42 protein-coding genes, 3 tRNA genes and 1 pseudogene are annotated in these 57,671 nt (G+C 59.2%); 27 read left to right on the forward strand and 19 right to left on the reverse strand.

Features of this window, described 5'->3' with window-relative positions; translation table 11 throughout:
• Positions 1-309: 309 nt before the first annotated feature.
• Both HMPREF2975_RS12195 and HMPREF2975_RS12435 read left to right on the forward strand, forming a co-directional pair.
• Positions 310-618: a hypothetical protein gene (locus HMPREF2975_RS12195; protein ID WP_141757250.1), complete on the forward strand. Its 309-nt coding sequence runs from the start codon at positions 310-312 to the stop codon at positions 616-618.
• A gap of 140 nt (positions 619-758) precedes the next feature.
• Positions 759-905: a hypothetical protein gene (locus HMPREF2975_RS12435; RefSeq protein WP_157843526.1), complete on the forward strand. Its 147-nt coding sequence runs from the start codon at positions 759-761 to the stop codon at positions 903-905.
• A gap of 993 nt (positions 906-1,898) precedes the next feature.
• Here the strand turns inward: HMPREF2975_RS12435 and HMPREF2975_RS01845 are convergent.
• The 3 genes from HMPREF2975_RS01845 to HMPREF2975_RS01855 all read right to left on the reverse strand — a co-directional run bounded on the left by HMPREF2975_RS01845 (position 1,899) and on the right by HMPREF2975_RS01855 (position 3,732).
• A tRNA-Ser gene (locus HMPREF2975_RS01845) sits at positions 1,899-1,987 on the reverse strand.
• Positions 1,988-2,137: 150 nt separating this feature from the next.
• Positions 2,138-2,224: transfer RNA gene (locus HMPREF2975_RS01850), tRNA-Ser, on the reverse strand.
• A gap of 173 nt (positions 2,225-2,397) precedes the next feature.
• Complete coding sequence (locus HMPREF2975_RS01855; protein ID WP_058237551.1) at positions 2,398-3,732, reverse strand: AGE family epimerase/isomerase; 1,335 nt, start codon at positions 3,730-3,732, stop codon at positions 2,398-2,400.
• Positions 3,733-3,840: 108 nt separating this feature from the next.
• Here HMPREF2975_RS01855 and HMPREF2975_RS01860 point away from each other — a divergent pair, with 108 nt between their 5' ends.
• From HMPREF2975_RS01860 to HMPREF2975_RS12725, 5 genes are all read left to right on the forward strand, one after another.
• Positions 3,841-4,176: a hypothetical protein gene (locus HMPREF2975_RS01860; RefSeq protein ID WP_058237550.1), complete on the forward strand. Its 336-nt coding sequence runs from the start codon at positions 3,841-3,843 to the stop codon at positions 4,174-4,176.
• A 60-nt stretch (positions 4,177-4,236) separates the two neighbouring features.
• A complete protein-coding gene (pgm, locus tag HMPREF2975_RS01865) occupies positions 4,237-5,907 on the forward strand; it encodes a phosphoglucomutase (alpha-D-glucose-1,6-bisphosphate-dependent) (RefSeq protein ID WP_058237549.1) in 1,671 nt (556 codons plus the stop codon).
• Positions 5,908-6,073: 166 nt separating this feature from the next.
• On the forward strand, positions 6,074-7,432 hold the full coding sequence (locus HMPREF2975_RS01870; RefSeq protein ID WP_070725428.1) for an MFS transporter: 1,359 nt from the start codon (positions 6,074-6,076) through the stop codon (positions 7,430-7,432).
• Between the two features lie 86 nt (positions 7,433-7,518).
• The gene (locus HMPREF2975_RS01875) at positions 7,519-10,209 is read left to right on the forward strand and encodes a beta-glucosidase (protein ID WP_070725430.1); all 2,691 of its coding nucleotides are present in this window, start codon (positions 7,519-7,521) and stop codon (positions 10,207-10,209) included.
• Entirely contained in the window at positions 10,175-11,683 is a 1,509-nt protein-coding gene (locus tag HMPREF2975_RS12725; RefSeq protein ID WP_413772592.1) for an App1 family protein, read from the forward strand. The genes HMPREF2975_RS01875 and HMPREF2975_RS12725 overlap by 35 nt, the downstream gene beginning before the upstream one ends.
• Here HMPREF2975_RS12725 and HMPREF2975_RS01885 read toward each other — a convergent pair.
• From HMPREF2975_RS01885 to HMPREF2975_RS01905, 5 genes are all read right to left on the reverse strand, one after another.
• Positions 11,680-14,910 (reverse strand): PIG-L family deacetylase, encoded by a 3,231-nt coding sequence (locus tag HMPREF2975_RS01885; protein WP_070725434.1) that lies wholly within the window; start codon positions 14,908-14,910, stop codon positions 11,680-11,682. The two genes, HMPREF2975_RS12725 and HMPREF2975_RS01885, sit on opposite strands and share 4 nt — an antisense overlap.
• A gap of 40 nt (positions 14,911-14,950) precedes the next feature.
• Entirely contained in the window at positions 14,951-15,760 is an 810-nt protein-coding gene (locus tag HMPREF2975_RS01890; RefSeq protein ID WP_070725436.1) for a carbohydrate ABC transporter permease, read from the reverse strand.
• Positions 15,757-16,698, reverse strand: coding sequence for a carbohydrate ABC transporter permease (locus tag HMPREF2975_RS01895; RefSeq protein ID WP_058237930.1), 942 nt, complete (start codon positions 16,696-16,698; stop codon positions 15,757-15,759). Before HMPREF2975_RS01895 ends, HMPREF2975_RS01890 begins: the two co-directional genes overlap by 4 nt.
• A gap of 92 nt (positions 16,699-16,790) precedes the next feature.
• Positions 16,791-18,170, reverse strand: coding sequence for an ABC transporter substrate-binding protein (locus HMPREF2975_RS01900; protein ID WP_193599957.1), 1,380 nt, complete (start codon positions 18,168-18,170; stop codon positions 16,791-16,793).
• 27 nt (positions 18,171-18,197) lie between these two features.
• On the reverse strand, positions 18,198-19,175 hold the full coding sequence (locus tag HMPREF2975_RS01905) for a carbohydrate kinase family protein (protein WP_070725440.1): 978 nt from the start codon (positions 19,173-19,175) through the stop codon (positions 18,198-18,200).
• A gap of 131 nt (positions 19,176-19,306) precedes the next feature.
• Between HMPREF2975_RS01905 and HMPREF2975_RS01910 the strand changes: the two genes are divergently transcribed.
• The 3 genes from HMPREF2975_RS01910 (at position 19,307) to HMPREF2975_RS01920 (ending at position 26,084) form a co-directional block, all read left to right on the forward strand.
• Positions 19,307-20,101, forward strand: a complete 795-nt coding sequence (locus tag HMPREF2975_RS01910) for a DeoR/GlpR family DNA-binding transcription regulator (RefSeq protein ID WP_070725441.1) — start codon at positions 19,307-19,309, stop codon at positions 20,099-20,101.
• The gene (locus HMPREF2975_RS01915) at positions 20,098-21,492 is read left to right on the forward strand and encodes a family 4 glycosyl hydrolase (protein WP_070725444.1); all 1,395 of its coding nucleotides are present in this window, start codon (positions 20,098-20,100) and stop codon (positions 21,490-21,492) included. The genes HMPREF2975_RS01910 and HMPREF2975_RS01915 overlap by 4 nt, the downstream gene beginning before the upstream one ends.
• A 122-nt stretch (positions 21,493-21,614) precedes the next feature.
• Complete coding sequence (locus HMPREF2975_RS01920; RefSeq protein WP_070725447.1) at positions 21,615-26,084, forward strand: lamin tail domain-containing protein; 4,470 nt, start codon at positions 21,615-21,617, stop codon at positions 26,082-26,084.
• 57 nt (positions 26,085-26,141) lie between these two features.
• Here HMPREF2975_RS01920 and coaE read toward each other — a convergent pair whose 3' ends face one another.
• A complete protein-coding gene (gene coaE, locus HMPREF2975_RS01925) occupies positions 26,142-26,834 on the reverse strand; it encodes a dephospho-CoA kinase (RefSeq protein WP_083314347.1) in 693 nt (230 codons plus the stop codon).
• 334 nt (positions 26,835-27,168) lie between these two features.
• On the opposite strand from coaE, the gene HMPREF2975_RS01930 reads away from it, so the two are divergent.
• The 5 genes and pseudogenes from HMPREF2975_RS01930 to HMPREF2975_RS13040 form a co-directional block, all read left to right on the forward strand.
• Positions 27,169-28,785 (forward strand): peptide ABC transporter substrate-binding protein, encoded by a 1,617-nt coding sequence (locus HMPREF2975_RS01930; RefSeq protein WP_058237539.1) that lies wholly within the window; start codon positions 27,169-27,171, stop codon positions 28,783-28,785.
• A gap of 394 nt (positions 28,786-29,179) precedes the next feature.
• Positions 29,180-30,106: an ABC transporter permease gene (locus HMPREF2975_RS01935; protein WP_058237538.1), complete on the forward strand. Its 927-nt coding sequence runs from the start codon at positions 29,180-29,182 to the stop codon at positions 30,104-30,106.
• Positions 30,099-31,073, forward strand: coding sequence for an ABC transporter permease (locus tag HMPREF2975_RS01940; protein WP_058237537.1), 975 nt, complete (start codon positions 30,099-30,101; stop codon positions 31,071-31,073). Before HMPREF2975_RS01935 ends, HMPREF2975_RS01940 begins: the two co-directional genes overlap by 8 nt.
• Positions 31,074-31,264: 191 nt before the next feature.
• Positions 31,265-32,998, forward strand: coding sequence for a dipeptide ABC transporter ATP-binding protein (locus HMPREF2975_RS01945; RefSeq protein WP_058237928.1), 1,734 nt, complete (start codon positions 31,265-31,267; stop codon positions 32,996-32,998).
• 139 nt (positions 32,999-33,137) lie between these two features.
• Positions 33,138-33,455, forward strand: a pseudogene (locus tag HMPREF2975_RS13040) (acetylxylan esterase); the annotation flags it as partial.
• 93 nt (positions 33,456-33,548) lie between these two features.
• Here HMPREF2975_RS13040 and HMPREF2975_RS01950 read toward each other — a convergent pair.
• A complete protein-coding gene (locus tag HMPREF2975_RS01950; RefSeq protein WP_058237536.1) occupies positions 33,549-35,021 on the reverse strand; it encodes an arylsulfatase in 1,473 nt (490 codons plus the stop codon).
• A complete protein-coding gene (locus HMPREF2975_RS01955; RefSeq protein WP_227469116.1) occupies positions 35,014-36,675 on the reverse strand; it encodes a xylulokinase in 1,662 nt (553 codons plus the stop codon). The genes HMPREF2975_RS01950 and HMPREF2975_RS01955 overlap by 8 nt, the downstream gene beginning before the upstream one ends.
• Positions 36,676-36,905: 230 nt before the next feature.
• Between HMPREF2975_RS01955 and mgrA the strand changes: the two genes are divergently transcribed.
• Positions 36,906-37,976, forward strand: a complete 1,071-nt coding sequence (mgrA, locus tag HMPREF2975_RS01960) for an L-glyceraldehyde 3-phosphate reductase (RefSeq protein WP_083314349.1) — start codon at positions 36,906-36,908, stop codon at positions 37,974-37,976.
• A 13-nt stretch (positions 37,977-37,989) separates the two neighbouring features.
• Positions 37,990-38,973, forward strand: coding sequence for a PfkB family carbohydrate kinase (locus tag HMPREF2975_RS01965; protein ID WP_058237535.1), 984 nt, complete (start codon positions 37,990-37,992; stop codon positions 38,971-38,973).
• A gap of 29 nt (positions 38,974-39,002) precedes the next feature.
• Here the strand turns inward: HMPREF2975_RS01965 and HMPREF2975_RS01970 are convergent, their stop codons facing one another.
• Entirely contained in the window at positions 39,003-39,992 is a 990-nt protein-coding gene (locus HMPREF2975_RS01970) for a diaminopimelate dehydrogenase (RefSeq protein ID WP_058237925.1), read from the reverse strand.
• Between the two features lie 133 nt (positions 39,993-40,125).
• Here HMPREF2975_RS01970 and HMPREF2975_RS01975 point away from each other — a divergent pair.
• Positions 40,126-40,198: transfer RNA gene (locus HMPREF2975_RS01975), tRNA-Arg, on the forward strand.
• Here HMPREF2975_RS01975 and gluQRS read toward each other — a convergent pair.
• Genes gluQRS through HMPREF2975_RS01990 form a run of 3 tightly spaced genes read right to left on the reverse strand, consistent with a single transcriptional unit; the run spans position 40,164 to position 43,690 of the window.
• Complete coding sequence (gluQRS, locus tag HMPREF2975_RS11895) at positions 40,164-41,174, reverse strand: tRNA glutamyl-Q(34) synthetase GluQRS (protein WP_074026223.1); 1,011 nt, start codon at positions 41,172-41,174, stop codon at positions 40,164-40,166. The genes HMPREF2975_RS01975 and gluQRS overlap by 35 nt on opposite strands.
• A 28-nt stretch (positions 41,175-41,202) precedes the next feature.
• On the reverse strand, positions 41,203-42,027 hold the full coding sequence (locus tag HMPREF2975_RS01985) for a hypothetical protein (protein ID WP_058237534.1): 825 nt from the start codon (positions 42,025-42,027) through the stop codon (positions 41,203-41,205).
• A gap of 16 nt (positions 42,028-42,043) precedes the next feature.
• On the reverse strand, positions 42,044-43,690 hold the full coding sequence (locus tag HMPREF2975_RS01990; RefSeq protein ID WP_082628618.1) for an L-serine ammonia-lyase: 1,647 nt from the start codon (positions 43,688-43,690) through the stop codon (positions 42,044-42,046).
• Between the two features lie 110 nt (positions 43,691-43,800).
• Between HMPREF2975_RS01990 and HMPREF2975_RS01995 the strand changes: the two genes are divergently transcribed.
• The 3 genes from HMPREF2975_RS01995 (at position 43,801) to ppgK (ending at position 47,372) form a co-directional block, all read left to right on the forward strand.
• Positions 43,801-45,054 carry an ROK family transcriptional regulator gene (locus HMPREF2975_RS01995; protein WP_082628617.1) on the forward strand — a complete coding sequence of 418 codons (1,254 nt, stop codon included), beginning with the start codon at positions 43,801-43,803 and terminating at the stop codon, positions 45,052-45,054.
• A gap of 137 nt (positions 45,055-45,191) precedes the next feature.
• A complete protein-coding gene (locus HMPREF2975_RS02000; RefSeq protein ID WP_083314350.1) occupies positions 45,192-46,469 on the forward strand; it encodes a CehA/McbA family metallohydrolase in 1,278 nt (425 codons plus the stop codon).
• Between the two features lie 150 nt (positions 46,470-46,619).
• Positions 46,620-47,372: a polyphosphate--glucose phosphotransferase gene (gene ppgK / locus HMPREF2975_RS02005; RefSeq protein WP_058237923.1), complete on the forward strand. Its 753-nt coding sequence runs from the start codon at positions 46,620-46,622 to the stop codon at positions 47,370-47,372.
• A gap of 3 nt (positions 47,373-47,375) precedes the next feature.
• Here ppgK and HMPREF2975_RS02010 read toward each other — a convergent pair whose 3' ends face one another.
• Positions 47,376-48,848 carry a mannitol dehydrogenase family protein gene (locus HMPREF2975_RS02010; RefSeq protein ID WP_058237531.1) on the reverse strand — a complete coding sequence of 491 codons (1,473 nt, stop codon included), beginning with the start codon at positions 48,846-48,848 and terminating at the stop codon, positions 47,376-47,378.
• A gap of 121 nt (positions 48,849-48,969) precedes the next feature.
• Between HMPREF2975_RS02010 and mtnN the strand changes: the two genes are divergently transcribed.
• From mtnN to HMPREF2975_RS02025, 3 genes are read left to right on the forward strand one after another with little or no spacing between them, the layout of a single operon-like run.
• The gene (gene mtnN / locus HMPREF2975_RS02015; protein ID WP_058237922.1) at positions 48,970-49,692 is read left to right on the forward strand and encodes a 5'-methylthioadenosine/S-adenosylhomocysteine nucleosidase; all 723 of its coding nucleotides are present in this window, start codon (positions 48,970-48,972) and stop codon (positions 49,690-49,692) included.
• 4 nt (positions 49,693-49,696) lie between these two features.
• Positions 49,697-50,173, forward strand: coding sequence for a low molecular weight protein-tyrosine-phosphatase (locus HMPREF2975_RS02020; RefSeq protein ID WP_058237530.1), 477 nt, complete (start codon positions 49,697-49,699; stop codon positions 50,171-50,173).
• A complete protein-coding gene (locus HMPREF2975_RS02025; RefSeq protein ID WP_227469118.1) occupies positions 50,157-51,056 on the forward strand; it encodes a hemagglutinin in 900 nt (299 codons plus the stop codon). The genes HMPREF2975_RS02020 and HMPREF2975_RS02025 overlap by 17 nt, the downstream gene beginning before the upstream one ends.
• On the opposite strand, the gene HMPREF2975_RS02030 is transcribed toward HMPREF2975_RS02025, so the two are convergent.
• A complete protein-coding gene (locus HMPREF2975_RS02030; RefSeq protein WP_070725451.1) occupies positions 51,032-52,228 on the reverse strand; it encodes a glycoside hydrolase 5 family protein in 1,197 nt (398 codons plus the stop codon). The genes HMPREF2975_RS02025 and HMPREF2975_RS02030 overlap by 25 nt on opposite strands.
• A gap of 288 nt (positions 52,229-52,516) precedes the next feature.
• On the opposite strand from HMPREF2975_RS02030, the gene HMPREF2975_RS02035 reads away from it, so the two are divergent.
• From HMPREF2975_RS02035 to HMPREF2975_RS02045, 3 genes are all read left to right on the forward strand, one after another.
• A complete protein-coding gene (locus HMPREF2975_RS02035; RefSeq protein ID WP_070725454.1) occupies positions 52,517-53,824 on the forward strand; it encodes an ABC transporter substrate-binding protein in 1,308 nt (435 codons plus the stop codon).
• A gap of 100 nt (positions 53,825-53,924) precedes the next feature.
• A complete protein-coding gene (locus HMPREF2975_RS02040; RefSeq protein ID WP_070725457.1) occupies positions 53,925-54,887 on the forward strand; it encodes a carbohydrate ABC transporter permease in 963 nt (320 codons plus the stop codon).
• The gene (locus HMPREF2975_RS02045) at positions 54,884-55,729 is read left to right on the forward strand and encodes a carbohydrate ABC transporter permease (protein ID WP_082628616.1); all 846 of its coding nucleotides are present in this window, start codon (positions 54,884-54,886) and stop codon (positions 55,727-55,729) included. The genes HMPREF2975_RS02040 and HMPREF2975_RS02045 overlap by 4 nt, the downstream gene beginning before the upstream one ends.
• A gap of 186 nt (positions 55,730-55,915) precedes the next feature.
• Here HMPREF2975_RS02045 and HMPREF2975_RS02050 read toward each other — a convergent pair whose 3' ends face one another.
• Both HMPREF2975_RS02050 and HMPREF2975_RS02055 read right to left on the reverse strand, forming a co-directional pair.
• Positions 55,916-56,737 carry a carbohydrate ABC transporter permease gene (locus HMPREF2975_RS02050; RefSeq protein WP_058237525.1) on the reverse strand — a complete coding sequence of 274 codons (822 nt, stop codon included), beginning with the start codon at positions 56,735-56,737 and terminating at the stop codon, positions 55,916-55,918.
• Positions 56,734-57,639: a carbohydrate ABC transporter permease gene (locus HMPREF2975_RS02055; RefSeq protein ID WP_058237524.1), complete on the reverse strand. Its 906-nt coding sequence runs from the start codon at positions 57,637-57,639 to the stop codon at positions 56,734-56,736. The genes HMPREF2975_RS02050 and HMPREF2975_RS02055 overlap by 4 nt, the downstream gene beginning before the upstream one ends.
• Positions 57,640-57,671 lie beyond the last annotated feature (32 nt).

The raw sequence follows: 57,671 nt of genomic DNA on the forward strand, positions 1-57,671 counted from the left end.
GTGGCCGCATACACCACAACGCGGCCGATTTCTACCACCATGGACCATACATGCTTTCAAAGCATGCACACAGCGCTCAAACCCCTGACACACCGAACAAAAACCAACACCACGTACACACAATCCGGGCATTAACTCGCTTTCTGTCAGCGTGTGATCAGATAAGACGAGGCGCAAGGCAATCTCGTTTCGTCATGTATAAGAGTCTGGAGTCTCTTCCTTTAGAAGATGCACGCAATATAACGAAAACAGCCTTATGGCAATCTGGAGCAGAGCTCGACAAACTTATAATTATCGTTGGAGACGGGGGTGAGTACCTTGAGTGGATCCGTTCCTGAAGCTATTTATCATTGTGTTGAGTATGCGCGAGAGAAAGAACTTGCGCCGGTTTTGCGTGATGTGGCGTGGACGTGTGGTACTTCTGCTTATCCAGGCTATGAGACTGAGATTTGGGTGGATTCTCGTCATGAGCCGCAAGAGATTCTCGCCGGCTTGCGTAGCCTCGGATTGACGGTTGTTACTGACGAGGTAGCCTCCGCTCCGTGGAACTATGATCCAAGTAAGGAAACTTGGGATCAGCATGTTGAACGCAGTCTAAAAGCGATAGGCCGCATTTAACCTTTCAGAATTTTGCCCCGCATTGGTTTGACCGTGCGGGGTTTTGTTATGCCCCCTTGTGGCGCTCCGTAAACAGCCCGGAGACCATTGGCTGGACCAACAAGGCTGACGAGCCATAAACGGGAAGAAAGGAACAGACCATGTCTGATTCAACCGCGCCCAGCGAGGGCAACACCGATGTTTCGGAAGAAAACACAGGCGGATTCAAACCGGTCACCATTCAAGAAGACCTCGACCGGATCATCGAAAACCGCCTGGTGAGAGAACGCAAAAAATTGGCTGGTTAACTTAGACTCAGATATTTGTGGCGCGACCGAATGCCTGTCGTTACAACAGAACTTGCAGCGAACCCAGAGCGTGGAACGTGGCCTTCAAAGATCGCATTTCGTCATACATACAAAAGCCATCGCGGTGATGAGCGTGCCAACGTCGCTGAATCTTGGGGAGAGTTCTCGCTCCGTGCGCGGTATCAGTGTTTGCCGAAGGTTGCTACCTTATTGGTTTGTCATCTCGAAGAGTTGTTTCCCGTATGTCGCGTGATACGGGAGCTGTTGGATGTTCGATGCCGCATGCGACCTGCCCAACGCAAGGAGGCAGGTCAAAGTCGATTAACTCTCGTGAGTTTCAGTTGAGGAGGTCGAGCAATTTACGTCCGCTTGACTCCATCGAGGTTCACCACCGGATGATTGATTGCCTCTGAGGCAAAAGTCCGTGGGAGTCTGTCCCAATGTGCGAGTAACAATCTCTTGCGGATCTAGTTTCAGCTCGTGAAAACAAGTGGGGAGAAGCGCGGCAGGTGGTCGAACCATCGCTCTCCGATCGAGTGTGCCGTCAACGGGTCAAGGTCGATGAGGGGCTTTTGAGTCAACGGGTCAAGGTAAGAGCGCTGAATGCACGTCTCGTGTAGAAGGAAGACCCCGACTTTTTGGCACCATCATGCGGTTCTCACATGATGAGACTCTTAGCGAGGTCTCTCTTGCCTCGACCGGTTGATCGCCAGCCCTCCGGCTACTTTGACCGGTTGATCTCTACCTTGACCGGTTGATCGCAAACCATCAGGCTACCTTGAGTGGCTGATCGGGAGCCCTCCGGCTGTCTCGACCAGCGGCTCCAACCTCGACTGCAAGCTTCAGCCTGTGACTACTGTGTGTCTAAAAAAGCCTTCAAGGTGGCCCGAAACCGGGCGTAATTTGCAGTCACACGCGTAGGCACGAGCTACAGCGAAACCCTGTCATGCCAACGAAAAACCCCGCCGTTCCAACGAAACAGCGGGGCATTTGCGGAGACGGCGGGATTTGAACCCGCGAGGGGCGTGAACCCCTACCTCCTTAGCAGGGAGGCGCACTCGACCGGACTATGCGACGTCTCCAAGTACCGCTTGAGTCTACCGGGCTTGCGCCCGTGCCACAAATACGCAGACTCACGATCCGGGCAAACTTCCCGGCGCGGCGGCACGTAGCTGGAAAAAATCCCGAAAACAGTGATCACCGAGGTGAAGCGCCATTTTCGGGAAATCCCGCGGAGGGCAAGGGATTCGAACCCCTGGTGCCATTGCTGACACAACGGTTTTCAAGACCGTCACCTTCGGCCGCTCGGTCAGCCCTCCCAGCCCGCCTAGTGTACCTGTTCGGGCGCGCAGATGAAAATCTGAAACAGCAGTGAAACACGTAACGATGTCAACACCACGGCACCACTAACGCGCTGGTCCCCTCGTCAATGATGATGACGAACGAGGGTGACCCACCCGCATCACGCGCCGCGCGCGATAGTCGAACTGGCCTACCAGCGATGCTTGAAAATGTTCCACGAACGCCGATCCGTAGGTGCTTCCTCCGGATGATCCAGAAGACCGCGCGAAATTGCCGAGGCAAACGGCGGCCACAGCGGCACGCGTGACATCAACAATGTCTGGATTGCGTGGTACACATCCAGGCGTGAGGCGATCGGCTCGGAAGCCGGTTCGTTGTTCTCATCCAGCGCGCGAATCCACCTGCCAGGAGACAAGATCAGGTAGTCGTTGATGAAGTCGAGCCAGGAACGGTGACAGTGCTCGTAGCTCTCCACCTCAGCAGGGTTGACACCGTCATCGAGCATTGCGCGGCGAATCGCCAGCGCAGCGCACACACCTTCGCACACGACCCACTGCAGGTGGTGCGTATCCACAGGCTCGCCATCTGCGGACACGGTCAGTGCGAAACCGGGCTTTCCGTTGCGCCGCCATCCATCAACGCGGGCGCGGTGGAAAAGCTCCTGTGCCATTTCGAACAGGTAATCCGGCTGCTGGCGACCCATCGAGCGCAGTGCGGCGCGAATATGGACAGCCAGGCGCGCCCACTGCATCGAGTGGCCGATGACGTAGCCGGTGTACACGCGCCGACCGTCGTCAAAACCGGAGGGGACATGATCCAGCGGTTTCCATTGCGCGTCGTAGTATTCGGGCAGGCGCCAGTTGTGAGACGACGCCTGCTCGTTGACGAACTGCGCGATCACTTCGGCGCGTTCAATCCACAGTGGATCGGTTGTGGCCTCAGCCGCTGAAAGGTAAGCCTCGGCGGTGTGCAGCAGGCAATCCATCGCATGCAGACGGTCGGTCGGCTTATGGTCAGCGGTCAGCGAATCGTGCACCAACCCGTTCTTGTCCAGCCAGAACCGCTCCTGATCGTGCAGCGCAGCGTTGAGAAGTTCAAGCGCGCCGGGCCTGTTGGCGACTGTGGCCGCGGAAGCCGCCAGAATCAGGAACGCGTGGTGGAACTGCGACTTCATGTCGGCGTAGGGGCCTTCCCACGGGACCGCGTTGCCCTCAGCATCCAGGTCGTGTGTGAGGCCGGTGAACCAGCCGCCCTGAGCCTCATCCACAAAATGTGTCGACAGGCAGTGGATCCCGTGGTCTGCGAAGCGACGGCAACCGGGGATTCCCATCAGGACACCCAACGAGTACACGTAGGTCATGCGCGAGGTGACCGCGAGCTCCACTGGTCGGGTCGTGTCAGCGTCCCCCTCCGTGGTCAGGTGAGCAAACCCGGTGGATGCCATCGTGCATTTCGCCTCTTCCAGGAGGGCGCGCATTTGTGCCGATAGCCAGTTATTGTGTTCAACTGAACCAATCCAACCCATTGTCTTCGTTAACCTCCAATGGCACTGATGAGCCTCTATCGCGTCATTGCCTTTTCGTCGTAGAGTGGTTGTTATCAGTACTCAGCCTACCGTCTCAGTGGAGTTCAGATGCCTACTGTCATCAATACGTTCAACGCGTCGTCACCTTTGGCCAACACCGGCGCAACTGTACTGCCGTACGTTCTGATTGGCCTCCTGCTGGTTGTCCTCGCCATCGCCGCGTTGCTGTGGGCACGCCATTCGCGTCGCCAGCAGGCTGAGCAGGCTGCCGCAGCCAAGCCGGTCGTTCCGCCGGCACACACTGACGAGGCAGGCTCCACCGCCGCTGATGCAACCGATGCTGCAGGCGGAGCAGTTGCTGCTGATGAGAACCTTGATTCAGGTGAATCCTCCCTGGAAACGCCTATTAATCCCACTGATGGAGATGATCCGGCAACCAAGTAGGCACGTGCCGAAAGCTGGAATAGGGCGACAGGTGGCACCGATCAGTGACACACTGGAGTCATGCATGAAAGAGCTGGCACAGTTGCCCTACCAGAAGACCTGATCGACGTTCAAGAACTTCTTTCCGCGTATTACGACATTGAGCCGGATGTCAGCAATCCGGACCAACGCGTCGTGTTCGGAACTTCCGGGCACCGTGGATCCTCACTCGATGGCGCATTCAATGAGGCGCACATCGTCGCGATCACCGCGGCCATCGTGGAGTATCGCGAAAGCCAGGGATATAACGGCCCGCTGTTCATTGCGCGCGATACTCACGCGCTGTCCGAGCCTGCATGGAAAACCGCCGTTGAGGTGCTTGCCGCTGCAGGCGTGCAGATCAAGGTTGACGAGCGTCATTCCTACACGCCGACCCCCGCGTTGTCCCTGGCCGTGCTCAATGCGAACGGTGCGCCCGAAAATCTACGCACCAGTGGTGACGGACTGGCTGACGGCATCGTCATCACCCCATCCCACAATCCGCCGCGCGACGGTGGCTTCAAGTACAACCCGCCTCACGGTGGCCCGGCTGACACGGATGCCACCTCGTGGATCGCGCAGCGAGCCAACGAGCTCCTTGAAAAAGGATGGCGCTCCATCCCGCGCGTCCTCGACACTGACCTGTACAGCCACGAATGTGTGGGCACATTCGACTTCCTGGCGAACTACGTGCGCCAGCTCGACACGATCATCGACATGGATGCAATCCGCGAAGCGAAGATCCGCATCGGAGCAGACCCGCTGGGTGGCGCCTCGGTGGACTACTGGGCGGCAATCGCTGAACAGTACGATCTGGACCTGACGGTGGTCAACCCGAAAGTCGACCCGGCCTGGTCGTTCATGACGCTGGACTGGGACGGCAAGATCCGCATGGACTGTTCATCTCCCTACGCGATGGCTTCCCTGCGTGATCAGATGACGCCCGATGCCAACGGGCACACCCCCTACGACATCGCCACCGGCAATGATGCAGATTCAGACCGTCACGGCATTGTGACCGCTGACGGCCTGATGAACCCGAACCACTACCTGGCGGTCGCCATCGAATACCTGCTGACGCACCGCCCCGGATGGTCAGAGTCCACAGCGATCGGTAAGACCCTGGTGTCCTCCTCCCTTATTGACCGTGTTGTCCAATCACTGGATCGCACGCTGATCGAGGTACCCGTGGGCTTCAAGTATTTCGTGCCCGGACTGTTGGACGGGTCAGTGGGCTTCGGCGGTGAGGAATCGGCCGGAGCTTCGTTCCTGCGTAAAGACGGCACCGTGTGGACCACCGACAAGGACGGCATCATCCTGGCGTTGCTCGCCTCGGAAATCATGGCGGTGACAGGCAAGTCGCCCTCGCACATTCACGTTGAGCAGGTGGAACGCTTCGGCGCCTCGTCGTACGCGCGTGTCGATGCGCCCGCGAACCGGGAGCAGAAAGACAAGCTGAAGAACCTGGCTGCTGACGATGTGAGCGCAACGGAGCTGGCGGGCGACCCGATTACCGCGAAACTGGTGCGCGCACCGGGCAACGATGCGGCAATCGGCGGCCTGAAGGTGACCACTGACTACGCGTGGTTTGCTGCCCGCCCGTCAGGAACCGAGGATGTGTACAAGATTTACGCCGAATCGTTCAAGGGCGATGACCACCTTGCGAAGGTTCAGGACGCTGCGCGTGACGTGGTGAGCGAAGCACTCACGTAAGGCTTGATGCGGCGCTGCTGCACGCTGCCGGAAGATTGGAATGAAGGTGAGGCGGGCCCGGCCTGCAAACTTGCCGGCAGAGCAGTGATTCTATACCCGTCTGGGTGACGAATCTGGCCAAAAATGGTGGTGCTGACCCGCCTGCAGACGGTTAGGATAGTGAATCGTGCTCTCGAATTACGCTGATTTGCTGCGCATCCGAGGGGCATGGAAATTCTCACTGGCTGGTATGGTGCTGCGCGCACCCATGTCATTGATGGGAATCTCAACGATTCTGCTGGTCAAAGGCATGTACGGCAACTACACGCTTGCGGGCGCGGTCAGTGCAATCTCCGTCGTCTCCTTGTCGATCTGCGCCCCGATACTTGCCCGCCTGGTCGATCAACGCGGCCAGGCTGTCATTATGGTGCCGTCCCTGGTGGTGTCGGCACTTGCGACCATCGGACTGTTTGGTGCCGCCGTCCTGCACGCCCCTTCGTGGGTGTTGTTCATCTTCGCCGGGCTGTCCGGCGCAACGTGGGGTTCCCCCGGTGCACTGGTGCGTGCCCGCTGGGCAAAAGTGGTGCGCACGCCGAAACAGCTCACCACCGCGTACGCATTTGAAGCTGCAGTTGACGAGGTTGTCTTTGTCATCGGACCGATCGTTGCCACGCTGCTGGGAACAGCGCTCCATCCGGGGACGGGTCTGATTTTGTCGGTGTTCTTCATCATCGTCGGCTCAATCGGGTTCTTTCCGCAGCGCGCCAGCGAGCCGACCCCGACTCCGAAAATCAAGGGCGTGCGCCAGCCGACCGTCCTGCTCAACCCTGTCATCATCATCCTGGTGCTCACCTTCATCGGTGCGGGCGTCATGTTCGGTGCGAACGACGTGGCAGTGGTGGCCTTCACTGAAGAGCACGCTCACCCTGAACTCGCCGGTGTGCTGCTCGGCTTCTTCGCAATGGGGTCGTTCACGGCTGCACTGTTCTACGGTGCTCGCCACTGGACCACTGCGCTGTGGAAACTCTTTGCCATCGGAATCTTGGCACTCGCCATCGGTGTGTCAACATTCCTGCTGGCGCACTCCCTGCTTGCCCTTGGCGTGGCAATGCTCGTGACGGGACTGGCAATCGCGCCGACCATGACGAACGTCAATGCGATTGTGTCGAAAGTCGTAGCCTCCTCACAGCTCACTGAGGGATTGACGTGGATGTCCACGGCAATGAATATCGGTGTGTCGGTGGGGGCGACGCTGGGTGGCCGCGTGATCGATGCGTCCGGCGCTCACGGCGGCTTCCTCGTTACCGTGTCCTTTGGCTGGGTGATGGTCGCGGTCATGCTGATCGGACTGCCCAGGTTGCGTCGCGACGTGCTGCGCGCTGAAGCCGAACCACTGATCGCAGACTCGCCAAAAGACGAAGGCGCAGACTCAGACACGGCCTCGAGCTCACCCGAGGAGCCAGCCTCCCAAGAACCAGCCTCCAACGGGCAGACGCCTGACGAGCACACTTCCAACGATTCTCACAGTGAGGGTGACCCACATTAAAGTGTGCGCCATGAGCGCACGTGGATAAGCTGGTGACAGATCCTGTTGATCCTGTTGATCCTGTTGACCTGTGAAAGGAACCTGACATGGCTGTCACTCCAACACCGTCCGCACCCACGCTGCGCATTCCGTCCGAGGGAATCACCGTCGATATCGATGATCCCGACGGCCAGATGTTCATGCTGGACCGCTCCCTTCAAGGCTGTGTCTCACTGGCATTCAGCACGCAGATCGACAAGGAACATCCGGGCGATGTTTTCCTGGACGGCTCCCCAACCCCGTACGTGCTGGCTGACGTTCTGGCTATCCGGGGCGTGACCCACCTGGGGATCACAGTATTCGGCGTGCTCACCCAGCGAGGAACGTGCCACCGCGTCACGGTCCGGGGATTTCGCGACCTGAACGGCACGGTGATGGAACCGACCAGCTTCACGCTGACCACCCTGCCCGACACTGCCCCCGATCCAGCGTTCGCACACCACGACGCCATCGCCCTGCGCGCCGCCGAAGAAGGAATCGTCCTGCTGGAAAACCGGCGCAACACGTTGCCGCTGCCTTCGGGCACACTCAACCTGTTCGGAGCAGGCGTGCACGCCTTCCGCACCGCCATCGTCGGGGCAGGCAGGATCAACCCGCGTTACACGGTGCGGCTGCGTGATGCCATCGAAGCATCCGACACGTTCACTCTCAACGAGGAACTGGCCTGTTTCTACCGCACCGGAACCAACGATCTGCCACCACGTGACCTGCGTGATCGCGCCCGCGCACTGTCCGACACCGGCATTATCGTGCTCACCCGCCCCTGCGGAGAAAACACGGACAACAGCTCAGATGAGGCAGAATTCAGACTTGACAGCGCCGAGGACACGCTCGTGCGCACTGTATGCGACCTGTTCGACCGCACCGTCGTCATCTTGAACACTCCGTACCCCATTGACGTGTCCTTCATGGACACCTACCCGGTCGATGCGCTCATCCTTGCAGGAGTGGGAGGTATGCTGGCCGGCCCCGCCATCGAACGCGTCCTGTCGGGCGCAGTGAACCCCTCTGGCCGCCTGTCAGATTCGTGGCCACGGGCACTCGCGGACCTGCCCGCCGACGTCAACTTCTACGACTGTGCAGGTGGAAAGACGCGCTACAACGCCGAACACCGCACATGGATCGACACGGCGTACGAAGAAGGCATCTATGTGGGCTACCGCTTCTATTCCACATTCGACGCCGAGCCGGCCTACCCATTTGGCTACGGACTCAGCTACACCACATTCGACCTGACGCCCTCGGCAACGATCAACAGTGACGAGGGGGGCCACCCGCATGCGCAAATCGATGTGACAGTGACGAATACGGGGGAGCGTGCCGGCCGGGACGTCGTCCAGGCCTACGTGCGCAAGCCACATGAGCGGATCGAAACACCTGAACGTGAACTCGTGGCATTTGCGAAAACGCCACTCCTTGAGCCAGGTGAATCACATGTCGTGCGCCTGGACGTTGGCGCTGACCGCCTGAGTGTGTGGGATGAAGAGGTGTCCAGCTGGATCGTGACGGAAGGTGAGTACACCCTGTTTGTCGGACACGACGCGGCCGATGCCGGCCAGACCTGCCAGTTCTGTCTTGACGCTGACCGGGTTCTTGCCCACGGGCACCCAGTAATGCGCGCACCTGAGCCGGTCACTGCGCTTTCACGGCGCGACCCGTCCCACACCTGGCCTCAGGGCACGCGCAGCGGAATCAGGGATACTCCCGGTTTTATCCCCGTGCGCCATGTCCCCTCGCGTGACGGACTGGAGGAAGCCCTGCCTTCTGACACCCCAGTCACATTTGACGACGTGGTGGCAGGGCGCGCCACGGCAGCTGACCTGGCCAGACAGCTCGACGTGGATCAGTGTGTGCGCCTGCTGGTGTGTTCGCGAGACGACTGGGGGATGGAAGGGACAGGCGCTGCCGGCATCATGGCCACCGTCGCGGACGTTGACCTGCCTGAATTCGTAGTGGCTGACGGCAATTCCGGTGTCAACATCAGGAAACCGAACATCGGGATGCCGACGACGGTCGTCCTCGCCTCCACATTTGACGTGGATCTTGCTGAGGAAGTCGGTCGGGTGATCGGCCAGGAAGCCCACGCCAACCGGATTGACGTGATCCTGGCACCGGCCATGAATCTGCATCGCCACCCCCTGTGCGGGCGCCACCCTGAATACTTTTCGGAAGATCCGTATCTGACTGGCATGATGGCGGGGCATTTTGCGAAAGGCCTGGAAAGCGGGGGAGTGGGTGCCTGCTACAAGCACTTCCTGGCGAACAACGCTGAAGCCTCCCGCAAACGCAACCAGTCGCTGATTCCGGAGCGTGCGCTGCGTGAACTGTACTTGAAATCCTTCGAAGTCGCGATCGGCGTGCACCCGGCCGCAACGCTGATGACCAGTTACAACGGCGTCAACGGGTGTCACACCGCTGCAGATACCGAACTGCTGGAGACGATTATCCGAGGCGAGTGGGGCTGGCGCGGCATGATCATGACCGATTGGACCTCCTACGACACGTGCCCGGTTGACATGATGGTGCCTGCAGGCACCAACTGGATCACTCCGGCCTCCCCGGATGACACTTTCACGGCTCCGATTGTGCGCGCGGTGCGCGAAGGACGAGTGGGCGAATCAGTCGTTCGGAGGGCAACCGCGGAACTCATTGGTACGCTGGTAACCGTTCGCGCCCTCGCCTCGCAGGCTGATTCGCGTCTCAGTGAGCACAACACGAAAGGTGAATCCGACGATTAAACCGGACACAGGGGATCAACCCGACAGCCTGCACACAGGGGATGCCCGCCGCGAGAACCAGGGTGCCCGCGCCACATTCGCGCCTTTGTTGCGCGCAGTGAATACGGTGAGCGAATTCGCCTCCACCGGCTTGGCGCATGCACTGGCCTTCGGCGGCTTCTATCCCTCCGTCGTCGGATTCGGAGGGTACGGCTCTGCAACGCAGGTGCGCATCTTGGCGCGCGCCCTCATGAGCCGCACAGATGATCAGCGTCGATGGCTGGCCGAAAGGCGCGGCTGGCGACAGTTCTTCGACGCGCAGGTGCCACGCCAACCCGCCCTGATCACCGTGGGAAAGGCGCGCGTCATCTGCTTCGCAAACGCGGAAGGCTACATCGACCTGACACTGAGCAACCATGGACTTGCGCCCGGCTGGCATGACGCGTGGATTCAGGTTCTGCACGCCGGCGACGTGGCACACCTGGGAATTGTCGAGGGCGACGCTCCGATTCTGCATCACGTGCGTAACGAACATACGCACACCGATGTCACGCCCACTGCGGAGCACCGCCGACTGCGCACTCAGCTTTCACGCGAACAACGGGCAGTTCTTCAGCGCATCAATGCCATCCCCACCATGCCGTCAGGCCAGCAGGTGTTCGTCACTGCGGGTAAGGAACTGTACCAGCTGGTGCCGGAGAGTCTTTCCTCAACGGCTGGCGGCCACCTGTCCTACATTGAGCATCTTGTCTTGACGGCAAGTGAGCCCGACAGGAAAGACACGCCTGAGCGTGAGAAGCGTTCGGGCAGAATTCGTGCCGGCCAGCCCGTCGCCGTTAAAGTCCGCATCATCGGTGATAATGAGCGGGTCGGGGTCGTCTCTGACCTGGATGACACGGTGCTGGTGTCGATGCTGCCACGTATGGCAATAGCGCTGCGGCACGCCCTCGTCGATCGTTTTTCGTCACGTCAGTCGGTGCCGGGAATGATGCGCCTGCTCAACGAACTGGCTGAAGGTGACCAGCACGCTGAGGCGATTAACCGGCCGCACGCTCCCGTCATCTACCTGTCGACCGGTGCGTGGAACGTGTTGCCCGCAATGCGGGACTTCCTGGGGCGGATGGGCTTCCCTGAGGGAGCATTTCTGATGACTGACTGGGGGCCGTCCGCCAATACATGGTTCCGTTCGGGCCGTGAACACAAACGGCGCGAACTGCAGCGCCTGGTCACTGAACTTCCGAACGTTCGATGGTTCCTGGTGGGAGACGACGGGCAACACGACCCGGAAATCTATGCGGACTTTGCCCGCAAATATCCGGAACGTGTTGCCGGGATCGCCATCCGATCACTGACTCAGTTTGAGCAAATGCTGTCGCACGGCACGTTGACGCCGCTTCGGCCCGAAGCACTCCATGACATCCCGGAAGATATCGACGTGTGGTACGGGCCGAACGGCTTCAACCTCCTTGCTCAAATGCGTCGCGATCAGCGTTAGTGTCGCCGCCGCGATGCTGCCAGCCCTGCAGCTCCGGCCACGCCGAACGCTGCGAGCATGATGAGTGCGCTACCTGACGCGCCGGTTCGTGCGACGCCACCTGGTCGGCCGGCTGCGTTCGGATCGCCTTGATCGGCGTCGCCGCCACGCTGCCCATCCTGATCGCCGGGCTTCTTGTCGGTATCCGGCTTGGGTGTGGGCGTGTCACCGGCCTTCTTCGCCACTAGCGGGTAGGCCCACGCGTTGACAGTGTCACCGTTGCGGTAGGACACCAGCAGGTGAACGTCGGTACCCAGTGCTGCGCGAATCTCATCGGTCAGCTCGATCGTCATGTCGGTGCTCCCCACGTCGGCCTGAGCGCTGGCCAGGAGCCTGCCACCCATATTCGGCTGCCACGGCATCGCTGCCCCGTCATCAGGTGAACATGCGTCGAAGTTGTGCGCGGAGTTCGCGCAGCTGGACGTCCACACCGGAATGAAGGACGGATCCCCTTTCCACAGGAAGGCGCGCGCCGTGCCGGCCTGAGTTCCCGACAGCGGAACGCGGATGGCCTCGGCATCGATACTCGGAGCCACGGTGACATCGGCGGCGGGCATCAGACCTGCAATCGGCACGCCTCGTGTAGCGGACTGGAACACCGTTTGAGGTGAATCAATACTGTCCAGCGCGCTGTCAGGAATGATGGGATCGCCAGCTTCATGGGAACGGTCCGTCGGAGGCTCGTACCCGTCCAGGTAGGCGTGACCCCACCGGTACGGCTCAGACTGCTGAGATCCGAAAGCCGACCAGGCCAGACGGGTCTGGCCAACGAAGTCAGGCGTATCGGAATCGTACGGCGTGATGTTGAAGCCCAGGTAGGTCGGGTTGACAGCATTGCTGGCCTGATCTCCGGTCGGTGCAGTGGACGTGGGGCCAATTGCTGCCGGCAGGTTTGCCAACGGCAGTTTGACTTCCAGCTTGTAGTGTCCATCCGTGTAGGCACCCGAATCGTCACGAGGGGCAAATGCCTTGACTTCAACGCCGGGAGCGTTCAGGCCACCCTCGATAGTTTCCGCCAAAGGTCCAGTGGAGAATCCTTGATGATGGTCAGCGTCACGCGACCAGCATGGGCCGTTCGCGCCGTTGCCGTTCCGGCCGTCAGGGTCGTCAGTGAATGGGAAAACACCGAGCTTGAACGTGGTGGACGTGTCGTTGGACGGTGCGAGCGGGTCGAGCAGGAATTCGACGGAGTCAACCAACCAGTGACCGAAGCAGCGGTCAGGTGTTGCCGCCGCTGAGGCCTGCTCGTCGACCACATCGACCAGAGCGTACAGCGCATCGTCGTACCATCCCAGCCATGCCTGTGACGTGCCGCCGCAGTCAGCCTCGGAGGAGCACTCCTCGCCTTCCCACCGTGTGGCAACGCTGATCGGCGTGCTGCCGTAGGCTGACGCGTCACCATTCAGAGCAGGGGCCTTCGCCAACTTGGGGATCACCGTCGTCGGCACGACATTCAGTTCGAGCTTCTCGGTCGAAACCGATGTTCCAGCGGTTGTGGTGGCTGTGACCTCGTCAATCGTGTTGCCGACGGCAGCAGGATCAGTGTGAGTGAGAATGAACTCCACCGTCGCCGTCTTACCCGGTGCGACCGCATCGAATGATTGTGACGGCTGGTTGAGCGCATATCCTTCCGGAACCGTCAGCTCCACCGTGCCACTTTGCGCTTCACTGGAACGGTTTGTGACGGTCACGGGAACCGTGATCGATTCACCTGCACCGATGGCGCGCCGCGCCGGTGACTGGCCGTAGACAAAGACGTTGTATTCCGCGGTCCACTGATCGTAGTAGGCGGCGTTGCCGGCACGCGTGAAGCGGCCGTTGACCGGGGCCACCACGTCAACATGGGTTTCGTTGTAGCCCGTCATTTCGGCAGAATCTGAGGCGAAACGGATCGGAAGACGCATCGTGCCGAGGGCACTGGAGTCAGGGGCGGTCACAGTGAACGTGACATCGGTTGAGTCACCGGACGCCAGTTCACCTGTTGCCTGTTTGTCGCTGACGGTCCACCCCGCGGGGGCGTCAATCGACAAGGCGCCGGCCGGAATTGCCTGCTCGCCAGCCACGAGCGTGACAGTGACGTCGACCGATTCACCGGGAGCTACCATCTGGGCTTCCGGTGATCCATACATCAGTGTGCCCAGTGGCATGCCGCTGGGGTCAGGCAGGGATGCGCCGAAGAGGATGGAACGATCATCGCCGCCACCTTCGGTGCCGTTTTCCTGCATCGGTACCCACGACCTACCCACCAGGAAGCGTGTGCATCGATTGTCGACAACGGTCTTTTCCATCAGGCGGGCCTGAGTGGCGTGAGCCTTGGCGTTTTCACTGCCAACCTGTGCCCAGGTCTTGGGTGTTCCGGCAGGCTGTCCCTGCACGTTGCCTTCCACCCACGTGTACTCAGATTCGTATCCTGTCCACGTTCCGGCCACGGTGTAGGGACGTCCCTCGATTCCGGCGTAGCCAGCCAGACAGTTGGCCTGATCAGGCAGCTTGGTGGTGTTGCCAAAGTCAAAGACGTATTCGGTGACCTTCTTGACCTGCCAGGGCTGAACCGCGTTGGGTCCGCTGAGCTGTTCAGGGAAACGGTTGGGATCAGCAGCTGCCTGCGCCACCTCCCATGCCAACATCGAGGCGGCCTGGTGGTTGCCGTGACCTGCGTCGAAGGAGGCGGGCCATGTCACTAGGATTTCGGGTCGGGTCTCACGCACAACCTGTGTGGCCCGGCGTAACGTTTCGTCATGGTCCCACAGCTGGTGAGTCAGTGGCGCGGACGTGTTGTAGAAGAAGTCCACCCGGTCAAGGAAGTACACATCAACTGTGCCGTCACGTACGTGCGCCGCACGGTCTTCGTTTTCACGTCGCAGGCCCAGGTCCGGCCCGGCTTCGGAGCCGACTGAATTGGAGCCGCCCTCGCCGCGCGTGGTCAGCATAATGCCGCAGCGTACATCGGCAAGATCACCCCACACGCCACACGGTGCACTGAAGGACGCGTCATCATCGGGGTGCGCCCACACGCCCAAGACATCGAGTTTTGTTGGATCACTGGTTGACGAGGTCTGGGCGTGGCCGAATGCCCATTCAGGTGCCTCAGACGAGGGTGCCGCGAGGGACGGCGTCGCATACATCATTCCTGGGACCAGAAGCGCACACGCCCCTGCGAGCGCGACCGATCTGAGTAGGTGCTTCATTGCAAATTCTCCAGTTCTTTTCAACAATCACGGTCAAATATCAGCCTTTAACTGCTCCTTCGGTCATTCCGGAAATGAAGCTGCGCTGCAGGGCGAGGAAGAGGATCACCATAGGCAACGCAACAAGAACCGCTCCGGCTGCCAGGAGCGTGGATCCGGTGGTGTACTGGCCCTGGAAGAATGCCAGACTCAACGGGGCGGTGCGCACCCTGCCGGTCGGTGACATGACCAGCGGGATCAGGAAGTCGTTCCACGTCCACATGAACGTCAGCACAATCTGAGTCACGATTGCGGGACGTGCCAGTGGAAGCAGGATCGACCACAGGATTCGGATGTCACCGGCGCCGTCAAGCCGGGCAGCCTCCAGGATGGATGGGTTAACTGAGCGGAAAAACGCGCGCATCCAGAATGTGCCGAATGCCAGTGACTGCGCAATCTGTGGCAGCGCCACCGCCCAGAGCGTGTCGGTGAGTCCGAGGGTGCGAAGATCGTAGAACAACGGCAGGATGATCGCTTCGGACGGCACCATGATGCCCAGGAGGAACACGTAGAACAGAACGTTGGAGCCAGGCGGGCGCAAAATGCCGAGCACGTAGCCGCTCATCAGTGAGAGCACCAGTGCCGACGTCACGACAACCACGGCGATCATCGCCGAGTTCTTCATGTACAGCGAGAACTTACCCTGGCTCCACGCCTTCGCGAAGTTCTCGATGTGTCCCCACGACGAGTCGTTGATTTTCTCTGAACTCAACGACAGGAACAGGACATACAGAATGGGGATCAGGGACTGCAGCGCAAAGAAGATCAACACGATGTAGCTGACAACTTTTTCAGCGGGAGAAGTTTTCATTGGTCCTTTTCCCCCCACAGGTTGATGGTCAGATTGATCAGGAAGATCACCAGTGTTAGTACGACCGCCAGTGACGAGGCCGTTCCCACCTGTCCGAGTCGGAACGCCTGGTTGTAGACCTCGTAGGACGGCACGGTTGTGGATGTGCCGGGGCCGCCCGATGTCGTCATGTAGACCAGATCGAATGTCTTCAGCGCTGCGATCACCGTCAGGGTCAGTGAGACGAGGATTTCACCACGCACGCTTGGAATAGTGACGGACCAGAAGCGGCGAAACCACCCAGCGCCGTCAAGCATGGCTGCCTCGTAGTATTCGCGCGGGATGCGCGCAATTCCGGACATGAGCAGGACGGTGACCAGGCCGGTGGACACCCATGTGCCGATCAGGCCCACGGCGATCAGCGCCGTCGAGTAGTCACCGAGCCACGGCCTGGCAAGTCCGCCCAGACCGATCGCCCGGAGCACACGGTTGAGCAGCCCGTCGGGCGCGTAAATTTCACGCCACGAAATGGCCAGCACCACCATGGCGATGACCTGTGGCAGGAAGACGACGGTTCGGAAAAATCCGAGCCCGCGCACGCTTGAGCGTGTCAGCAGTGTCGCCAGGACGAGGCCGATGATCAGTGGGAACACCGCGTAGAAAATGATGAGGACAAGAGCATGCCAAAAGGCGTCCAACAGCCTGGGGTCGGTGAATGTTGTGACGTAGTTGTTGAACCCTGCCCATGTTCCTACGCCCAGGCCATCCCACTTGTAGAACGACAGGGTGATGACGCGACCGATGGGGTACAGCATGAATGCGCCGTACACCAGCACTGGCAGTGCCAGCAGAGCAATCGACATGGCCCACCGTGACTGTGCGCGTGACCTGTTGCGTCCACGTGCGGGGCGTGAACTGGTGGCGGTCGCTGTCTGTGCACCGCCGGTGTGGTTGGTCATCGAAGCCTCCTCAATGTACACGCGAACGGATATAAAAAGCGGACGGGTCGCCCTCGTTGATCATGAAAGACGAACGAGGGCGACCGGCTGCATTATTGGTTGGTGAATTCGGTGTACGCCGTCTCCAGAGTGTCGACGAACTGGTCAGGGGTGATCTGCGAATCAAGCAGTCCCTGCAGTGCGTCACCAAGAACCTGATCGAAGGTCGGGGTGGCGTAGTCGAGGTACGGCAGAACGTTGCCGGAGTTCGTCAACGTGTCGAAGGCGTTCATGACATCGGCCACGACGCCCTTCTCGTTGGCGGCGTAGGTAGCCGTATCGTTGACGGGCACGTTTCCGGTTTCAGCCAGAACCTTCATCGCATCGGCGTTCGTCAGGAAGTCGATGTAGGCCGCAGCGACGTTGACATCCTTCGCGGCTGACGTGATGGCGAACGGCAATCCGGTGCCGCCGGTGGTCTGCGGCGCATCCATTCCTTCGGCCATTGGCGGCAGCATGAAGCCGACATCTTCACCCATCGCTTCGAGCAGGTCAGGTGCGAGCCATGAACCGGCAATCAGGTACACGCCCTTGCCGCCGGCGAAATCCTGCCAAGTGCTGTCGTAGTCAGCGCCGTTGAAGCCGTCGTTGAAGAAGCCGTTCTTGGCCCATTCCTGGATCTGCGTGGCGGCAGCAACGTTTTCCGGTGTCTTCCACGAAGCACCTGCGTTACCGAAGCCGAGCGAACGCACGGTATCTGCGTCCACATGTGCGCCCTGCACGACGCCGAAGACGTGCAGTCCCGGCCACTTCTCGACGTTACCGAGCATCAGCGGTGTTTCACCGGCTTCCTTGATGGTCGGCAGCTGGTCGGCCAGTTCCTGCCAGGTTGTGGGCTCCTTCAGGCCGAGGTCAGCGAGCTTGGCCTTCGAGTAGTAGATCCCCACTGATTCGCCGACCTGCGGCAGGCCGTAGACGCAGCCTTCACCGAACTTGGTGGCATCAGAGGAGTACGAAGAGTTCGCCAGGATGCCTTCAGCGAAGGTTTCGTTCCACTTGTAGGCCTCCACATAGGGGTCGAGGCACTGGATCTGTCCAGCTTGGACGAACTGGCCCATCATGGAACGCGAGTTGTTGGCCTGCACAACGTCAGGCGCATCCGCGCCGGTCAGAGCCAGTCGCAGTGTGGTCTGCAGATCGTCAAAGGACTGGGAGTTGCGCTCGATGGTGATGTTCGGGTACTTCTCCATGAACGCTTTGTTCAGGCGCTCGATCTGTTCATTCTGGCCGCCGCGCACTTCCTGGTCCCACACCACAAGCGTCTGTTCGGGGGCGTTCGAAATATCGGTTGATACTTCGGATGCTGCCGTCGACTGGGAGCCGGAGTCGCCACTGGTCTGGCCTCCGTTTCCGCCGCTGGGAGCACACCCCGCCATCAGTGCCAGGCACGCCAGTCCGGCAACCATTGCCGAGCCGTGAGAAGAATACTTCATCGTGTTACATCCTTTCGGTCGTGTCATTTAAACGTTGAGTACATCAAGAAAAGTCAGGTCAAGTCCCTTGGTGAGGTCTCGCGAAAGGCTCGTGACCCAGTGGTGCAGGTCGGAGCCGGTCGGCGCGCTGGATGAGCCGCCGGGGAAGCGAACCGTGTAGTTACTGGCAGCGATTGCCAGGGAAACTGCGGCGCGCGGTTGGAGCCCCGCATGGTGAGCGAAGGTCAGGCCCGCTGAGAACACGTCTCCGGCTCCCGTCGGGTCAACAACAGGGATATCCAGGGCCGGGACCGTGAACAGGTCCGTTCCATCGCAGGCGACAGCTCCCCTCGGCCCGCAGGTGACAACCACCAGCGGCACCTTCTTCGACAGTGCCCGGGCTGCCTCCTCGACGCTGTCGGTGCGTGTGTACCGCATCGCTTCAGTCTCGTTGGGAGTGAACACATCGGTGACGTCAAGGCCGCGCAGATTGTTGATATCCCACTGCCCGCTTGGGTCCCAACCAACATCGCCCAGCACCCACACATCACCCCACTGAGCAATGCTGTCGTGGTTGGCGTTAATCGCATTCATGTCAGCGACGAGGGCGGCCGGGTGATCCCCCTGGATGACATCTGCCAACAGTGAGACGCTCTCCGAGCCATAGGTCACCATTGCCCGGTCACCGTTGAATGCCAGCGACGTCGTGACATTCTGGCGGTCACATCTGCTCGCCCACCTCAGGTCAATACCTTCACTGGTCAGGATGTCGGCCACCAGATGACCTGCTCGATCCTGGCCGATAGTGGCGACCAGGCGTGGACGGGAGGAATCGTCTGTGTCAGGCGCCTGAAGTAAACGCGCAATAGCGATGGCCTGGTTTGCTGCTCCACCTGCAGTGATGGCGCATCCTGATACCCATTGTTCTTCACCTGGGCGCGGGGGGCCTGCAAGTCCCGACATGACAACGTCAAGGAAGACAGGGCCAATGACGCAGGTTGATCCATCTGACGACACAGTGCCCACGGATGCCTCCTTGCCAATGTGGAACTGAACGTGATCTTGTTCTCATCACACTGTAGCGATATTTCGGCGCATTGTGCTTGCAAATGACCAATATTGCTCACAATTGAAAGAATTTCGTTATAATTGGCACTATGTTGGCTTATCAGCGTCGTGCCAGAATCCTTGACTTGGTACATGACCGCGGCAGTATGTCAGTATCCGATCTGGCACAGCACTTCGGTACCTCCGAGTCAACGATTCGGCGCGACCTGAACCGTCTGGATGAGCAAGGCGCACTGACGCGCGTGCGCGGCGGCGGAATTCACGGCGGTGTACCCAGCTTTAGAGCCCTGAGCGAATCCCCTCACGATACACAGGACCTGCCTTTTGCCACGGTTGCTATGCGATCAGCCGAAGAGAAGGATCGTATCGGCAGGTCAGCTGCAGCCCTCGTACCCGATCAGTCGGTCGTCCTCATCGACATCGGCACCACCGGCGTGATGGTGGCCCGCCATCTCAGGCATCGCGACGTGACCGTTGTCACTGCCTCCCTGGCTGTCGCAGACGAACTGCGAGGCGAATGTGAAGCAACGCTTGTCGTACTGGGTGGTGTGTTGCGAACAAACTACCTGTCACTGGTCGGCAGCCTCACTGAACATGCACTGGAGGCAATCAGAGCTGACATCGCATTCGTTGGCACCTCGGGTATCCGCCATTCCGGCGCTTTGATGGATTCGACCGGAATGGAAGTGCCCATCAAGAAATCAATCATCGCGCATTCTGAACAAACCTTCGCCGTCGCGTCATCGGACAAGTTTCCGGGATCAGGCCTGCTGACCGTGTGCCATCTCAGTGACTTGACGGGTGTTGTGACGACCGCCGAAATATCCACCACCCCCTCACTGGCAGAGCTTGAGGGAACAAACACGAAAGTGATCAGCGCATGAAACTTGTAATTGCAGGCGGAGGCGGATTCCGCGTCCCGCAGATCATCGAAGTTCTTTCAGCAGCACGCGAGGGCAAGGGGCCTCATAGCGGCCTGAACGTCGACGAAGTGGCCCTCTATGACATCGATCAGCGCAGGCTCGACGTCATGATGGCGGTCATCCGCGGAATGGATTTCGCCCATCCACCGACACTGACCGCCTCCACCGACCTGCGCCAGGCCCTCACGGGAGCCAACTTCGTCTTCTCAGCCATACGAGTGGGCGGCACAGCCGGACGTGTCACTGACGAGCGTGTTGCGCTGGCCGAAGGAATCCTCGGACAGGAAACGGTCGGGGTGGGTGGCTATGCCTATGCGTTCCGTACACTGCCCATCGCGATGGAACTGGCTCGTGCAGTGCGCGAGGTGGCTCCCGATGCGTGGGTCATCAACTTTACGAATCCTGCCGGAATCATTACTCAGGCGATGCGGCGCGAACTGGGCTCCCGTGTGATTGGTATTTGCGATACGCCGATCGGACTGGTGCGCCGTGTCAGCGCGGCGGCAGGCATCGATCATCACTGGGTTGACCAGGACGATCCTCGTCTCACATTCGACTACGTGGGCCTGAACCACCTGGGGTGGCTGCGGTCGCTGGAACTGGACGGCACAGATCGTCTGCCTGACCTGTTGGCCGACGATGCCGCGTTGGATCACATCGAAGAGGCACGCACAATCGGTTTTGAGTGGGTGCGCGCACTGGGAATGTTGCCCAACGAATACCTCTTCTACTACTACCTCAACCGCGAATCAGTCGCCCGGATCAGGCAGGAAAAGGCTACACGCGGCGAATTCCTCGACAAGCAGCAAAGCGCTTTCTATGACGAAGCCGCCGGAGCGAGCGACCACGATGCCGCAGCCGCATGGACCAGGGTCCATGACGAGCGCGAAGCGACCTACATGGCCGAATCCCGTGATGAGGAAGACCGCGCCAACCGTCGTGACGAAGACATCGCCGCAGGTGGCTACCAGCAGGTCGCCTTCGATTTGATGAACTCGCTGACCACCGGCACACGCGCACGCATGATCCTGGGTGTGGGCAACTCGGATGCGGGCGGTGATCTGATCGTGCCGCAATTGCGCGAAGACGCGGTGATTGAAGTGCCCTGTCGCGTCGACGCTGACGGAGTTCATCCGCAGCACGTGCGGCCTGTGACCGGTCCCGAACTCGGACTCATCACCACCGTCAAGGGGTGTGAGGAACTCGTGATCGAAGCGGCAACGCAGGGGGACAGCACCCTTGCATGGCGCGCAATGGCCAACCACCCATTGGTCGATTCCGTTGCCGTGGCACGCCGCGTGCTGGAGGGCTACATCTCCCAAAGCCCCCAGATCGCGAAGGTTTTCGAATAAAGGAAAGAAGGCTCACACACCGGTAGACCTACACGTTAGGCAGTGTTTACCGGGTGGTTGAACTGCGTCATTAGCGTCAGTGAAGTCATAGTGATTTTTGCTGACTGATGGAGTACATACACATGTTTTCAGTTCGACCTCGTGCCCTCATTATGGGAGTGGCGGCAGCTCTGATGATGACGAGCGTGTGGAGCGGTGGCCCGGCACAGGCTGAGACCACCGCTCCGCCGCTCATGATCACGGAGATTGCGCCCGACAATACCGGCTCTGACGAATACGAATACTTCGAAATCCACAACACGACGGATGCGGCGATCAACCTTGCTGAACAGAAGTACTCTTTCGCTTACACTTACGCCGATTCCGATGACCGATCCCAGGACAAACAACTGACGGTTGACGACGCCAACCTGACCCTCAGCCCAGGCGAAACAATCATCATGTGGCTGTCCTACACGGCGAAGAACCTCGATTCCTTTGCTCGCACGGACGCAGATTTTCGCACCAACTGGTCCATGAGCAACACCGCCAGGATTGTGCGCATCACCGGCCAGGCAGGTATGGCCAATAAAGGTGAGCGCGGAATCCGGGTCCTCAAAGACGGGCAAATCGAATCGTGGTCGTACTACCCGGCCGGATCCGTTGGAGCCAACAAAGTCGCAGAATTCGCCGTATCAGACACCCAGTCGATGACGTTGCTGGCGTCGCAGGCCACTGCAACACCTGGCACTGTCCGCGACGAACAGTTCGTCCGCACCTCTCAGCCGGATCCCGGCGACCAGTCAGGTCAGCCAGACCCCGATGACCCCACGTCGGCACAGGACGCACCTGACACGGCAGCACCTCTGATGATCACCGAACTCGTACCCGACACAGATAACGTGTCCGGCTCAGATGGCTATGAGTTCATTGAGATTGCCAACACCACCGACCAGCCCATCGATTTCTCCAACTACACGCTCAGCTACCTGTACCCCGATTCGAAGAGCTCGGCACTGTGGCCCTCCACCCCTGACAACGTCGTGATCCAACCCGGAAAAACCCTGGTGTTCTGGATCAGGAACGGCAACAACAATGATCTGGGCGCAGCCGATTTCAACAAGCAGTGGGGTACGTCGCTGACTATGGGCCAGGACCTGGTGGAAATCTACTCAGGTGGCATGGCCAATGGTGGCGCTCGCGGCATGCAGATCCAGACGAATACCGGCACGGTCATTAACCGGGCCTACTACAACATGAACGGCAAAGAGGTCGAATACAACAAGGGATTCCATTTCTGCGTGAACACGGACGACCTCACCACACAGGGCCGCATTGGCACTCACTCGGCATCGCCGGGCACACTGATGGCTGCCCAGCTCCCCAGGCCCCTGGTCGCGCTGGCCGCAGACACGCAGGAACCGGCGCTGACAGATGTCACCCCATCCACAGTTCGCGCCGACCAGCCACTGACATTCGACTTCACCATCACGGACAACACCAGCGTCAAGACGGTGACACTGAACATGAAGTCAAGCGCCGATCAAGATTCGCGCGCGATCAACTTGACACATGACAGCGAAGACGTCACGCACTTCACCTTCGAGGTGCCTGCCGCTGACATGACCGGCAAACGCTGGTTCGACTACACGCTGACCTACACGGACGGAACCTTCACCAAAACCACCGCTCCCGTACGAGTTGCCATCCAGGGAGTAGCCACTGACCCCTTGCGTATCAACCACGCCGACAATGACTGGGTGTCCGGCACCACCGACCTGATTGCGGCGACCGATGCCCCCTCGTCAATCACGATGACGATCGATGGCACGAACGTGCTGACGGAAGCCTCACTGGAAGGTGAGCCCGTCTTCGCCTTCGAAGCCACGCAGACTGACACGTTCTTCCGCAACGGCGTGCTGGCCCCCAATGGCGATATCCTGACGATTTTCGATGAGGGTACCTACAGCGAGATCACGACCATTTCGACGCCCGTTCCCCTGGTCTACATGGACGGACAGACCGTAACCGCCTCGATCTACGCGGGTACCAAAGCCAAACCCGGGATCGACGAGAACGAAAACAACGACGATTTCGATGTGCGTGCATTGCGACTGATCCTGCCGGACGGACGCACGCTCACCCCACGCGGATACTCCGATGCCACACAATGGCTGCGCATGGGCGATTCCACAGGCAAGCACGATTTCTTTGACGCGACGTTCGACATTCCTGACGACGCGTTCACCGGCGCTCGCCACGCGTGGGACACCACGACAGCAATAGACGGCACGCACACCATCACCGCGCAGGCAACAGTGGACGGCACCCAGCACAACGTCACACGCGTCCTGCGGGTCGACAACACGGCTCCGGTCATCGAGACACACATTGACGAGGGCGCCCTGCTCCAGGGTGACATCACCGTCAATCCCACCGCCACTGACAGTGGGATTGGACTGGATTCACTCAGCGCAACACTCGACGGCAAGGACATCACCCTTCCGCTGACCACCTCGTCGACGACACTGCCGGCCGGCAACCACGAACTGACCGTCATTGCCGTCGACAAACTGGGGAACTCCGCAACTGTCACCACCCACTTCACGACGCCCGTGGAAGACCCCACGGTTGCAACCTTCACTCCTGGTGATGGTGCCCGTGTGGAAGCCGGCGATGTGGTACTGAGCGCCCACGTGGATGATGAAGCAGGCGACCAGGTCACCGCAAAATTCTACGAAGGCGATCGCGTGGACAACAGCACCATTCGCACCGCCTCCGGAACAGTGAATGACGCTGCCCAAGCTGAGCGTGAGTCAGCTCGTCCGCTCACCAGTGACGAGATCGAGCAGCTTGCCCAGAATGATGACGTGGTCAAACAGGTCACCTCAGATGATGCCTTCCCGTACGAACTGTTCGAGATTCCTGTCAGCGACAGCGACGCTGGCAGCACGGTGCGTGTGCACTGGTCCGGACAGGCTGAACGGAACGCTCAGGTGTCGATGCGCGTGCGCGCCGCTGACGGATCCTGGGATGAGGTCGACCGCCACATCACTGGCCCAGGCACGGATTCGGCCAGCACGCGCGCCGCGTCTGCAGCAGATGGTGCGTACGAAAAATTTGACATGGACGCCCTCGTCAAGACAGATACGTATGCTCATGATGGTGTGATTACCGTGCTGATCCAGCATTCCGACGGGTGGGCCGGGAAGAACCTGACGACTCGTGAGTCCACCGTGACTCCCGCACACGCCGACGACGAGGCGCGCTCCACGTACGATTTCACGCTCGCCTGGGAATCGGACACGCAGTACTACAACGAGCGCGACGACTACTACCCACATCAGCTCGCCATCCACCAGTACCTGCTGGATCAGCGGGCCAACATGAATATCCAGTACCTGTTCCACACAGGTGACATTATCGACGACTTCGACCAGCAGCATCAGTGGGACCGTGCCAATCCGGCGTATCGCACGCTCGATGAGGCGGGATTCCCTTATGGCGTTCTGGCAGGAAATCACGATGTTGGCCACCTTGCCAACGACTACTCGGAGTATTCGAAGAACTTCGGTGAGGCACGCTTCGCTGCTAACCCGTGGTACGGCGGCTCATATGAGGACAACCGCGGACACTTCGATCTGTTCTCCGCCGGAGGCATCGACTTCATTGCCGTCTACCAGGGCTGGGGACCAGGGGACGCGGAAATTGAATGGATGAATCAGGTGCTGGCCGCTCACCCGGACCGCATCGCAATCATCGACCTGCACGAATTCATGCTGACGACCGGTGGGCTCGGTCCGATCCCGCAGCGCATCCTTGATGAGGTCGTCGCCACGAACCCGAATGTGCGGATGGTGATGTCGGGGCACTACCACGATGCGTTCACCCGCACGGACAGCTTCGATGACGATGGGGACGGCGTAGCGGAGCGCACCGTGACATCGATGCTCTTCGACTACCAGGCACTTCCCGAGGGTGGCCAGGGCTACCTGCGCTTGCTGCATTTCGACAACGATGGCCAGCGCATGATGGTACGCACCTACTCACCTTCCCTGCAGCGCTACAATTCCGATGATCAGGGGCTGTTGGGCAGCGCTGACAATCCGTATGAGTACCAGCATTTCGATGTCTCATATGCGCAGCTGGGAATCACACCTTCACAGCGCGTGCTCAGCACGGACACCTTCTCCGCGGACGTGCTGTCCACCCGCCTCATTGGAACTGCCGGGGGTGTTACCACACCTGGCACTGCCAGTGCGACGTGGAAAGATGTGCCGGTGGGGACACATAGCTGGTACGTGGTGGTCAGTGATGTCAATGGTGGTGAAGTGATCTCACCGGTATTGACGTTCACAGCGGTGCCTGTCGGTGAGCCGACCGAGCCGGGCACTCAGCCGACCGAGCCGGGAACTCAGCCCGTCGAGCCGAGCACCGATCAGAACCATGGCCAGGGTCAATCAGCGCAACCAGGTGCATCGCCAAACGTATCTGCGGGAGGGCGTCACCTGTCAGCCACCGGCGCTGATGGCGGTCTGCTCGCAGCGGTCAGCGTGATCGGCATGGCGGGCGCCGTGATGGTGGCGACGCGACGACGCCGTCATACGCACTGACAGATAAGGATCTGGTCAGGCTCCCCACACTGCCATCTGGTGGCGTGGGGAGCCTGCTTATGACAGCAGTGGTGTCAGCCAGTCATCGATGAGTCGGTCGACCACCTGATTGAGGTCAGCGACCGTGCCCGTGTTCGCGATCCACACATCGCTCACCGCCCGTCGCTCAGCCTCACTTGCCTGAGAATCGATGCGCTCGCGGGCATCGTCAGCTGTCAGACCACGGCTCACGAGGCGTTCGACTCGGATCTGCACCGGAGCACCCACCATGATGACGACGTCAAAGGTGGATGCCAGGCCACCCTCGACCAGCAGAGGAACGTCGTAGACAGCGAAGGTGCCGGGCGGTGCGCTGGCGAGTATGCGCGCCGACTCGCGAGCAATACGCGGATGAGTAAATGCCTCCAGGCGGGTGCGCCGCGCCGGATCAGAAAAAACGAGCTGTGCCAGCGCCGGACGATTCAACGAGCCGTCAGCGTTGAGGATATCCGTGCCGAACGCCTGCGCGATGTTGTGCAGCGCGGGTGAACCGGGTGCGACGATCTCCCGGGCAATCTGGTCTGCATCTGCAACAGTGGCATGGCGGCGGGCAAAAACATCCGCCACCGCCGACTTACCGGAACCGATTCCGCCGCTGATGCCGATACGTAGTGCGTCAGGCGGTTGCGTGATGCGACGCTCCGGTGTGCGGAGTGCCGTCGCGTGTGCCTCTCCGCACGTGATGACGTGACCTGCAGCGCTGGGTTTCATGCACTCAAGGGTAGTCACAAATCAATTGGTGACGGTCCCATGGCGAAGTCTTGACCAAAGTGTGTGAAGTCAGACACAATTAGTTGAGGCAAAGATGAGGGTTTGTCTCAAAGTGACGCGACGACACCACGTGAGCTTTCGGCTTGTTTCCAATGATGAAGACGAGTTCTTGATCATTTCGTGATAATTCGTGACCAAATTGTAGCTTCCACATGGTGAACTCTCAACGCTTTGAGGCAGATTGATCGATAGTGTCTGTGACATCTGGCATCCGTGTCCTGTGTATGTGACACAGCGGCCCAGAAGCACCTGCATAAAAATCAGGAGGCATCCCATGAGGATTAAGAGAACATGGCTGGCGGTTCCGGCCGCCCTCGCCCTTGCACTGACCGCATGTGGCGGCGGCAGCGGCGACCAATCAGGAAACGGTGGTGAAAGCGGTGCCGCAGCATCAGGCGGCATTGTCGAGGTCAACGGATCTGAACCTCAGAACCCGCTGATCCCTGCGAACACGAACGAAACGGGCGGTGGCCGTCTTCTTGACGTGCTGTTCGCCGGACTGACTTACTACGATGAGACAGGCGCAAGCCACATGGAAATGGCCGAGTCCATCGAAACTGACGACCATCAGACCTACACCGTCAAACTGAAGGAAGGCCTGAAGTTCTCTGACGGCTCCGATCTGAAGGCCAAGAACTTCGTTGAGGCATGGAAGCTCGGTGCAAAAGAGGCCATGCTCTCCGCTTACTTCTTCGCACCCATCGAAGGTGCCGATGAGGAAGGCAACGGCGATCTGACCGGCCTCGAGGTCGTGGACGACACCACCTTCACCATCAAGCTCAAGCAGCCGGAAGCTGACTTCGAACAGCGTCTGGGCTACTCAGCTTTCTACCCGCTGCCCGACTCTACTCTGGCTGATCCTAAAGCCGGCGGCGAGAACCCGGTCGGCAACGGCCCCTACATGGCTGACGGCGAAGGCGCATGGGTTCACAACGAAGGCTTCTCACTGGTCCCGAACCCCGAGTACAAGGGTGAGCGCACTCCGCAGAACGGTGGACTCCACTTCACCTTCTACGCCAAGCAGGACGCGGCCTACCAGGACCTCGTGGGCAACAACCTCGACGTGCTGGACGCCATCCCTGAAAACGCATTCCAGACCTACGAAAGCGAGCTCAACGGGCGCTCGGTGAACCAGCCTGCTGCTATCTTCCAGGCATTCACCATTCCGAACGACCTTGAGCACTTCACCGGTGAAGAAGGCAAGCTGCGTCGCCAGGCGATCTCCTACGCGATCAATCGTGAAGAAGTCACCGAGAAGATCTTCTCCGGTACCCGCACCCCTGCCAAGGACTTCACCTCACCAGTCGTTGACGGCTTCAACGACTCGATCCCCGGCAGCGAGGTTCTGACCTACGATGCCGACAAGGCGAAGGAACTGTGGGCACAGGCTGAGGCCATCGCTCCGTTCGAAGGCAAGTTCACCATTGCCTACAACTCTGACGGCGGTCACCAGGGTTGGGTTGACGCAACGGTCAACTCCATCAAGAACACCCTCGGAATCGAAGCGGAAGGCAACCCCTACCCGGACTTCAAGTCACTGCGTGACGACGTCACCAACGGCGCCATCAAGGGAGCCATGCGAGCCGGATGGCAGGCTGACTACCCCGGTAAGTACAACTTCCTGGCACCGATTTACGCCACCGGCGCAAGTGCGAACGACGGCAATTATTCGAACCCTGCATTCGATGAACTGCTGACCAAGTCCTCGGGCGCAAGCTCGCTGGAAGAGTCCAACAAGCTGCTGGATCAGGCCCAGGAGATCCTCTTCCAGGATCTGCCGGCAATCCCGCTGTGGTACTCGAACGTGGTCGCCGGCTGGTCGGAGAACGTGGACAACGTGAAATTCGACTGGCACAGCGTTCCGATGTACTACCTGATCACCAAGCAGTGATCTGCTCCGTATAGATCAGCACTACATAGTTCTGTGGCGACCAGGAATGCCCTGTTCGCCACAGAACTATGTTCACGTCCAACCGAGTGACCTGCACAAACATGTCTCTGATGTGATGGGTCATACAGTGCAAAAGTGACGCGAATGCCGCTCAAGAGTCGACTCGGCTCCCAAGACTAAAAGAATTAGTGATACGCTCACCAAGCGAAGCTTGCATATTTTGGCGTGAAGTTTGCACGATGTTGAACATTCGACGTTGGCAGGTCTCACGGCAAAAGGTGAGTGGCCGAAACGATCGCGAGGCGTCAGCTCCGTGATCCTGTAGCACACATGCACGCGATTCTGAGCAATCAGAGGGGCGAGCATGTCCTGTCCACCCCGAAGGAAATACCCAATGTCCCGATATATCGGACGACGGCTCCTCCAGATCATCCCGGTCTTCTTCGGAGCCACGTTCCTGATTTTCGCAATGGTGTACCTGATGCCTGGTGATCCCGTTGCCGCCCTGGGAGGCGACCGTGGCCTCAACCCGGAAGTACAGGCGCGTATCCGTGCGGAATACAACCTCGACAAGCCTTTGTACATGCAGTACCTGCTGTACCTCAAGGGCGTCTTCACTCTCGATTTCGGAACCACCTTCTCGGGTCGTCCAGTTGCCGAAGTAATGGCGGGAGCCTTCCCCATCACCATCAAGCTTGCAGTGATGGCGCTGCTTTTCGAAGCGATCCTCGGTGTGGGTTTCGGTGTCATCGCCGGCATGCGCCGAGGCGGCTTCTTCGACTCAACGGTTCTGGTTCTGTCCCTCGTGGTCATCTCAGTACCGACCTTCGTTATCGGCTTCGTACTCCAGTTCCTGGTCGGCGTGAAATGGGGCATCCTGCCACCGACGGTGGGCAGTAAGACTACGATCACCAATCTTTTGATGCCGGCGATAGTACTGGGCGCCCAATCGCTGGCTTACGTCTTGCGACTGACGCGCCAGTCAGTGTCTGAACACACCGCGGCCGACTTCGTGCGCACTGCGCGGGCAAAAGGCCTGTCGAACGGACAGGTCATGCGCCGCCACATTCTGCGCAACTCACTGATCCCCGTCGTGACATTCCTCGGCGGTGACCTCGGCGCCCTCATGGGTGGCGCCATCATCACAGAAGGCATTTTCAACATCAACGGTGTAGGCGGCACGCTGTGGCAAGCAGTCATCAAGGGCGAGCCGGCAACGGTGGTGTCCTTCACGACTGTGCTCGTGCTTGTCTACATCATCGCGAACCTGATCGTTGACCTTCTGTACGCCTGGCTCGACCCGAGGATCCGCTATGAGTGAGAATCTGATTCCTTCCGCGTCCATTGAGCGCACTCGCCATGGACAACAGCACTACGTCTCTGAAATTGACGAGACCGGCCTGGGTGCCGTCGACGCCGTAGCTGACGATTCAGCACCCTCATCCATGTGGGGTGAAGCGTGGAAGCAGCTGCGCAAGCGCCCCATGTTCTGGGTGGCAGCCATCATCATCTTCATCGCGCTCCTCATGGCCTTCGTGCCGCAGCTGTTCACCTCACAGGACCCGCGTTTTTGCGAACTGGGCAATTCACTTGAACCAGCCGGTCCCGGGCACCCCTTCGGCTTCGAACGACAGGGCTGCGATATCTACGCGCGCGTCATCTACGGCGCTCGCGCCTCAGTGACGGTCGGTGTCTTCACGACCATCGCCGTCGTCCTGATCGGCGGATCGCTGGGCGCCCTCGCCGGATACCTCGGTGGCTGGGTTGACGCTGTGATCTCCCGCATTATCGACATCTTCTTCGCGGTTCCGCTGCTCCTTGCCGCAATCGTGTTCATGCAGATGTTCCGCGACAACCGCAATGTGTGGATGGTCGTCCTGGTGCTGGCATGCTTCGGGTGGACGCAGATTGCGCGCATCACCCGCGGCGCCGTCATGTCCACCAAGAACGAGGAATTCGTGACGGCAGCGCGCGCGACCGGCGCATCGAGCTGGCATATCGTGGTCAGCCACATCCTGCCGAACGCAATGGCACCGGTGATCGTCTACGCAACCGTGGCACTGGGAACATTCATCGTTGCCGAAGCCTCCCTGTCATTCATGGGTATCGGTCTGCCGTCGTCCGTGGTGTCCTGGGGTGGCGACATTTCGATGGCACAAGCATCCCTGCGCGTTCAGCCCATGGTTCTGTTCTACCCGGCTATCGCGCTGGCACTGACCGTTTTGAGCTTCATCATGATGGGCGACGCCGTGCGTGACGCCCTCGATCCGAAGGCGCGTAAGAAGTGACAACTCCACGTAATCCAGATCTGACACCTGACCCCGACGACCCCACGTTCGCCGCGTCGCGACCGGTCACACCCAACCCGGCCAGTTCCGACTCGGGTGACAACCGCTTTATGCCCGACGTTGACGAGGGTGACTCGACCGACGCTGAGCTGACAGACGAACGCCTCGAAAAGCTGGTTACCCGCACTGTCATGTCCGATGCGCCAGAAGTGGTCAATGAGCATTCACGAGACCAAGGCGACATCCACCCAGATGACGCTGAACCGCTGCTCAAGCTCAAAGACCTTGAAGTCACGTTCACCACGTCCACCGGCAAAGTTCCCGCCGTGCGCGGAGTCAACCTGACGATCTACCCCGGCCAGACCGTGGCAATTGTGGGTGAGTCCGGTTCCGGCAAGTCAACGACTGCCTCTGCGATCATCGGCCTGCTGCCCGGCACCGGTGAAGTCACAGGCGGAAGCATTGAATTTGACGGCAAGGACACCACGCATCTGTCCACTAAAGAGTGGGTGAAGCTGCGTGGATCCGGTATTGGTCTGGTCCCACAGGACCCGATGACGAACCTCAACCCTGTGACCCGTATCGGTAAGCAGGTCGGTGAGGCTCTGCGGGCCAACAACGTGGTCCCCACCTCGCAGGTGGGTCAGCGCGTGGCAGACCTGCTTGAAGAGGCCGGACTTGCCGGTGGCGGCAAGAGGACCAAGCAGTTCCCACACGAATTTTCCGGCGGTATGCGCCAGCGCGTCCTGATCGCGATCGGTCTGGCTGCCCGCCCGAAGCTGCTCATTGCCGACGAACCGACCTCCGCGTTGGATGTGACAGTTCAGCGCCGCATCCTTGACCACCTGGGCACAATGACTCGTGAGCTGGGCACAGCCGTCCTGTTCATTACTCACGACCTTGGCCTGGCGGCTGAACGCGCCGAGCAGCTGGTCGTCATGCACCGCGGACGTATCGTGGAATCCGGGCCCGCGCTGGAGATCCTGCAGCATCCGCAGCATCCGTACACGAAGCGACTGGTGTCGGCGGCCCCCTCGCTCGCATCGGCACGTATCGAGTCCGCCCACGCCCGCGGCGTGAAAGTGACGGACGAAGAACTCACCGGTACAGGAGCAGGTGCGTCCTCCACCGAGGAGATCGTGCGCGTCGAACATCTGACGAAAGTCTTTGACGTGCGCGGTGCGCGCGGCGAAGCCAAGGAACTGCGCGCCGTTGACGACGTCACGTTCGGATTGCGCAAGGGCACAACCCTGGCATTGGTGGGTGAATCCGGTTCCGGTAAGTCCACTGTGGCCAACATGGTGCTCAACTTGCTCACTCCCACCGAAGGCAAGGTGTTCTTCAAAGGGCAGGACACGTCGCAATTCTCATCCAAAGAGCTGTTTGAGTTGCGCCGCAAGCTCCAGGTTGTCTTCCAGAATCCCTATGGGTCACTGGACCCGATGTACTCGATCTTCCGCATTATCGAGGAACCACTGAAGGTTCATAAGATCGGAAACAAGAAGGAGCGCATCGCACGGGCCCAGGAACTGCTTGACCTGGTCGCTCTGCCGCGCTCGGTCATGCGGCGCTATCCGAACGAACTGTCCGGTGGGCAGCGTCAGCGCGTCGCCGTGGCCCGCGCCCTGGCACTGAAGCCCGAAGTGATTGTGCTGGACGAGGCTGTCTCTGCCCTCGACGTGCTGGTGCAGAACCAGATTCTGCACCTGCTTAATGACCTGCAGGCACAGTTCTCGCTGTCCTACTTGTTCATCACGCACGACCTGGCGGTGGTGCGTCAGATCGCTGATGACGTGGTGGTGATGGAGCACGGCAAGCTCGTCGAGGCGGCACCGTCCGACGAACTGTTCGATCACCCCAAGCAGGACTACACGCGCGAGCTGATCGACGCAGTGCCGGGACGAGCCATCCAGCTCAACCTGTAGGAACCCCTCAGCGGCAAACTCTGTCGGCAAGTGCCAGGGCCGCATAGCGACGCCTGGACCGGATCATCACTGCCGGAGGAAGCTAGGGCGGCGGCCTCACAATTGCAGCGACCGCACTGAACCACCGGGTTTCGCAGCCATGCCGGACGTACCGTTCCTGTGCCACTTCGAACGCGCCGCTGGCATGACGGGACAGGAACCCTACGAGGAAATTTTCCGCTACCTGTCGATCATGCGCCACAAGGTGGCCACGGTGTTCACCACGCTGTCCAACTTCGACGCAGTGAACCTGGCGAAGAGAGTCACTGTCGGCACGCCGGCTCTGTTTTCAACAGGGGAGATGGATATGACCTGCCCACCTTCGACCGTGTTTGCGGCGCGAAACTGGTGGGGCAGGACTGACGCATCGCAGACCGGGGACGCCCCCGAAATCGTCGTCTACCCCTTCAATCAGCACGAAGGTGGCCAGATAGTGAAGGGAGCAAGCAGCTCACGTGGCTGCGCGCACTGCTCGACGAGTCATCGTCACCGAGCTCGCCACGCTAGCCGCCTACCGGCCCTCATCCAGCGGCGGATGGGGCTGAGTCAGGACGGCGTGAACAGGTCGCCCAGTCACCAGGTCTCCCTCGTCAACAAAACCTTCCTCACGACCTTCGAGTTCGGCAATGAGGTAGCCGCGCGCTTTCTTCAACGCTGACTCGTAGTGCGGATCTGAAGCAAGGTTGTGAAGCTCGTGCGGGTCGTCTGCCAGGTCGAAAAGCTGTTCGGTGCCCCACGATGAGTACCACACATACTTGAAATGCTCGTAGACAATCCATTGCAGTGACTGGCCGAATAACGTGTGCTCACCGTGGATGTAGGTGCGCCACGACGCATCCTGTCCACGCAGGAACGGTGCCAGTGACCGCCCATCCACGCCCTCAGGCACGGGTACGCCAGCCAGATCCAACAAGGTGGGCATCAGATCGCGAAGTTCGGTCAGCTGGTCGACGCGCGCTCCTGCAGGGATGCCGGGACCTCTCACGAGGAATGGCACGTGAGCGGACCCTTCGTAGGGGTATCCCTTGCGCCACAGATGGTGGTCGCCCATCATGTCGCCGTGATCGGAAATAAAGACCACATACGTGTTGGAGTCAACGCCGAATTCAAACAGAGCCTGCAGGAATCGTGACACCTGAGTGTCGATATGGGTCATATGTCCGAAGTAACCGGCACGCGCGCGATGCACGGACCGCGGATGATAGACGGCTGCAAGTGCTGTCGGATCCCAGGCGCGCTGCTCATCTTCCATGAGCTCATCAGCCCAGTCGCCCACGGGAGGATCAGTCAGCTCGGCCGAATCGTACTGCTCGAACGCCCATGCAGGCGGGTCGAGGGGCGCGTGCGGGCGGTGGAAGGACAGGTACAGGAAGAATGGACAGTCAGGATCGCGCCGGTACATCCAGCGGATCGCCTCACTGACAACCCAGTTCGTCGGATGGAGACGTTCTGCCTTGTCCCACGGACGGGCAACGATGGAATTGCATTCCAGGCCGGAATCAATGTAATCCTCGACAGCGTTTGCGCCCTCCTGGTCGCGCAGCCACGGCAGATAGTCGTCGTACCACGCCACATCGCGTGTGCGATCGCGTGAGACATGAAGGTAGCCGTCGTGCAACTGGACGTCGTCAAATCCGATTCGCGTGCGTTCGGGCCAGTAGTGCATTTTCCCGATCGCCTGCGTCTGGTAACCGGCCTCTTTCAGACACTGCGGCAAGGTGGGAGCCACGTCGAATGTGACGCCGTCCTGGTAGCCGACGCGTCGGTGCGACTGAGGACTCATGCCCGTCATGAGTGACATGCGCGCCGGCACGCATGTTGGAGCCGCGGAATACGTACGCGACATCTGCGCGCCCATCCCAGCCAAACGGTCCAGGTAGGGGGTCTGAACATCCGGATGGCCCAGACTGGAGAGGCAGTCACCCCGCCACTGATCGACACAAATCAGGACGATATTGGGACGCGAATCCTTTTGATCAGTCATTTGATTCGTGCTGCGAGTGAGTGGAGAGTGCCCGGCCGGCTTCCTGCTGAACACTGATGGCCGCCTGGTAGCGGGTCAGGAAGCGCTCGAAACCTTCTTCATCGCGGGCGACAGGATCAATGACCGAGGATTCGGTGTCGGCAAAGACGCGTTCGGCAAGATAGTCCGGCAGGGACTGAGCATCCCCATTGGCACGGTCTGCGCGGAACTTCGCCAGGATTGCGATGCCCCATGCTCCACCTTCGGCGGCGCTCTTTCCAACCGCAACGGGCACACCCAAAGCGCCAGCCATCAACTGCTGCGCGACGATCGGTGTCTTGAACAGGCCACCGTGAGCGAACAAGCGGTCCACCTGGACACCCTCGTCCTCAGTCAGAATGTTCATGCCCAGGCGCAGCACGGCGAACGGCGTCATGAGCTGTGTGCGCATGAAGTTTGCCAGGTTGAATGTGGAGGCAGGCGGGTTGACGAACATGGGTCGACCGGTTTCCACGCCGACGATCGGTTCGCCGGACAGGAAGTTGAAGGCGACCAGGCCGCCGCCGTCGGGATCGCCGGTCAGGCCATGCTCGTACAGCAGGTCGTAAACGCGTGGCTTGGGAATATCGACGCCGGCAATTTCAGCGAACTCGCGGAAGATCTTCACCCACGCATCCAGCTCACTGGAACCGTTGTTGGAGTGCACCATCGCAACCGGGGAGCCGTCGGGCGTTGTGACAGGGTCAAGCTCAATGTGCACCTTCTTCAGGGCTTTCTCAAGGACGACCATCGCGAAGATGGACGTGCCGGCCGAAACGTTACCAGTGCGCGGCGCGACAGCGTTCGTTGCCACCATGCCGGTGCCTGCATCGCCTTCAGGAGGACACATCGTGATTCCTGCTTCGAGGTTACCGCTGGGGTCGAGGAAGCGTGCGCCCTCGGCGGTAAGTTCACCTGCATCGTCGCCCGCTGCCAGAACTGTGGGCAGCAGGTCTGCAACGTCCCACTGGAAGCCTTTTTCTGCGACGAGGTCGTGGAACTGCTGCAGTCGCTCCTGGTCATAGTCAACGGTGGTGGAATCGATGGGGAACATGCCCGAGGCGTCGCCCACGCCCAGCACGTGACGACCCGTGAGACGTTCGTGGACGTAGCACGCGAGGGTCTGAATCTTCGCTACGTCCGTGACGTGCGGTTCCTCGTTGAGAATCGACTGGTACAGATGAGCAATCGACCAGCGCAGCGGAATGTTGAAGTCGAACAGTTCAGTGAGCTTTTCGCTGGCAGGCCCCGTGTTTGTGTTGCGCCACGTCCGGAACGGCACCAGCTGTTTGCCATCGGCATCGAAGGCCAGGTAGCCATGCATCATGGCGGAAATGCCGATCGCGCCGACGCGAGTCAGCGTGACGTCGAATTCCTTCTTCACGGTGTCGGCTAGCGCGCGGTAGGCGGTCTGCACGCCTCGTTCCACGTCGGCCAGCCCATAGGACCACAATCCGTCAACCAGCTTGTTTTCCCATTCGAATCCACCCTGGGCAATCACCTGGAAGTGTGAGTCGATAAGAACAGCTTTAATGCGGGTGGAACCCAGTTCAATTCCCAGCGCCGTGTGTGCAGCGTCAATATCTGCGCGTTGTTGTTCGTGCGAAGATTGTGCTTCCTGATCTGTCAAAGTCACGTCATACTCCCGGTTCCGACAGTCGTCATCGTGTCGAATCTTCATTAGTCGTCAGGGTCATTCGTGTGCGAATTCCTCACCAGTGTACGTTATTGCGCGCACATTGAAAGTCTGATTGACCAGTTGGTGTTAACGTGATCATCGCGGCAGTGGTTCGCAGATGCACACGCAGTGGGCCATACTGAAGACGAACAAACTGCTCAGAGCGGGAAAAGAATGAAGGCAGTCCAATGGTGAACACGCACATATCAGAAACTCCTATCGCACCACAGCAGATCGATCGCCCGTGGGCACCGGACCCTGACCGATACAGTGGGCCAGGTGCGCACTACCGGCGCTGCGGTGCATCTGGACTGGACTTGCCTGCCATCTCACTGGGTCTGTGGCATAACTTCGGTGATGACCACCCCATCAGTGTGCAGCGGGAGATTATTCGCACGGCCTTCGATCTGGGGATCACCCACTTCGACCTCGCCAATAACTACGGCGTACCGTATGGCTCTGCCGAAAAGAATTTCGGATACCACATGGACCACGACCTGCGCCCCTACCGCGACGAACTGGTCATCTCCACCAAGGCCGGCTACGACATGTGGGACGGTCCCTACGGGAAAGGCGGCGGTGGTCGCAAATACGTTCTCGCCTCCCTGGATCAGTCACTGCGCCGCATGCGTCTGGACTACGTGGACATCTTCTACTCACACTGCTTCGATCCGACCACGCCGCTGGAGGAAACGATCGGCGCCCTTGATCAGGCTGTGCGCTCGGGTAAGGCTCTGTACGCCGGCATCTCGTCGTATTCCCCGGCCGACACCGAACGCGCCGTTGCCCTGGCAGCGGAGGTACACCTGCCGCTGATCGTCCATCAGCCCCGCTATTCCATGCTGGATCGCTCGGTCGAATCCGGCCTCATGGACACCTGCGGTGAAAAGGGACTGGGCATGGCCGTCTTTTCGCCCCTTGCTCAGGGCCTCCTGACCGACAAGTATTTGGGTGACGAGGGTGTCCCTGTCGGATCGCGTATGCGTGAACAACGCTTCCTCCACACCGATGTACTGACCGAGGATCGAGTCAGCCATCTGCGGGCTTTGAATGAGCTGGCTTCCCAGCGTGGACAGTCACTGGCGCAGATGGCGCTCGCATGGTTGCTCAAAGATGAGCGCATCACCACGGTTCTGGTCGGTGCCTCATCGGCTGCTCAGTTGGCCGATTCGGTGAGCGCCCTCGACAATGCGGCATTCAGTGAGGACGAACTGGCACTCATTGACGAACACTCGCGCCAGGCATCGCTGGACAACTAGGAGCAGGATCGCCATGACAACGCAGCAGGTGGGTCGCGTCATCCACACCGGTCAGGTCGTCGTCGACCTGACCATGAATATCGACCACATTCCACAACCGTCCACGGAGATCTTTGCTGACGGATACGGGCTTGAAGTGGGCGGCGGTTTCAACGTCATGTACGCCGTGCGTCAGATGGGCATCATCGCTGAATACGCCGGCGGACTGGGAGTCGGGCCGTTGGCCGATATTGCGCGCGAACGTTTGGTACGCGAAAAAATCGTTGCCAGCGGGTATCGCGACACGACGATGGACACCGGAATCTGTGTGGCGATGACGGATCGCAACGCTGAACGCACCTTTGTTTCGACCCGCGGCGCTGAACTCAACACTCCACTGGACGCCTACGACGATATTCGACTGGGTGTGGGGGACGTCGTCTATATGACGGGGTATTCGCTGGTTGATGAAGCTCCCAAGGCCGCGCTGCTGCGGCTGATTGAACGGCTGCGCACGCACACGGTTAAGCAGTCGGCTGATTCCGATGAGAAACCCACGATCGTGTTCGACCCCTCCACGATGGTGGCTGACATCGACCGCGACACGTTGGAAGCCGTGGCATCCGTGCATCCGATCTGGTCACTCAATGCCCGCGAATCACGCATTGTTGCGGGCACGCTCGGTGTCGAGATTGACGAAACGGACGATGCCTCACAGCGTGCGCTGTCTTTGTCTGAAACAGTGGACGCGCCCGTCATTGTGCGTCAAGGCGGCAAGGGGGCGTTCGTTGCGGCGGGCGGCCGAGTCGAGACCATCGCGCCGCATGCGGTTGATGCCATTGACACGAACGGTGCGGGGGACACGCATTGCGGCGTGGTCTGCGCGATGCTGGCACGCGGAAGCGAGCTTAATGAAGCGGTGCGCGTCGCGAACGTGGCGGCGGCACTGTCAGTGACGCGGCGCGGCCCGGCAACATGCCCGAGCCTGGCCGAACTTACCGCCGCACTGTCGTCTTAACGGTGTCGCTCACCCACGCCCACGCTAGGTTACAGGAGCTGGGAACGCAGCTCCTCGGCGCTCAGCGGTGAATAGTAGGCGGGCGCAATATCGAAGACGGTCATTGCACCAGTGCGTCCCTCGCGGGCCAGTCGGGCAACCGCGCGGGCAGTAGCCGTCGCGAAAGCACCCGTGAACTGCGGGTTTGATTCAAGCGTCAGGCCGAAGGAGACAACCTGGCGCGCACCACCGGACGTGTGACCGCTGCGAATCACCTCTCCGCCGTGCGGCATGCCTGTGTGATCACGGTCGAACTCTTCACGGCTGATGAAGTGGACCGTGGTGTCGTAGTCAGCAAAGTAGTTCGGCATCGTGACGATCTCGCGTTCGATGCGTTCGCGGTCAGCCCCATCGGCCGCTACAACGAAACACTCGCGGGTGTGCTGCTCACGCGTGGTCAGCTCGAGTTCCTCTCCGGCACGAATCCGCTTGCTGTTTTCTTCGACCGGCACCGTGTACTGGATAGCGGTTTCGACACCCTCGATCCGCCGGATAGCATCGGAATGGCCCTGCGAAACGCCACGACCCCAGAACGTGTAGGTCTTCCCATCCGGCAGAGCGGACTGGGCGATAATGCGGGCCAGTGAGAACAAACCGGGATCCCAGCCGGTTGAAATCACGCTGAGGTGCCCCTCGGCGTCAGCGGCAGCATCAACGGCAGCAAAATACTCGGGAATCTTCGCATGAGTGTCGAAAGAATCAACCGTATTGAACAGTGCGGCAAACTCTGGACCCTGATCTGCCAGATCCGTAGCGGATCCGCCACACAGCACACACACGTCAACTTTGTCACGCCACTGAGGCGCATCACTCACAGCGACAGCTTCGCAGAATTGTGGCTTGATCGTCGCGGGATCGCGTCGTGTAAACACTGCGACCAGCTCCATATCCTCAGCGGCCTGAACTGCCTGCTCAACGGCCTTGCCAAGGTTGCCATACCCGTTAATTGCTACGCGAATTGGTGAATGCCCGTGTGTCATGGGTTGATAGTAGCCCGCACCACCTGCCCCCGCACCAGTGGTGTCCACACTGTGAATGTGGCGACGTTGACACCAATTCGATTTGAAGATCAGGCGCCTGACGGTCTAAAGTTAAGTTCAGCCAAACGGCACTGCGCTCGTAGCTCAATGGATAGAGCATCTGACTACGGATCAGAAGGTTGGGGGTTCGAGTCCCTTCGAGCGCGCAGCGGCCCCGCTCGGTGCGATCCACCGGTCGGGGTTTTGCTTTATTTGCGAGGGCGGCGTCACCATCCAGGGCTCTCGCGGCAAGGCGCGAAGCGCCGACAGATCCAACGCGTCAGAAAGATCATTGATCGAACGTGCACCGCGAACTCCCAGTGATTCACCGATCCACTCAATGACGTCGCTAACCGTCCACCCCAGCTTGCGCAGATCCGACAACGTCACCGCGCCATCGCGCTTCGCCAGGCGCTGACCGGTGCCTGCGGCGAGCGCCAACGGGACATGGACAAAATTCACCTGGTCGATTCCAAGCATGTCGGCCAGCGCTCCCTGCGCCGACGCCTGACTGAGCAGGTCGTCACCACGCGTCACCTGATCCACGCCCTGCGCCGCATCGTCCAGTACGACCGCCAGGTTATAGGCGGGCGTACCGTCGGAGCGCTGAATGACAAAATGATCGACCGGAGCGCGCACCTCACCGTAGAGCTCATCGTGAATGGTCCACTCATCCATCGGGGCGCGCAGCCGCAGCGCCGGACGCCTGCCAGATTCAGCCAGGGCCGCTCGGCGTCGCCCTCGTTCCGCATCACTGAGGTTCAGACACGTGCCGGGATAGTGGCCCGGCGGGCGGTGGGGAGCCGACGCAGCCTCACGAATATCGCGGCGCGAACAGTAGCACTCGAAAACCAGTCCCTGCTCCACCAGGTAGTCGATCGCGCGGCGGTGCACATCCAGGCGGGTTGACTGATACATGACTGGCGCATCCCACATCAGACCCAGCGCCGTCAGGTCAGCGATCTGCGAGTCAGCTGCTCCTGAGCGCACCCGGTCCAGATCCTCGATGCGTAACTTGAAACGCCGGCCCGTTGCCTTCGCCCACAGCCACGCCAGCACCGCGGTGCGCAGATTACCCACATGCAGATCCCCCGACGGAGAAGGCGCGAAACGTCCGGCTCCTGGGGTTTCCCCTTCAGTCATGCGTCCCTCCTTTCATTGTCGAGGGCGCCTAGCGGCCACTTCGATGCAACGTGATGGATGCCCATACGAACAGGAAGACCGCGACCAGGGCCAGCAGATGTAGCACCACGGTGAGCCAGTTCATCGGATGGGCGAATGTGCGATACGTGGCCCAGCCGTCCAGAACGAGAGCCGTCATCAGGTAGTACCAGCGGGCAGTGCGCAGGGGATTCGATGTCACTTCCGGGCGTGACGTCAAACGCGCGGCATACTCCTCAGGCGTGCCGAAATACTCCCACGGATCCAGGTCGTCGGCCTCACCCGGTCCAGTCAGGTGCGACTGGGCGTGTTGCAGGTCGGCACGTGCCAGACGCACCTGCGCCTCGGCTTCCTCCGGGGTCCAGAAGTGGGCGGCTCGCAGAACCCGCGAGGTGCGGACGTACCAGTTGTTTTGCCTGTGATCATTGTGCTCGTGGAGGGCGTCAGTCTCGCGCCACAACCCGATGCATACGATGATGACGCCGACGGCGAGGATACCGAGACGCGGAACCAGGACGCTGAGTTCATCGGGCACGCGCTGATCCACGATGTGAGCCAGTGCGATGATCATGCCGATTGCGGCGATGGCGCCGACAGACCACGCCACCATGTGCTGCCACAGACCCCGTACATATGACAGGGAAATGCCGTGCGCACAGGTCGCCACGAAGAAGACGGCGACGGCGATGAACAGGTGCCGGGTTTCAAATATGGTGGGTGCCATGCGCAGGCGCCATGTTCCCTCGCCAAGAAGTGACAACGCAATGATGACGATGCCGAGGATCAGGGTCGCGCCTTTCGCCACGCCCCAGTATCGCTTCGGTGGTGGAGCCATTTCGTCACCTTCTCATTCAGCATTCCACGACGTTGACGGCTAATCCGCCAGCTGACGTCTCTTTGTATTTCGACAACATATCGTTACCGGTTTGGCGCATCGTTTCGATCACGGCATCGAGGCTCACTGTGTGCCTCCCGTCGCCCCATAGTGCCATACGGGCTGCGTTGATCGCTTTGACGGCGGCAATCGCGTTGCGTTCAATGCATGGAACCTGCACCAAACCTCCCACAGGATCGCACGTCAACCCTAAAGAATGCTCCATGGCGATCTCCGCTGCATTTTCCACCTGGAGTGGTGAACCACCCAGAGCCTGAGCCAGTCCGGCTGCAGCCATCGCAGATGCTGATCCCACTTCACCCTGGCATCCCACTTCGGCACCAGCGATTGACGCATTCGTCTTGATCAGCGCGCCGATGGCCGTGGCTGCGAGCAGGAATTGGCGTATGGCTCGGGTGCGGCGCATACCCGAGCCGCCCTCGTCATCACTGGCGAACAGAGATGAGTCGACGCTGGGCGTAAACGTGGTGGCCCCCGCCTCAGGGCAATACGACACAAGGTATCCGAGCACGGCGGGGATGACGCCGGCTGCTCCGTTCGTCGGAGCAGTGACGATCTGGTGACCTGACGCATTTTCCTCATTGACAGCCAGTGCAAACAGGTTGACCCAGTCGATTGCGCGCATCGGATCGTCAGGTCGCTCGGCCCACGATGGTGCTGCAGAATTGCCATGCTGAGGGCGGTTACCTTGGGCGCACAGTTGAGTGAACAATGTGTGGGCGCGTCGACGCACATCGAGTCCGCCCGGCAGGATCCCGGTCGCGCTGATTCCCGCTTCGATGCAGCTGAACATCGTCGCGGCGATGCGGTCAATGTACCCGTCGACCATTTCGGTTGGACGCATCGACCGCTCATTGGCGTAGACGAGATCTGCGATGGACAGCTGCCGGGATGCGCACTGATCCAGCAGCTCGCGACCAGATGCAAAGGGATAGGGAGCCTGGCAGCCGTGAATGTCGGCAGCATCGGGAGCTACGAGGGATGTCACCTCCGGATGGGCGGTGTCATCGTTGGTTTGCATCATGACGAAACCGCCGCCGATGGAGTAGAAGGTGCGCCTGCGCGCAATGCGCCGATACATCTGGTCTGCCCACGCCGTGATGGTCAGCGCGTTGACGTGGTACGGCAGGATCGTTTCAGGTTCGAAACGAATATCGCGCGCGATGTCGAAGAACACGGAGCGGTGGGCGCCCACGGGCAAAATTCCTGTGCGGCTGACCGTGGGGAAGAGCGATTCGACGGTGGTGATGTTCACGGTTTCCGGGTCGTAGCCGGCCAGTCCCAACAACGTGGCTCGGTCGGTGTTGTGGCCTCGTCCAGTTGCTGCCAGCGACCCGTACAGGTCCACTGTGATTCGTTCGGGTGCAGTGTCGGTGTACTCCAGCTCGGTGGCAAAGGCCAGCCCCGCGCGCATCGGGCCAACCGTGTGGGACGAGGAAGGCCCAATCCCAATGCGAAATAGATCGAAGACCGACAGGGGGTGCGGCGCGTCCGCTGCACTGACGGCGCCGGCCAGGAGTGACGCAGGGGTAGGCTCTTCAGCCCCTCCCTGAGCGACAACTGCCTGCCCTCCGTTGAAATAATGGTCGTTAATCCTGTGCATAGGCCTATTGTGCCGCCTAATTGGACTTCAAGTTGCGTAAAGTAGTAGGTGATTATGTTTGTTGCTGCCACCGTTGCGGATGGTCGCTCAATAATCTCACGGAGGGGAAGATGAGAATCGGGACCAGTCTGGTAGAAGTTGGTCAATATAACGAAAAAGTTGTCCTAAATGCTTTAAGACGTCTGGGGCCTGCGAGCCAGCGTGATATTGCCGCAAGCACCCAGCTATCGGTTCAAACAGTGTCGGCAATCGTTCGTCACCTGCTGTCCATCGACGTCCTCAGGGAAATCGGTACGGACTTTCGTGGACGAGGGCGTCCCCACGTCATCGTTGATCTGGTCCCGGAAGCTGCCTACTCGATCGGCGTTCACGTCGATCCGGCGGTGACCAGCCTGGTTATGCTCGATATGAAAGGCCGTGTCGTTGCCTCCAGCGATTCCGATGAGCCAACCCTGGCTGATCCGGTTGAGGCGATGAAGCAGACTGCCGGAAGGATCCGGGAGCTGGCGGAACGAACCGGTGTTCCGGAAGACAGAATTGTCGGCGTGTGCATGGCAGTGCCTGGAGTTGTTGACGTGGCGAACGGATCGCTTAGGGAATCCGTCTGGCTTCCTGAATGGCAGGACGCGCCGCTGGGTGCACTGCTGGCGGAAGGGCTGGGAGCTGAAAAGCCCATTCCGGTTGTCAAAGACACGATTTCGGCATCGATCGGTGAATGCTGGGTGCGCGGTGGCGGCATCCTGGATTCAACGATGGTCTTCGTATACTTGGGTGCCGGAATCGGACTTGGCCTGGCGGTCGATGGTGAGCCGCTTGCCGGAGCGTCCGGTAACTCCGGTGAAGTGGGCACAATCCTGAAGACGCTGGGCATGTTCGAAGAGGATAGCGACGGTGGCCTCGACAACGATCCTGCTCTGCTTGTAGAGCGGGCTCACGGAAAGGGTGCCATCGACGGTGATCTTCCGCCGCGCGCCGACCACCACGCTGTGCGCGAAGCTCTGCACCAGGTGTGTGACAAGGCCGAAAATGGCAACCAGGAAGCACGCGACATCCTCCAGGCAGCTGCGCAGCGTATCGCAACTCTGACGGTGGGGGCAGTAGAACTCATTGATGCTGACCTGATCGTGCTGGGCGGTCCGTATTTCAAGGAACTGCAGCCCTACTACCAGAAAGCTGTGGAGGATCTGCTGGCGGAGTCCGCAACTCAGCGTCACCGTGACGTGCAGATCATGGAGTCGATTATGGACGAGGATGCCGGCGCCATCGGCGCGGCAGCCGTCGTTCTGGACCGCAGGTACACGCCACGTTCGCGACGCACGCGCATGGAGACGACGCCGGCAAAGGAAGCGACGCAGGAGGCGTAAGGCTCGACGCGGCGGGACTGCTCTGAAGCCATGCACCGCTTGACAAGTGATGTGTAACACATCACACTAAGTGTGGCGTCAGGGATGTTTCGCCGCGTCTCTGTCTGCATGTCGACGATTGGCGGAGGCGATCAGTGATGGCACCTGCTCAACGCACACTTGTTGAACGCACCTTCCACGTGACCCTGGCGGATCAGGCCGCCAACCGTTACCCGCGCGTCGAGTTCGAGGTTGATGGGTTCGACTCCATCGAAGCGACACTGAGTTTTTCGCGCGAAGGCGGCGCTGGTATCGACATGGGCTGCGAATCGCCGCAAGGTTGGCGCGGATGGTCCGGGGGTGCGCGCACCAGCTTCATCATTGCCCGTAGCGACGCCACGCCGGGCTACATTCCCGGTGACCTGGAGTCGGGCACGTGGGCAGTCGTCCTCGGACTTCATACTGTCCCTTCGCACGGGTGCGACGTGACGGTGTGCGTGCGCACACCCGCCAGCGGATCCATTGACCACGGACCGGCCGATGAGCCGATCCACCGTGAGGTGCGCGGCAGTGAACGCGGACTGCCTGCCCCGCCCGGACTGACGTGGTACGCAGGTGACCCGCATAATCACTGCCTGCATTCCGACGGGCAATTGTCGCTGTGGCAACTCGCGAACGAGGGCGTCGCCTCCGGCCTTGACTACCTCGGCTGCACGGATCACAACACAGTGAGCCACCATCCCCACTTGGCGGCTGTCAGTGCTCGCCACGGAATTACGCTGATTCCCGGTCAGGAGATGACGACTCACCGCGGGCACGCCAACGCGTGGGGCCAGGTCGGCTTTATCGATTTTCGCCAACCGGCGCAACGGTGGGTGGACGAAGCTGCTGAGCGTGACGCATTCATGTCCATTAATCACCCGGTGTCCGATGACTGCTCGTGGCTGCATCCACTGGAGACGGAACCACCAGGCGCGGAGCTGTATCACGGAAGCTGGTACCTGCGCCCGACTGACACCTCGATCCTGGCGTGGCATGCCCGCTGGAAACACGATGTGGTGGTGATGGGCGGAGGAGACTTCCATCATTACTCCACACCGCTGCGCCCCGGTATGCCGACCACATGGCTGGCAGCTGAAGAATGTACGCCCGAGGCACTGATCGACGCGATGAAAGCGGGACGTACTACCATCACAGCGGCGGCACGGATGGTCAGCGAAAATGAAGCACGTCCGATCCTGTTCGATATTCCGACAATGATTCGACTGGATGAAGACGGGATTATCGCTGTCGATGCGATCGGTACCGTTATGGTCGACCGTTTGGGGGAGCGCATCTGTGTCACCGACCAGAATCAACGCATCGCCGCGCCGCGCCGCTTTGGACCGTTCCGTCTGGAAGGAGCAGACCGCCGCGTACTGGCTCTGTGCGGGTGAGTGTGCTGCGCATAAAACCGCACCACGTGGCTGCCGAGTTCTGCACGAATGAGGCATAACGCGTTTGAAGATGTTCGCACTGAGGGCGACGTGGTGGAATAGTAAGATCGGTAAGTAAACAATCGTGGCATGAAGAGCGGAGCAGGTCCCATGGCTACCCAGGCATTTGGAATCGACATTGGTGGATCAGGCGTCAAGGGGTCACTCGTTGACCTGAAGATCGGGCGCGTCCTGCGCGACCCCATCACAATCCCCACACCTGCTCCGGCCACCCCGGACCACGTCATCGCCGCATGCCAACAACTGATCGACCAGTTTGACGTTGCAGACGACGTGCCCGTCGGCATTTCTTTCCCCGCACCGATCAAACACGGCGTGATCCCCTTCATGGCGAACCTTGACCAGGAATGGGTTGGCATCAACGCCGAGGAACGATTCTCCACTCAGCTGGGACGGCCCACCGTCGTCATTAACGATGCCGACGCAGCCGGCCTGGCAGAGGTTCGCTTTGGTGCAGGCGCCGGCGTAGGAGGCGTTGTCATTGTCACCACGCAGGGAACGGGCATCGGATCCGGCATGTTCATTGACGGCACACTGGTTCCCAACACCGAGCTGGGACACCTTGAAATTGACGGGCGTGACGCCGAGTCACACGCGTCAGCCCGCCAGAAGACGGTGTACAACCTGACGTGGGAGCAGTGGGCAGAGCGTCTCCAGCGCTACTACTCGCATGTCGAAATGCTCTTTTCACCTGACCTGTTTGTCGTAGGGGGCGGCGTGTCGGAAAATCACGACAAGTTCCTGCCGTTGCTGGACCTGAAGACACCGATCATTCCGGCGAAGCTGGGTAACCTCGCCGGAATCATCGGAGTTGCGTGTGCTGCCGGTGAGGCAGCCCGCTAAGCGTCAGTTCGCCTGAGCAATCAGCTCACGCATGACGGCGCGGGCACCGTCGCGCCGAATTGCGTGCAGCCAGTGTTCGAAGCGATCCGCAAACTCACTGGTTGATTCCAGCTCGCCGAACAGGCGGGCATCGCTCAGCAAAGCGCGCGTATTTCCGGCCTTTTGCTGCTGCGCCAGCGAGATCAGGCGATCCCGATACTGGTCGTTGATGGTGATCGGCGCGCCGTCCTCGTCGTTGCCTTCCAGTGTGAGCGCCCACGCCGCACACATCGCCGCACCCAGATCAACCGGGCGACCCTGCTCGATGCATCCGCGCAGAGCCGGCAGAACGAATTTGGGCACGCGGTCCGATGCGTCTTCGGCCAGACGATTCAGCGTGTCAGCAATGGCGTGATTGGTGAAGCGCTCGAAAAGCGTATCGACATACTGGTCGAGGTTGATGCCCGGCACGGGGCGCAGGGTGGGCAGCGCTTCACGCTCCAGGTAGGCGCGCGTCACAGCTTCAATGTCCGGATCTTCAGCGGCCTCATGCGCGTAGGTCATTCCCAACAGGCGGCCCCAGTGTGCGAGCATCTGGTGGGCGGCGTTGAGCAGGCGGAGCTTCATCAGCTCGTAGGGCACCACGTCCGTGACCATCTGGGCGCCGACTTCTTCCCACTGCGGGCGGCCTGCCGGGAACTTGTCTTCAATAACCCACTGAATGAACGGTTCAGCGCCAACCGGCCACGCATCTTCGATCCCCCACTGCTGTTCGACCAGTTCGCGATCTTCGTCAGTGGTCACGGGCGTGATCCGGTCGACCATGCAGTTCGGGAACGCAACATTGTCGTCGATCCACTGCGCCAGCTCCTGATCCGACAGTGCTGCCTGCCCACAGGCTGAATCGTGCGCAATGTGACCGTTGCCCGGCAGGTTGTCGCACGACAGTACGGTGAACGGTTCAATTGCGCGCTCGCGGCGCAGCCTGAGTGCCTCGACGATCAATCCGAATGGCGTGTGAGGCGACTGAGGTGACTGACCGTCCTCACGCGCAGCGTCATCCGGGGCGAATTCACCGGTCGCATCATCGATCGGGTAGCCTCCCTCGGTGATCGTCAGCGACACAATGCGGGTCGAGGGAGCTGCAAGCACGTCGAGCACTGCCTGAGTATCGTCTACCGCCAGCATGTGATCCATGATCGAGCCGATCACGCGCGCATCGTACGAGCCATCGGGTGCTTTGAGGACCAGAGTGTACATGCAGTCCTGCGCATGCAGAGCATCGTGCATACGTCGGTCTCGCTCCAGCACGCCTACACCGCAGATGCCCCACTCCGGCACGTCATCATCATGCTGACGCAACAGTTCATCAAGGTAGGCGGCCTGGTGAGCTCGATGAAAGTTTCCCATTCCGAAATGCACGATCACATTGCGTGGCTCGGATTTCGGTGAGCGTGAGTATGTGGGTGCAAGATCGCTGTGCGCGGGTAACGTCATCTGTGGCTCCCTCTGATCTTAAACTTGGAGATTTTTCCGTTGTCCCTGACATTTCCAGTGTAGGACACACGTATATCCAAAGGTGGCGGCAGGATTGCAGGCCGGCGATAATACGTGCGTGATGATCTTTATCCAGTGCGCCATGGCGATGGAAGCAGCACCGTTTGTCGACCAGCTTGAGCCAGGCGCCACCCGCCACATTATCGGCCATGCTGACACTCACCAGCAGGTCTTTACGCGAGGGACACTGCGCGGCCACGACGTCGTGGTGGTCGAATCCGGTATCGGCCTGGCGAATGCTGCGAGCGCCACAGCCCGCGCACTCACATTCGTCGAGGACCCGGCGACTGCGTTAGTCGTTGTTGCCGGAACATGCGGTGGCCTGGATGAGGAAGCCCAGGTGGGTGACGTCATCGTCGGTACCAGCACCGTGTATTCCAGTGCCGATGCCACAGAATTCGGGTACGCACCCGGCCAGATTCCGCAGATGCCTCCGGAATACACTGCAGGGCAGCGCGCTGCGGCATGTGCCGCCCGTGTCGAGGGTGTGTGCGCCGGCCAGGTCATTTCCGCCGATTCATTTGTCACCGCGCGCACTGTCCACACTGTTCGCACTCGTTTCCCTGCAGCGCTGGCGACCGACATGGAAACAGCCGGTGTAGCTCAGGTCTGTTTCGGCACACGCACCCCCTGGATCAGCATGCGGGCGGTATCCGACCTGTGCGGCCCGCAGGCCGGCCAGGACTTCCACATGGACGGCGACAAGGCCGCGCGCATCTCTGCCGCAGCGGTATGTGAGCTGCTCGACCTGATCGGCGGCACTCAGGTGGATCAGGCACAATAGTCGCATGTCGTTTTCAGTAGTCATGGTATGTACCGGAAACATTTGTCGATCCACAATGGCCGAACAGCTCCTTCGTGAAGCTGTCGAGCACGCGGACCTTGATGTGCGAGTGGATTCGGCAGGGATCTCCGATGAGGAGGAAGGTAACCCGATCGATTATCGTGCCGAGCGTGTGCTGCGCGAAGCAGGATACGGCATCCCCACCCATCGGGCGCGCCAGCTGCTGCCCAGTGAACTGAGCCAGTGGGATTTGATCATCCCGATGACTCGCGGCCATGAACGGGCAATCGAGCGCATGGCTGCACGCACTGGAACGGATCCGGATGTCCACCTGATGCGCGAATTTGATCCGCAGGCAGATTCGGACCTGGATCTTCCTGACCCGTGGTATGGCGGGCATCAGGATTTCGTCGACACCCTCGAGGTTCTCGAACGCTCTATCCCGGGCGTGGTTGACTATATCCGTGAGCACAGGCAATAGGCACCACTCCGACAGCCAGTCGCCTCGGGCAGCGTTGACGTCGATCGGAATCATCATGCTCGCAGTCGCCGTGGTGATCGCGCTGGTCGTTCTTGTGACGACGACGCTGTCTAGCCGCAGTAAGAAGGACACGTTTGAACCGCCCGCGCACTCTGCGCCACCTTCGGGGCCTGTGACACCACCGCTGGATTTTTCGGGCTTCGACCCGTCGAACATCATCTCTGACGAGGAATTCTTCAATGACCGCGCACTGACGCAGGATCAGATCGAAGCGTTCATCACCCAGTGGAACGATGGCTGCAGACCCAACCCCGATGGCACGCCGTGCCTGAGTTCCTACCGTGAAGACACGGCCGACATCCCCGCCGACGAGTACTGCGATGGTTTTGCGGGCCAGGCGGGCGATACCCCGGCATCGATTGTCTCCAAAACTGCTCTCAGCTGCGGTATTAACCCGGAAGTGCTGCTGGTGATGCTTCAAAAGGAACAGGGATTGATCACTGCTTCGGGCGCGAAGTTGGTCCCGAGTCGTTACGCCTCCGCGATGGGATACGCATGCCCCGACCGGCAGACGTGCGACCCGCAGTATGCAGGTTTTGCCACGCAGGTTTTCCACGCTGCCAGGCAGTTCAGAATTTACGAGGGTGCCCCCGGCATGTACGACGTGATTCCTGGGCAGGTCAACACCATCCGATTCCACCCCGACGAGGCGTGCGGTGGCAGCGATGTGATGGTGGAGAATCAGGCCACAGCGAATCTGTATAACTACACGCCTTACCAGCCCAACGATGCCGCACTCGCCGGTCATCCCGGCGACCAGTGTTCAAGCTGGGGCAACGCGAACTTCTACGCGTACTATCACGCGTGGTTTACACGCAGCTGAGGCCACACGTGATCCCTGGTCCAGATGCGTTGGAAAGTGTCGAAGACGTCGCCCTGGGGGCCTGCCTCGTGACGCAATGCGGGGTCTGCTGGCACGTCTAGTACGGGACGCTCAGCTGAGTCAGCGCCAGCCGTGCCGATATTGTCACCGGAACGCACAGCGTGAGCAAATTCGGCTACTGCCCGCCCGACGGGCTTGACTTTACCGCCGCTGTCGATCAGGCCGAGTGAATACTCCAGTTCGGGGAAGTCAGCCAGTTTGCGGGACACATCATGGGAACACCACCAGGTGATGCCAGTCAACTCCGGCACGTCGATCACTCCGCGGATTGTTGCGGTAGCAAAGTCTGCAGCGTCCTCAGCCGTGACACATGTGATCGGAGCGCCCACCTCCTGAAGCCATACGCCGCGGTCAGGCACGTTGCAGTATCTGTTCCATGCGCAGGCCAGCTCGACCAGGTAGCGCGCGAATACCTCCAGTGCCGGATGCCGCTTGCCGTAACGCGGCCCGACGTGGGCAAAAACCCACGAATGAACGGTAGTCAGATCGCCGAACTGCGTTGCAAATGGTGGAATGAACGGATGAGTGGCATCGAACCAGAGGTCATCATCAAAGCAGTGCACGCATGCACAGCGTCGATCAACTGCCCCGAATATTTCAGTGAGCCAGCGACGCGCTCCGTCTGTATCGACCCTGCTGTGCTCGGGATGGCGTGCTGCGGCAAACTGAGGAAATTCGTTTCCAATGCATATGCCGGCCGTGCCGGGCTCGTCAGCCAACTGTGTGCTCAACTCATTGACGAGGGCGGCCTGTCCGCTGCGAATACGCTCGGACGTGAAGAGATCATCATGATGCCAGGTCAACGTCCACGAAGGAAGAAAATCAAAAGATGACAGGTGTCCCTGCAGGACATCGACCCATGTGCTCATTCCACGTTCGTGTGCCAACTGCACGAGGCGGCGCACGTCGTCGATTGCTGATTGGCGAATCAGTGTGCGATTGGGTTGGAGCAATGGCCACAGCGGGAAGATGCGGATGTGATCCATTCCTAAAGCGGCGATCGCATCGAGGTCGCGTGCTGTCTGATCGGCATCGAAGTCGAGCCATGAATGAAACCAGCCTGCCCGGGGCGTGTAATTTACGCCGAAGGCAATCGGTCGAATACTGCTCATGACAGCCTCTTTCTCGCGTGGAGTATGACAATGTGGGAATGGCGGTGTGCTCACCTGAAGAACAGGAGAACGAACCATCCTAGCTCTCACTTCAATTGCTGTTGTGCAGCAGGAACGGCCAGCGCCAGGTACCGAAGCCCTTGTGCTCTAGAGAAATTATATAGAAATCAGTGAGCCTGACGGAATGTACGGAAGATCTAATCTGATGTACCTGATACGTGCTACTAGTGTCATACTGGTTGCTGTGCGCAATGCACATGTCATCATATTTTCGAGGGAGAAACACAGATGAAGGCTTGGAATAAAGCCGGTCTTGCCATGCTGGCAGGTACGGCAATGCTGATGGGGTTGACGTCCTGCACTGGTGGTGGTCCGGTCACTACGACGAACAAATCCGGAGACGATGCGCTTCAGAGTGGACCGGTCGAAGGGGAGATCACTTTTCAGACATGGTCGCTGAAGAATGACCGATTCACACCGTATTTCGAAAAGCTCATTGCAGACTTCGAAAAAGAGAACCCAGGAACGAAGATCAAGTGGATGGATCAGCCCGGTGACGGCTACGAAGACAAGGTTCTTCAACAGGCAAACTCCGGTGAGTTACCCGACGTCATTAACCTTCCACCCCAGTATGCCTATCAGTTGGCCAAGGCTGGACAGTTGGAAGATTTAGCGAAGGCGGATCCTGAAGCCCTCAATGCTTATGTCGACGGCGTGACGAAAGCGTACACATTTGACGATGCAGGAGGCGGCTCATACGGATATGGGTGGTACCTGGGAACCGACGTGAACTGGTGGAATACCGCCATGCTTGAAAAAGCAGGTGTTGATGTCAGCACGTTGCCTGAAACACTCGATGACATGCTTGACATGGCGATCGACGCGGCGAAGAAGACCAACGGTGAAGTGAAAGTAGTTTCCGATCTGCCTGCCTTGGCGACGCTCGCCTCGGAGGGTGTTGAGATTATGAAAGATGGGAAGTTCACGTTTGCTACTGATCGGGCTAGGGAGATTGTCGAAAAATACGCCGAAGCATTTAAGGCGGGAGCCATGCCGGCTGAAGCACTGTCCGGTGAGTGGGTAGGCAACTCTGCTTCCTACAAGGAAGGCAAAGTCGCCTGGACAACCGGTTCAGGAGGATTTGCGTCGGAGCTGGAAAAAGAAGCTCCCTCCATCCTTGAAGCTACGAAGACAACGCCACGTTTCGGTATTCCACCTCTGTTCAGCCAGGCACTGTCCGTGTCAGCCAACTCGAAAGCCAAGCCGCTGGCACTGAAATTCGCGCAATACGTGACCAGCAATGAGAACCAGGTTGAGTTCTTGAAGATCGCCCAAGGCTTCTTCCCTGGCACGAAAGAAGGCAACGAGAATCCGGAGTCCTTTACCTCTGTGATTGAGAACCCGCTGCAAAAGGAAGCCACCGAGATGGCGACTGTATCTATTTCCGGCAAGACCCAACCTGAGCAATTCCAGCTCACTGAGAAGATCAGTAACTACTACAACCAGCAGATCGCTCTGGCTGTTCGTGGTGACATATCTGCCGAGGAAGCACTGAAGAAAGCAGAGGATAACGCCAACGCTGAGCTCAACAACTGATCGATGAGGTCTTTTCCGAATGTTCCGGCCAGAAAGCCCGCCGCGCTTTTGGGCCGGAACTTCGGTCTGCTAATCACGTTAATCAAAAAGGTGGCTCTCTATGCGCACGCATAAGTGGTACACGCCGTACATTCTTTTGGCCCCAGCTGTTATCTGGGTTCTGGTCTTCTCACTGTTGCCCTTCCTCAATACTGTCATCCTGTCTTTTACGAACGCCAAGCCCCTACAGCCAGCAACGTTCGTGGCATTCGATCAATACAGGCGCCTCCTGAACGATGAGATCTTTCACTTCGCCATCGGTAACGTCCTTGTCTATGCCTTGGTCTGCGTTCCGCTGCTGACATTCCTGCCTTTGCTTCTGGCCATGTTGGTTCACAGAAACATTCCGGGAATAGGCTTTTTTCGCACAACCTTCTATTTCCCCGTCATTGCGTCTGCTGTTGTGGTGGCAATTATCTGGGCATGGCTCTTCGAATCTCGCGGAATCGTGAACGCCACACTTGATGCTCTCGGGCTCAGTACCGTCGACTTCTTGATTCACCGATGGTGGATCATCTTCGTCGCCATCACTCTGACGGTGTGGAAGGGGCTGGGATATTACATGGTGATCTATCTGGTTGCACTGTCGAATGTCAATCCGGATCTATACGAAGCTGCAGAGATCGATGGTGCAGGAGCGTGGCGCAAATTCTGGTCTGTCACGGTGCCCGGTGTTCGCGGCGCAATGCTCCTGATATCCGCCCTTATTACAGTGTCGGCGATGCGAGTTTTCACGGAGATTTATACGATTGTTGGCTCCGGAGGCGGCCCCGGCGGTGAAGCACAAACCATGGTGGGACATATCAAACAGACCGGTTCGGGGCTGGCAGGGAACCTCGGCTATGCATCGGCATTGTCTGTGATCTTGTTCCTGCTCACCATTGTGCCGTTGGTAATGGTTGGGTGGATGAATCAGGGACAGGAGATCCGCGAAGCGATCAGAATCCACAGGCTCTCGCGAAAAGTGCGCCGTTCCATTGAACGCGGCGATAAGAGGTCCGAAAAAGAGAAGGTGTCACAATGACATCAAAGAAAACGCGCCAGATCTCAGGACTGACGATTCGCTATATCCTCCTGATCGTCATCTTCGTCATTTCTGTTTTCCCGTTTCTGTGGCAGCTTACGACGTCTCTCAAGGGGAAGAATGAAGATCTGTATTCGTTCCCTCCCAGTCTGATTCCGCATGACTTCACTCTGAGCAACTACGGAGAAGTCATGCGCACCATTCCCGTGTTTTCATACGCGTGGCACTCTTTGATCGTTGCGGTGTCGGTCGTTGTCCTGAACTGCTTTTTCTCGTTGCTCGCAGGGTATGCGTTGGCGTGCATGAAGTTCAAAGGCAAGGCGGTTGTCATGGCAATCATTTTGTCCACCTTGCTGCTGCCTGGCGAAGTAACATTTACCAGTCAGTATTTGACGGTGAAAGCGCTGGGGGCGGCCAATTCACTTGTTGGAGTAATCCTGCCCGGAGCGATCGGTGCGATCAACGTTTTGTTGATGGCCACGGCCTGTCGAGCTATTCCACAGGATATTCTGGATGCTGCTGCCATCGACGGTGCTACAACAGTCCAGCGCATACGCCACATTGTGTGGCCCAATGCCCGAGGCATGACAGCGGTCGTTGCCCTGATGAGCTTTATTGGCGCCTGGGATGATTTTCTGTGGCCACTCGTGGTGTTGTCAGACCCGGAAAAGTACACCCTCACAGTTGGAATGCAGTACCTGGCCTCGAACCAGACGCTGGGATCTGATCCGAGGGTCGTGGCTGCCGGAACGATTATCGCCCTCCTGCCAATTATCGTCCTGTTTGCAGCGACTCAGAAGTCCTTCTTCCGCGGAGTGGAAGTTGGCGGAGTGAAAGGTTAGGAACACGCTCATAGCGTGATGAGTTGCCCAGACAGCAAGTCGCCCTCGCTCATGACGAACGAGGGCGACCAGCGTGACGACGAATCGTGTTATTCGTCGTCCCTGTTCGAACTCATCAGCGTGTTGACCGAGAGCTATCTTTGAAGGTCGTGAAGTTATCTGATAAGCCGAAGAAACGATTGGAATTCACTTCACTGCACCGGCCACCATTCCCTTGATGAAATACTGTTGTAGTACCGCGTAAGCGATGACGACAGGAATAACTGAAATGAGAGCTGCTGCGGCAGCCGGCCCCAAATCTGCTCCAGAACTTGCGAAGAACGCAGAGATTGCGGGAGCAATTGTTCGTACAGACGGATCGCGCAAGAGGTAAACGCTTAAAGCGTACTCGTTCCACACATTAACCGACACCAAGATTATGACAGTTGCAGTGACTGGCTTCAGCATGGGGAAAACAACTCGAACTAGAGTAGAGATGAGTCCTGCACCGTCCATCATTGCCGCTTCTTCAATTGAGATCGGAAGGCCACGGATGAAAGATGAGTATAGGAAGATTGCGAGAGGCATCTGTGTTGTCACCATGACGAGAATCGCGCCCCAATAGGTATTTGTCCCTCCAATTTGAGTCAAGAATGAGTACAGAGGAACAAGAATCGATAGTGGCGGGATCATAATTAGGCCGATAATTGCACTCAAGATCAGCTTGTTGAACGTAGTCTGTCGTCTAGCAAGTGGATACGCTGCTAGAGCTCCAATTAGGCAAATCAGTACTGTCGAAACGAATGTGACAATAAAGCTCGAAAAAATAGCCTCTAATATGCGGCCTCGCTCGATAGCTACACGAAAATTCTCGAAGTATAGCATCGAAGGAGGCATCCATTGAGAAGACATATCTGTCTTAGGCTTGAATGCCGTGGTGAAAGCAATATAGAGCGGCACCATCTGAATGATGCACATCAGGCAAAGCGCTAGGAACGCGAGAACGTTAGACCACCGTTTCTTCATCATGCACCTTCCACTTGATGTTTGTTGAACCAAGAATTAAGAACGAAAGTGAATGCTGCGATCGTTATGAAGAGCACAATTCCCATAGCAGAGGCGTAGCCTGCAGTCTGACTGTCAAAGTAAGTCTTAGAAATAAGCGTCGAGATTGAATGCGTCGAGTATCCAGGACCACCGCCGGTCAGAACTTGAATAACGTCAAACAACTTGAGACCACCAATTAGGTTAAGGACGATCGAAGTAGCAAAAGCAGGCTGAAGAAGAGGCATGGTGATTGAGCGGAAACGAGTCCAACCCACAGCGCCGTCGACTGCCGCAGCCTCAAGATACATCTGAGGGATCGACTGTAGACCGGCCAGATAGATGACCATTGATATGCCAACGAATTGAATTGAGTTAACAAGAACAATGATGACAATCGCTAAGTGAGGGTTCGACAGCCATGCAACTCTATCGAGTCCGAAAGCGATCATGATGTCATTGAGACCGCCGTAGTTATAGGCGAACAGCAGATAGTACATTGTGCCCATCACTACAGGTGAGATTAAGACTGGTAGGTAGACGATAGCCCGCATTACAGTTCGGCCACGGAATTTCCTGTCGAGAGCAAGTGCTAGTGATAGTCCCAAAATTTGTTGTATCAGCGTCGATCCGAAACCGTAGATCAGTGTATTGATCAGTGCACTTAGGAAGATCTCGTCTGTAAAGAGCCTAAGGTAGTTCTTTGCCCCAACATTGTTATATCCAGCACTGTACCCATTCCAGTCGGTGAAAGATAAAGCAAAACCGTTGATTAAGGGGTAAATAGTGAATACGAGAAACAAAAGAACCGCTGGAACGTAAAGAAGGTTGACTCGACGTTTCGAGAAGACGCTCGGAACATTTGAAGTCTGTTTCTTATGTTTCAACTCATCCTCCTCTTTGAGATCGATAAGTAATG

Source organism: Actinomyces sp. HMSC065F12, from assembly GCF_001814535.1.
Taxonomy (GTDB): Bacteria; Actinomycetota; Actinomycetes; order Actinomycetales; family Actinomycetaceae; genus Pauljensenia; species Pauljensenia radingae_A.

Coding starts and splice junctions, on each gene's coding strand:
- HMPREF2975_RS01950 (WP_058237536.1), bottom strand. CDS start 35,021: ATGACTGATCAAAAGGATTCGCGTCCCAATATCGTCCTGATTTGTGTC.
- HMPREF2975_RS02020 (WP_058237530.1), top strand. CDS start 49,697: ATGTCGTTTTCAGTAGTCATGGTATGTACCGGAAACATTTGTCGATCC.
- HMPREF2975_RS02030 (WP_070725451.1), bottom strand. CDS start 52,228: ATGAGCAGTATTCGACCGATTGCCTTCGGCGTAAATTACACGCCCCGG.
- ppgK (WP_058237923.1), top strand. CDS start 46,620: ATGGCTACCCAGGCATTTGGAATCGACATTGGTGGATCAGGCGTCAAG.
- HMPREF2975_RS01990 (WP_082628618.1), bottom strand. CDS start 43,690: ATGCACAGGATTAACGACCATTATTTCAACGGAGGGCAGGCAGTTGTC.
- HMPREF2975_RS01930 (WP_058237539.1), top strand. CDS start 27,169: ATGAGGATTAAGAGAACATGGCTGGCGGTTCCGGCCGCCCTCGCCCTT.
- HMPREF2975_RS01995 (WP_082628617.1), top strand. CDS start 43,801: ATGAGAATCGGGACCAGTCTGGTAGAAGTTGGTCAATATAACGAAAAA.
- HMPREF2975_RS01965 (WP_058237535.1), top strand. CDS start 37,990: ATGACAACGCAGCAGGTGGGTCGCGTCATCCACACCGGTCAGGTCGTC.
- HMPREF2975_RS01860 (WP_058237550.1), top strand. CDS start 3,841: ATGCCTACTGTCATCAATACGTTCAACGCGTCGTCACCTTTGGCCAAC.
- coaE (WP_083314347.1), bottom strand. CDS start 26,834: ATGAAACCCAGCGCTGCAGGTCACGTCATCACGTGCGGAGAGGCACAC.
- mgrA (WP_083314349.1), top strand. CDS start 36,906: ATGGTGAACACGCACATATCAGAAACTCCTATCGCACCACAGCAGATC.
- HMPREF2975_RS01885 (WP_070725434.1), bottom strand. CDS start 14,910: ATGAAGCACCTACTCAGATCGGTCGCGCTCGCAGGGGCGTGTGCGCTT.
- HMPREF2975_RS02040 (WP_070725457.1), top strand. CDS start 53,925: ATGCGCACGCATAAGTGGTACACGCCGTACATTCTTTTGGCCCCAGCT.
- HMPREF2975_RS01875 (WP_070725430.1), top strand. CDS start 7,519: ATGGCTGTCACTCCAACACCGTCCGCACCCACGCTGCGCATTCCGTCC.
- HMPREF2975_RS01985 (WP_058237534.1), bottom strand. CDS start 42,027: ATGGCTCCACCACCGAAGCGATACTGGGGCGTGGCGAAAGGCGCGACC.
- HMPREF2975_RS01890 (WP_070725436.1), bottom strand. CDS start 15,760: ATGAAAACTTCTCCCGCTGAAAAAGTTGTCAGCTACATCGTGTTGATC.
- pgm (WP_058237549.1), top strand. CDS start 4,237: ATGCATGAAAGAGCTGGCACAGTTGCCCTACCAGAAGACCTGATCGAC.
- HMPREF2975_RS02050 (WP_058237525.1), bottom strand. CDS start 56,737: ATGATGAAGAAACGGTGGTCTAACGTTCTCGCGTTCCTAGCGCTTTGC.
- HMPREF2975_RS01920 (WP_070725447.1), top strand. CDS start 21,615: ATGTTTTCAGTTCGACCTCGTGCCCTCATTATGGGAGTGGCGGCAGCT.
- HMPREF2975_RS01945 (WP_058237928.1), top strand. CDS start 31,265: ATGTCCGATGCGCCAGAAGTGGTCAATGAGCATTCACGAGACCAAGGC.
- HMPREF2975_RS02010 (WP_058237531.1), bottom strand. CDS start 48,848: ATGACGTTACCCGCGCACAGCGATCTTGCACCCACATACTCACGCTCA.
- HMPREF2975_RS01935 (WP_058237538.1), top strand. CDS start 29,180: ATGTCCCGATATATCGGACGACGGCTCCTCCAGATCATCCCGGTCTTC.
- gluQRS (WP_074026223.1), bottom strand. CDS start 41,174: ATGACTGAAGGGGAAACCCCAGGAGCCGGACGTTTCGCGCCTTCTCCG.
- HMPREF2975_RS01970 (WP_058237925.1), bottom strand. CDS start 39,992: ATGACACACGGGCATTCACCAATTCGCGTAGCAATTAACGGGTATGGC.
- HMPREF2975_RS12435 (WP_157843526.1), top strand. CDS start 759: ATGTCTGATTCAACCGCGCCCAGCGAGGGCAACACCGATGTTTCGGAA.
- HMPREF2975_RS01895 (WP_058237930.1), bottom strand. CDS start 16,698: ATGACCAACCACACCGGCGGTGCACAGACAGCGACCGCCACCAGTTCA.
- HMPREF2975_RS01915 (WP_070725444.1), top strand. CDS start 20,098: ATGAAACTTGTAATTGCAGGCGGAGGCGGATTCCGCGTCCCGCAGATC.
- HMPREF2975_RS02035 (WP_070725454.1), top strand. CDS start 52,517: ATGAAGGCTTGGAATAAAGCCGGTCTTGCCATGCTGGCAGGTACGGCA.
- HMPREF2975_RS01910 (WP_070725441.1), top strand. CDS start 19,307: ATGTTGGCTTATCAGCGTCGTGCCAGAATCCTTGACTTGGTACATGAC.
- HMPREF2975_RS01900 (WP_193599957.1), bottom strand. CDS start 18,170: ATGAAGTATTCTTCTCACGGCTCGGCAATGGTTGCCGGACTGGCGTGC.
- HMPREF2975_RS02045 (WP_082628616.1), top strand. CDS start 54,884: ATGACATCAAAGAAAACGCGCCAGATCTCAGGACTGACGATTCGCTAT.
- mtnN (WP_058237922.1), top strand. CDS start 48,970: ATGATCTTTATCCAGTGCGCCATGGCGATGGAAGCAGCACCGTTTGTC.
- HMPREF2975_RS01940 (WP_058237537.1), top strand. CDS start 30,099: ATGAGTGAGAATCTGATTCCTTCCGCGTCCATTGAGCGCACTCGCCAT.
- HMPREF2975_RS01855 (WP_058237551.1), bottom strand. CDS start 3,732: ATGGGTTGGATTGGTTCAGTTGAACACAATAACTGGCTATCGGCACAA.
- HMPREF2975_RS02000 (WP_083314350.1), top strand. CDS start 45,192: ATGGCACCTGCTCAACGCACACTTGTTGAACGCACCTTCCACGTGACC.